Origin of the sequence: Collinsella sp. AF04-24 (genome assembly GCF_003465685.1) — a bacterium.
GTDB classification, from domain to species: Bacteria; Actinomycetota; Coriobacteriia; order Coriobacteriales; family Coriobacteriaceae; genus Collinsella; species Collinsella aerofaciens_AP.
The window spans coordinates 57672-109786 of sequence record NZ_QSBK01000009.1; the positions used below are offsets into that span (position 1 = coordinate 57672).

Here is a 52115-nt window from a genome sequence, read left to right on the forward strand (position 1 = left end):
AAAATGTCCCGAATCGGCGAAACGATTCGGGATAGAATAGCTACAGGAAACGACGCACCCCGCGTAAGTGTACGAGAGCGCGGGCGGCCTAGTTTTCAGCTTTTGTTAAATGCCCGGGATCCGACCCCCGGGCATTCTTATTTGCGCTTGTTGCGGCGCAAATGCCTTCTACCGTCCGTACCGCGCGTGCGCCTACGGACCTTAAACCGAACCTCATACGAGTCAAGAAACGCGATGACGAACGTGCCCGCATCGGACGATGGAGGCTGGCTGCGTTATCCCAAAAGAACGGGGCAGACTCCAGTGCGGAGTCTGCCCCGAAAAGAGAATGGCAAAGCAAGAACGTGGATGGACGAGAAAAGTGTCCGCAAGTCTCATGGCCATCACATCCCACCTGCCAAAGGGATGGGTGAGTGAGCGTTACTCCTGCTCGGACTCCTCGGCCTGCTTACGGCTGCGGATGAGGTGAGCCACGCCGATGCACAGCACCGCGCCACCAGCGATCCAGGTGAAGGTCACGCCGTTGAGACCGGTCAGCGGGAGGTTGGAGCCCTTCTTGTTCTGGATGGTGACGGGGATTTTGGTCGTGGTCACATTTCCACCAGTCGCAGGAGCGGCCATGCTGGAATTGGACGTCACTTTGAGCTCTTTAAGCGTGCCGTCTGTATTGTATTCAGGCGCCACCGTGATTTCGAAGTCGGCAATGGTGTTGTAGCCCGCAGGTGTCTTGCTCTCAGAAATCAGATATGTGCCTGCAACAAGTCCGGGAATAGAGACCTTGTTGCCAGCCTCCGTAGTTTCAAACGTGTAAGCGTCATTTACGTCATTACTGAAGCTGCCGTCTTGCTTCAACCATTTTTCAACGCTGTTATCGGACCCTTCCTTAATCATTTTGACCGTAAAGCCAGCATCGAGTTTCGCAGACGAGTTATCCGGGTCGATCTTAGTGACATCGAAGCCGAAGACGTAATCAGCGACCTTCTTCGATTCGGAAGTGCCGGTGCCGTTAGACATGGGATCGTTGGAGTAGACAAGCTTGACCTCGTTGGTGTTACCGGCAGCCGTGTATTCGGCATCGCTGGTGAGTTTAGCCTGATAGGTCACAACGACATTTGAAATGTCACCGGCTGCAATGCTGGCGTTGGTGGTGTCTACGATGGCCTTAAGGTCAGCAAAAGAGACCTTGAGCAATTCTGTCTTGGAATCCTTGGCCTTGGTCGCAGTTGCCGTATAGCCCTTGCTAGCATCATGCTTGACCTCAGCATGAGTGCCGTCTTTTTTAACGATATAAACCTTAAGATTCAACGGGTTGCCATTGGCATCCTTCACAACATCCAGACCTTTGCTCAGCGTATCCTGGAATTCGTACTGATATTTATCATACGAAGTAATATTGTCCGCTACGGTACCAGTCAGCCTGTAGTCGATTACCTGCCCAATCCAGGCGTCGCCCACGTTCTTCCAGCTATCCGTTTCAGCGTTATCGGCCGTCTTGCCCTTAGTGTCATCGAGAATCTGCTTATTGACCGTAGGAATGCTGGTCTTCTCGGTAACCTCTACATCGCCGGCGCCCACGACGGCATAAATCGGCGAAGTAGCAGTATTCTTGCTGCCGGTCGTCGACTCATCCGAAGCCAAAGTGTCCGCGTCAGTCAGAAACAGGTAATAACCAGATTTATCGAAAGAAACCTTGGTATCCGCCCCAAACGAAGCCACTCCAACGCCCGTCGGGTTAGTCGGATTGACATTCTTCGCAACCAGTCCAGCAAGCGTATTGAGCAAATCGGTGTCTTTGAGAACCGTCGTATTTGTGGTCCCGGTAATGTTGGCAGTCAGCCAATTGGCAACATCCTGCGGGCTGGCATCGGTTTTCAGATCGTCTGCTTTATCATTATTATAGTCGTTGATGGCATCAATAATGGCTTTTTGCGTCTTGTCATTAACGCCAGTTGCCCACTTAACATTCGAAACGACCTTGTCAGTCTTGCCAGTCTTGCCGCTCTCATCCACGACATCGGCCTCGAAAATCTGGTAGGCCTTGTACTTCACGCTGCCATTATCGTTCTTCTTTTTGATCGTGATGCTATTGGTCGTAGCCGTCGCACCCTCAGCAAACGCCATGGTCACCGGGGCTATGACGCCGCCGAAGCTCAGAGCTGCGGTGAGGCCGGCGGTTACTGCCAGGCGTGCGATGTTCTTGTTCATGCTCATCTTCTTTTCCTCCATTTTCCGGTTGGTTCTCATTCGATCGATCATCATCTGTCTGTGTCTTAGCATCTACTTCGCTACGTCTCGCCCCGCTCTCTGTGGGGCTGCCAGCTACTCTTTATGGCTGCCACCTCCCCGCTTGACCAGGAGCGCGACCACGATGAGCGCGGCTCCGGCGACCGCTGCGGCGACCGCGGCGTACATTGCCATATCGCCAGTCGAGGGCATAAAGCCTCCGGTGGTAATGCTAGGGGGTGTGCCGGTGGGCGTGTTAATGAGCGACGCCTCCAGGCTGCCCGTCGACCCGTCCGCGCTGTCGGCGCGCAGGGGCGACTCGGCCGTGATGGTGAGCTTGGGCTTGGCGGCGGCCACCTGGTCGACGTCCAGGCCCTCGGCCTTGACCGTCACGGAGCGCGTGCCCTCAAAGGCGGTGTAGCCCTTGGGCGCCTTGAGCTCGCGGACCTCCAGCTTGCCCGAGTCCACGCCCGAGACGGTCACGCGGCCGTCCTCGCCCGTGGTGACGGTGGCCTTGCCCTCCGCATCCCACGTGCCGTCGGCCGCCAGCGTGCGGCCGCGGTCGTCGGCGATGCTCAGGACTGCCCCAGCAAGCGGCTTGTCGCCGTCGCTGCCGCGCTTGGTGAGTGCGAGATCCCAGGTGTAGGCGCACGCATCGTCGCTCGGCGTGCGGGTGAAGCCGGCGTCGCCGGACTGGTCGGCAAAGGGAGAGCGCGGGTAGCGCAGGTAGACCTCGTTGGGGTTGCCCTTCGCGATGCCGTGGTTGCATGCGCTGTTGAGCGGCGCATTGTACACGGCGACCACGCGGGCGCCCGCGGCGAAGGCGTCGGCCCCGCCGAGCGCGGCGATCAGGTCGCCGGTGCGCACGGTGAAGGTCTTGCCGTCGGCCGCTACCTTGGTGGCGCACTGGGCCGTGATATCGGTCCAGCCCTTCGCGGCTTCGACGCCGGCGCGGCCGTCCTTACCGGCCGAGACGGCGTCGAAGCCGCCGTCCGCGCCCGCCGCCACGTACACGCGCATGCTCGCGGCCACCTTAGAGGGGTCGAGTCCCGCGCTCATGGTGTCGACGAACCGCACCGTGTAGGTGTCGTAGGCGGTGAGCCCGGCCGGGACCGTGGCAGAGAGGCGCCAGTACAGGTCGTCGGCGACCGTGGCGTCGGCGGCCTTCTGCCATGCGGCGGTGCTGTCCTCCAGCACATGCTTTTGGACCTTGGGGGTCGCCGCCTTGGGCTTGACGGTGACGGCGCTGCCGCCCACCAGCGCCATAATCGGCGCGGTGCCGGCCTCGCCCTGGGCGATGGCGTCGTCGTCGGCGACGATGAGCCAGTAGCCACAGGGCAGCTTGGCCTCCGTACCCGCGTTAAGGGCCACGGACACGGCGCCAGAGTTCTGGAGGGAACGAGCGAGCCGTGCGCTCAGCGCGCTCGTAAGGCGGGAATCGGTGTTGAGCCACTCGGCAGCTTCCTGTGCGGTGGTCTGGGAATTGGGCATGCCGGCGCTGTGCAACACAGGCAGCGCGGCGTCGCGCACGGCATCGCTTGCCCAGACAAGGTCGGTGGCGATCTTGGCGTCGTTGTCGTCATCGACGACGTTGGCGTCAAAGATCTGGTAGGCGTCGTAGCAGCGCGCCACGGTGCCTGTCACCGTGATGGATCCGGTCGCGCTCGGCGCGGCCTGCGCGGATGCGGGGAACACAACCGTGCAGGTGCCGATCAAGAGGGCGAGCAGCGCAAACAAGATCGGGAAGGAGCAAACTTTCTTATTCACGACGCTCGCCTCCCTTCGCATTCGCCTTGCGACGAATGTGCATCCAGGCCGCAGCAGCGCAAAGCGCCGCCGCGCCGGCAAGGTACGTCAGAGTGACGCCCGACATACCAGAAAGGGGCAAAGATGTGGAGTAGGTGTTGGTGAAGGTGGGGGTAGTGTCGGGAAACTCGTGGTCCTTATTATCGGTGTCTTTCCACGTACCGCCGGGGTCAACGGTTCCCTTCCTGTAGGTCACCGCACAGTCGATTCCTCCTTGGGTGTTATCCTTTGCCACAACCTTGAACCTATAGACCGACTGATCAAACTTGTAATGCGGATAGGTCGAGCTTTCGTACTTCTCGCGCACATAGTACGTGAAGGTCTTGGAACCATTGTTAAGGTCCGTGAGCTTATATGTCTTCGACTTGAAATCGACCGTGCTCGTCGCATTACCGTTTTTTTCAGTTTTGACATTCGCAGGATCAGGATTAATTGTTACCGTTTCCGGTTTGGTGAAGTTCGGGTCGTCCTCGTTCGCGAGTTCGAATGTGAACGCCTTCATCTCGCCACCATCAACCTTCTTGGTCACCTGAGGCGTCCAAGAGCCCTTGGGTTTGTATGCATTAGTAAAGGTCTTGTCGGTGTTGCCATCGGTGATCTTAATGGAGACATCGCTACCGTTGTTCGGAGTAAACGTTTTCGCCTCATTATTTTTGAGATTAGTAACCCTTACATTCGTAACTAAAAAGTAGATGTAATCAATATCCAGCACCGGCCGCTCTTCGGTTGTAGTTGTAAGCTCAATCTTGTAGATGGTCTGGTCGTAGTCCACGCCAGGGACGCGATCCGCAACGTTGCCGGGGTCCTCAACGAGGTAGTAGACGTTCGTTCCAGCGGAGTGGACCCTGCCCAAATCAAAGACAAAGTTACCTTCAGCGTCGTTCGTGGCCCCATCGTCATCGCCAACTATTGAACAGCCATTGAGCTGCAATTTGCCATCATCATTATTATTAAAGCTAGGGACACCACCGCTCTCGCCCGGCTCCAAGAGTTGGAACCTGAATTTTCCCGCATCATCCGCAGTAAGCGCGCGGCCTTCCAGTGCCTTAGTGCCGTTGAGCTTCATCTTGGAATACACGTTCACCTGCGTGGTGGAGCCAGCGATTACGTCACCGTTGGTCATGACTCCGCCTCCGTGGATGTTGGAGCGGTTGCCCGTGATGAAGAGGGACGCAGCCGCAGTAGCAGCATCCTTATCATACTGAATCGGCTCAGATTTAAGGCCAATCATGTACTTAGCTTGGGCGCCCTCGTACTTGCCGATAGACGTTGGTGTTTTGTCGATCGTGCCCGACCAATTGGCAGCTCCACCACCAAGCATCTGTCCCGTTACGGCAGCGATATACGGCAGCGATTCAGCGTTAGCACTATCGCGAATAAGAAAAAGATCCTGGTGACCGGCTTTTTTAAAGTCTTCAGTTATTTCGCCGCCTTCGTGGTTAGGGCGCCAATCCGCGTCATCGTTCTTGTCGTGGGTGCCGCCCGATCGGTTATAACCACTACCGTCAGGTTTACCGTCATAATTACCGAAAATCGCGATGCCATTGGTATCGGTAATGGCAGTCTTACCAGTCGGGCAAGCGGCAAACCCGCCGCCAAAGCCACTGGCATGATTGTTGGTAATCAGCGCATTATATATATTGAGGCTCGCCGGCTGAACGTTGTTGTCGCTGCTGCCCTGGACGAATACGCCACCGCCGCCCCAGTCGTTGGTGGTATTGGTCGTATTGTTAGTGATGTAGGCTTTCTTGCCGCTCACATTAAATTCGCCAACTGTAGGCGCAGCGATACGGATGCCGCCACCCTCTGAGTTTTGCGCCACATTGCTGGCGATGATTCCACCATAAAACGCAAACCCGGAAAGAGGTTTATTCCAAGCGCCAGCATAAACGCCGCCGCCAGCCTCGGCAGAGTAGTTGCCCGTGATGTAGCCGCCGCTAATAACCAGACCGCCTTTTTTCTGTCCCTGATTGTGGCTAAAGGCAGCAATGCCGCCACCACCGTGACAACCGTTACCTTTGTGTCCTTCATCGGTATAGAACTGATATTTGTTGTTAGTAATGTAACCATTCGTAATGGTCACCATAGAGTCCTCAGCACAAATTCCCGCGCCATAACCGACTTCATTATCATTTGTACCGTTACCGGAGATAATACCGCCAACCATGTTTACCGTAGAATTCAGGGCATAAACGCCGCCGCCACTGGGGGCATAGTTACCAGCGATTACGCCGTCAGAGATGTCAAGAGTTGAGTTCTCGACAGAAATACCCGCACCAGCGGCGCCCTCCGGACAATATCCGCCGCAGACATACCCGCCGTCCACGCTGATGGCCGAACTGCCCGCTGCGTACACCAAATTTTTGACACAGTTGTTTTTATCCTGCGTAATCATGCCGCTCTCAAGATTGAGGTGGCCACCGCTATTGATTACGATGAGCCTCAAGTCCTTTGAGCCTGAGCACGCCACGATGGCACCCTTGACATGAGCCTTATACGCCTTAAGAGTCTCGGTTGTACGGGTTCCGCTTGCGACCGATTCGGTTACGTAGTAGGTAAGGCCAGTCGGAATGCCATTGGAAGTATCGTATTCCATTAAAGCGAGATTGCCGCATTTATTTGTTTGAGAAGTCGTAGTCTCTGTCGCGGCAACTTGCTGACCGTCCTTGACAGTCAACGTTGCGCCGCCGGTTATGTTGAATAGGGGCTGGCTCTGACTTGTATACTTAATTTTGCAGCCATTTAAATCCAGCGTGATATTGCTGCCGTCCTTGTTAAGCGCGATTGTCTCGCCGGTCTCGACATCATTCATAAGCTTGAAGCTAGCAACACCGCTTGCATTTGCCAGTTTTTTCAAGTCGTCAGCTGTTCGTATTTCAGTGGATGCCGTTTTAGTCTGCCCGCCTTCCGCAGCCAGCATTACGGCATTGCCATCCGACAACTCGCCATCTTCGGCCTGCAGCTTACCTTCAGGCTGACCCTGCTCAACACCATTTGAAGGGTCGGCTTCGTCGCCCGCAGCATCGTCACTATTCTGGTTTTCGGTATCCCCGTTGTTGGTGTTGCCTACATCAGTAGACTCACTTGAGGAACCCCCCCCATCACAGTTTCCTCGGTAGAAACCGTCTGGGCATCGTTGGCAATGGCCTGCGAGATCGGAGGCATGACGAGCGACAGTACCAGGCTCAAAACGGAGGCTCCGCACAAAACGCCTGCCAGCACACGGCGCGTCGCTTTATTACTCTGCTTAGATTTATCCGAATTCGCTTTCATCGATGTCTCCTCCCCAAGAGACCGCGATCTTGCTCTTTCACCATCAAACTTGGGCGCGCAACCTATAATTGCTCGCGCTCGATATGCATATTATTACTCTTTGTTTAAACAACGCAAGCCTAACAATGTCAGTTTTGCTTTACGTTGCCTTAACTTCTTGACAATTATTCAAACTATGCATTGTTTTTCGAGGGTTAAATTTCGGAAAGACGCTGGTAAACTCGTTAGCAAATCTAGATAAATGACACTTTATCATTGTTTGTACAACACTTTGTTTTAACCCGCTCAATCTGTGAACGGTCAAAATTGCGCCGTGAATGGCAGTATATCTACCTGGAAATATTAGTTATGAGCTAATTGGTCAATTACTGCACAACTAGCGTGTGCCGATATGTTCATACATCGACACTTGAATGGCATCGCATGTTACCGGCCGCAAATCTCCTCGCTACAAAAAAGCGTCCCAACAATCGACTGTTGGGACGCTTGGAAAACCACCACAAAGGCGCTCTGCCCTCTTTGTGGCTGCCCCCCGGCGCTACAGCAGATGTTCCTCGATAAAGATCGCGATGCCGTCCTCGTCGTTGCTCACGGTTACAAAGTCCGCGGCGGTACGGGTGGCGTCGCTGCCGTTTGCCATAGCCACGCCCACGCCGGCGTCGGCCACCATGCAGGTGTCGTTGTCCGCATCGCCAAACACGCAGATGTCCTGGAGCTCCATATCGTTGAGCTCCGCCACGCGCCCAAGGCCGCGCGTCTTGGACACGCGCGGATCCATGAACTCGTAGAGCCGCTGCGTGGTCTGCAGGGCCGCCGCCTTAACAGTGTTATCTGCAAACGTCGACGCCCGTTCAATCACCCGCGGCATCACCTCGGGCGCCATGGTAAACATCACCTTGGGCTGCGGCTCGCGCAAGAACTCGGCAAAATCGACCACCTGGTAGGGCACGCCGTCGACGCGCGACAGGTGCTCGACGCACGCGTTGCTCTCGGGCACGTAGAACACGCCGTCTCGGGGGCAGACGGGCGTTGCCGGAAGGTCCGCCATGTGCTTGCAGATGCGCGCGATGGTCTCGCCCGGCAGCGAATAGCTCAGCTCGTTGATGTCGTGCGCGTGGTCGATGACCTCGGCGCCGCCGCAGCCCACGAGCACGTCCACCAGGCCTTCGATGCCCCAGAGCTCGTACATGGCCTCGGTCGCGTGGGCGTCACGCCCGGTGCACAGGCCAAACAGCACGCCGCGCTCGCGCAGGGCGCGGATCGCCACCACGGTGCGCGGGGACACCGTGTGCTGGCTCGTGAGCAGCGTACCGTCGATATCGCAGAACACGGCTTTGATGTGGCTGAAGGTGGCGTCCATGGGGGGCCTTTCTGGGTTGTGCGGCGGTGTGGGGGGTATTCGCAAACGGCGTACATGGTATACCAAGGCGCGGGCCGTTGGGGCCCGATCGCCACAAAGGTGCCTGCCCCCCTTGTGGTGGCCTGGCCCGGGGCGCAAACCATCACAACATTCGACGTTATTCGGCAAAATCGCGATTTTCATCGAATGTTGTGATGGTTTTTACTGCTTTGCGGCACGATCCAGATGCCGACGTCCAAACAGCAGCAACGCCACAGGAACTGCCGTCACGACCATACCCGCACCAACGAGCGTCTGCTGCACGCCAAACGTCGCCGCCAGCCAGGGGGCAATCGCCAGAGGGGCCACACCAGCGAACATATTGCCAAAGCCCATGACCGAGTTCACACGGCCGAGTTGCTCGAGCGGAGCCGTCGTCTGCACAATGGTGTTGTGGAGCGGGTTGACGACACCCCAAGCTATACCCAGGGCGATCTGGCCGACGAGGGCCACGCCCACGTACGGTGTCCCCACATAGAGCAGACTTCCCAGGCCCACGGACATAAGCGCCACGAGCAGCGTTTTAAGGTTGACCAGGTGCGGCGGCAAGCGGAGCGCGAGCACGGCACCCAGCACCGCGCCGACACCGCAGGCAGACGAGAGCCAGCCCATCCACTCAACGCCAACGTGCAGAACATCGCGATAGAAAAACGACTCGAGCGGATCGAAGGCACCGTAGCCAAAGTTCGAGAGGAAGATGATGCAAAACAGCAGGGCGAGAACGCTGTTGGTGAAGACTGTCTTGATGCTGGCTGCGAAGGTGGCGCGGGAGGATGCGCTGGGGTTGGAGCTTTGTCCCGCACGCTCCCCTTCCTCTGCCGAATCGGCATCCGCATGCCCGGCGACATGGCTGGTCTGCGGCCTAAAGCCCCAACCGGCGACGAGCGCCAGCACGGTAAAGAGCATCATGAGCACGAACACCGCGCGCGACGGCGCAGCCGCCGCGACAAAGCCGCCCAGCGTGGGTCCGACGATAATGCTCACATTTGAGAACATGGCGATGGCGGAATTGATGTCTTTGAGTTCGGCGGGGTCGTCGGTGAGGTAGGCCGGATAAGATGTGGCGATGGGTTGGGCAAATCCCATCGTAAAGCCTAAGAGCACCGCGCCGAGCAGGACAATGCCGGTCGCACCACCAAAGGCAATGATTGCCGTGCCGGTTGCAAGCGCGCCGACGATGCTCAGCAAGAAATGGCGTCGCGGGCCCCAGGCATCGAGCGCCGCTCCACCCGCAAAGGATCCCAGGATCACAAATACATTCATAAACAGGACGGCCAGCGATGTCGCCACGACTGAGGCATCGTCTGCATAGGTGAGCGTTCCGATGACGCCGATAAAATAACTGGTCTGAAAGCCAGTGTAGATGAGAAAGCGCATTGCCACCAGGCGTTTAGCCTGCGCGGACAGCGACGAGTGGAATTTTGGGAATACAGATGCGGGCATGGGGGCTCCTTGTTGCATACAAATAGCGGGCAGCGGTCATTCATCCGCCGTCCATTAACTCAATCTATCCGTATGCCTAACTAAGGTCGCATCGAGCCCTTTCCTTACGTCTTTCCGCCCAACATGAACTACTTGGTAGATTTTAAGGCATGTCCCTAAAGTCTACCGAGGTGGTCTTGGATCAGATCGCAGATGGCTCGGGCATCGTTGATGTTGATGGCTCGGGTCGCGAAGCCGGCATCGAAGGCCTGACGTGCAAGGGCCTCATTGCAGGCAAGGGCCAGCGTGTGGCCATCGACCAGGTCGAGTGAGCTCTTGCCGCGCAAACGGTCGACACCGGAGCGCGCGACCACGATGTTGTCGAAGCCCTCGGTCTTGTAGCCCTCAATGATCACCACGTCGACATCGTTGTAGCGCGACAGCAGCTCGCGCGCGGGCATCTCGTCCTCCTCGCGCGTGTCGGCGTACTCCGCCCAGCGCGTGGCACAGATGAGGCCCACGTGCTTGGATCCGGCCTGGTGATGGCGCCACGTATCCTTAGCGGGCACGTCGATATCAAAGCCGTGATGCCCGTGATGCTTGAGCGAGCCCACGCGCAGGCCGCGGCGGGTGAGCTCGGCAATAACCTTCTCGACGAGTGTGGTCTTGCCCGAGTTTTGGTAGCCGATAAACGCGATCGCGGGAACGGCCGGAGTGGGAGCTGCGGGCGCGACGGCGACAGGCGCGCTTGCGGGTGCGGCACCGTCAGCGGCCACGGCCTCAACAGCAGCGGCCTGACGCTCCGCACGATCCCACACACCCGAGCGGCCGCCCTCCTTGTGCAGCAGGCGCACGTCGACAATCTCCATGCCGCGATCGACGGCCTTGCACATGTCATAGATCGTAAGGCACGCGGCACTCGCGCCGGTCAGCGCCTCCATCTCGATACCCGTCTTGCCCGTCACGCCGGCCGTAACCAGTACGTGAAAGCCAACCTGTCCGTCCGCGCGCGCCGGCGCCCAGCCCTCGGGCACGTCATCGGCCGGCATCCCCGCCGGAGCGATGGGCGCAATGTCGCACTTGCTCTTAGTAATGAGCAACGGATGGCACATGGGGATGATGTCACTCGTGCGCTTGATGGCCATAATGCCCGCCACGCGCGCGCAGGCAAGCACGTCGCCCTTCTTGGCGCGGTCCTGCAGCACCATGGCCTGCGTCTCGGGATGCATGAGGATGGTGCCCTCGGCGATAGCAATGCGATGGGTCTCGGCCTTGTCGGACACGTCGACCATGCGTACCTCGCCCTTGGCGTCCACGTGCGTCAGTTCGTCGCGACGAGCGCCACGGGCGGGCTCGGCGACAGCGCTGGCAGTCGGCTGCGCGGACGCGTCGGCGTTGCCGGCATTCGCTGCAGCCGTGACTTTGTGGGCAGACATCGCGGCCCTGCGAGCGGCCTTGGTGGCATCGGCGTACCTGCTCTTGGCCATATGATCATCCTCCGATTTGGGACATAAATCGTTGCGTGCCCTCAATTATCGCGTGTTCCTGCGGTTTGTGGGCCACGGCATCGCGCCAAATCGAAAGTACCTGCATATCATCACCACGGCGCAGCGCCTCACGCACCGAATACTCGGCATCGCTGAACAGGCACGGACGCACGTTGCCATCGGCCGTCAGGCGCAGACGGTTGCAATTCGCGCAAAAATGGTTGGACATGGCGCTGATGAAGCCGACCGTTCCCGCCGCACCCGGAAAGCGCCAGTAGCGCGCAGGGCCCGCGCCGGCAGGAGCGTCGTTGATGTCGAGCGGCTCGAGCTCGCCCAGTCCCGCCGCGGTGGCCCCGGCATTGATACGCTCCCGCAGCTCGTCACTCGGCACGGTGTCACTCGCGTCCCACAGCTCGGAATTGAGCGTGGGCGCGTGAGGGTCTACGGCACAATGCGAGCTCGTGTGCTCGTCACCGATGGGCATATATTCGATAAAGCGCAGGTGAATGGGACGGTCGACGGTCAGGCGCGCGAGGGCCGCCACATCCTGGTTGAGCCGGCGCACAACAACGCAGTTGACCTTAACGGGCTCAAAGCCCCAGGCAAGCGCCGCGTCGATGCCTGCCATGGTCTGCTCGAGCCGGCCCAGGCGCGTGATCTTTCCAAAGAGCGTAGGGTCGAGCGTGTCGAGCGAGATGTTGACGCGGTTAAGCCCGGCATCTTTGAGCTGCGGTGCCAGTTTGGGCAACAGGGCGCCGTTGGTGGTAAGCGAGATGTCCTCAATCTGCGGGATCGCGCGGATGTCACGAATGAGCGGAATGATACGACGGCTGACCAGCGGCTCGCCGCCCGTCAGGCGCACGCGGCGAATGCCCTCCCCCGCCACCAAGCGCACAAAGCGGGCGATTTCCTCGGCGCTGAGCAGCTCGTCGTGTGCGCGGGGTGCCACGCCATCGGCCGGCATGCAGTAAATGCAGCGAAAATTACACTTGTCGGTAACGGCAATGCGCAGGTAGTTGATATCGCGGCCAAAACCGTCATGTTGCACGTGCCCGTCCACGCAGCCCTCCCCTCACGCGGCGTTTTATTCTTCGGAAAACATAATACCCCACGAGAGAATCATGCCGACACCCGTACGACAGGACAGGTCGCTTTGAGCAAAACGGACTTTCCAAGCCCATCCTCAGCATACAAACCATCACAACATTCGATGCTTTTCCCGTTATTGGCAAAAGACGTCGAATGTTGTGATGGTTTGAGGCGAGGTGAGAGGCACGGAGGGACCAAAGCATCGTGCTCGAACGGGTTAATCCAACTCTTTTAAGCCATGCGCCAGCTGCCAGTACTCGCCGTGCTGGGCGAGCAGTTCTTCGTGCGCGCCGCGCTCGATGATGCGGCCGTGTTCGAGGACCATGATGGCATCGGCGTCGCGGACGGTGGACAGGCGGTGCGCGATCATAAACGTGGTGCGTCCGCGCATGATGCGGTCCATACCGCGCTCGATGAGCTTTTCGGTGCGCGTGTCGATGCTCGAAGTGGCCTCGTCCAGGATGAGCACCGGCGGGTCAGCGACGGCCACGCGCGCGATGGCGAGCAGCTGGCGCTGGCCCTGCGACAGGTTGGCGCCGTCGGCCGTGACCGGCGTGTCGTAGCCTCTAGGCAGGCGGCGAATAAACGAGTCGGCGCAGGCCGCCTCGGCAGCGGCGCGCACCTCCTCGTCGGTCGCGTCGAGCTTGCCAAAGCGGATGTTCTGCGCAATGGTGCCGCTAAACAGGTGCGTATCCTGCAGCACAATGCCGAGCGACCCGCGCAGGCTGGCCTTGGCAATGTGCTTGACGTCGATGCCGTCGTACGTGATCTCGCCGTCATCGACCTCGTAGAAGCGGTTGATGAGGTTGGTGATGGTCGTCTTTCCGGCGCCCGTCGAGCCCACAAACGCGATCTTTTGCCCCGGCTTGGCAAACAGGTTGAGGTCCGTGAGCACGCGGGTGCCCGGCACGTAGGAAAAGTCCACGGCATGGAAGCGCACGTCGCCGGCAAGCGGAACCAAGCCGCACGTGAGCTCGGTACCGTCGGCAGCCACCGCGCGGCCCGACTCATCAACGGCTGCCACGTCATGCAAGTGCCCGTACGCGCCCACGCCCTGGCCCTCGGGAATTTTCCACGCCCACGCGGCGTCGCCCGTCTGCACCAGCTCCACGTAGCCCTCGTCCACCTCGGGCTTAAGGTCCATGGCGGCAAACAGGCGCTCGGCACCGGCCAGCGCGTTGAGCAAAAAGTTGCCCAGCTGCGTAAACTGGTTGATGGGCATGGCCGCCTGGCGTACAAAGACCAGGTAACTTGCAAGCGCGCCCACGTCGGCGAGTCCCTTGATGCAGAGCATGCCGCCCGCCACGGCGACGATGGCATAGTTGACGTAGCCAATCACGACGGTCATGGGCACCATGGAGTTGGCATAGCTCACGGCGGCGGTGCCGGTACGGCGAAGCTCGTCGTTGCGGCAGGCGAAGCCGGCAACATTCGCTGCCTCGCGGTTAAAGACCTTGATGACCTTTTGGCCCGAGACCATCTCTTCGATATATCCGTCCAAATCGCCCAGCGATGCCTGCTGGGCGGCAAAGAAGCGCTTAGAGCGCGCGCCCGAGTAGCGCGCATACAGCACAATGGCCGCATCGCACACGAGCGTGATAATCGTGAGCTGCCAGTTAAGGATGATGAGCATGGCCGTGGTGCCCACAACCTGAATGGCGGCCTGAATCACGTTGGCAAAGCTGTTGTTGAGCGCCTCGGAGACAGTGTCGACATCGTTGGTGAAAAAGCTCATGATGTCACCCGAGCGCGTGCTGTCGAAGTAGCTCAGCGGCAGCATCTGGATGTGCGCAAACAGGTCGCGGCGGATATCGGAGACCACGCGCTGGGCCGCGCGCACCATAATCTGTGAGTAGCCCAGAGCCGAGAGCACGCCCGCGGCGTAGATGATCGCCGTCAGGATGACCTGCTTGGCGAGCAGCTCCTCCCCGCCCGTGGCCAAACCGTTAACGATAGGGCGCACCATGTAGGTGCCGGCGAGGCTCGCGATGGCGGCGACGGAGGCGAGCACGCCCACCGCGAGCAACGAGAACTTGGCATGCCCCATGTAGGAGAGCAGGCGGCGCACCGAGCGCTTGAGGTCGGCAGGGCGTGCTTGGGCTGCGGTCTTAGGCATGGCGCTCACCCCCTTCCAAGGGCGATCCGCTGGGAACGCAGGAAAACGGATCATTCGCGCAGCCATCGTCGCAGCCGTCGCCGGTGTCCGCGTTCCCCGCGAACTCCATCTGCGAGGCGTAAATCTCCTGGTATATGTTGTCGCCCACCAGCAGTTCCTCGTGCGTGCCCGCGCCGTGGACACAACCGTCGTCCAACACCACAATGCGATCGGCATCCATGACGCTCGCAATGCGCTGTGCGATGATGAGCACGGTCGTATTGGGAATCTGAGCGATGTGCTCGCGAATCTTAGCGTCGGTCGCCATGTCGACCGCGCTGGTGGAGTCATCAAAAATGAGCACGCGCGGATGCTTGAGCAGCGTGCGCGCAATGCACAGGCGCTGCTTCTGGCCACCCGAAACACCGGCGCCGCCTTGACCCAACTCGCCTTCCAGCCCGCCGATGCGATCAAGGAACTCGTCCACGCACGCCGCGCGGCAAGCCGCGAGGAGCTCATCGTCCGACGCCTGCGGATTGCCCCACTGCAAGTTCTCGCGCACGGTGCCCGTGAACAGCACATTCTTTTGCAGCACAATGCCCACCGCGTCGCGCAAGGTCGCGAGGTCGTAGTCGCGCACGTCGTGTCCGCCCACAAGTACGGCGCCCTCGGTGGCGTCGTACAGGCGCGCAATCAGCTGCACAAGCGAGCTCTTGCCCGAGCCCGTGCCGCCGAGGATGCCCACCGTCGAGCCGCTCTCGATGCGAAGGTCGATATGCTCGAGCACGTCCTCGGCTGCATCCGCGCGGTATTTAAAGGAAACGTCGCGAAACTCGATACTGCCGTCCACTGGCCCCGCAGTCGCAAGGTCCCCCGCAGGGTTGGCGATAAAGGGCTCCTCATCGAGCACCTCTGCGATACGGCCCACACTCGTGAGAGCGCGGGTGAGCAGCAAAAACACGTTGGAAATCATCATGAGCGAGTTCATGATCAGCAGCACATAGCTCATAAAGCCCGTGAGCGAGCCCACACCGAGCTCGCCGGCAAGAATCATGCGCCCGCCGATCCACAGAATGGAAAGCGCCGCCACGTACATCGACAGCTGAAACACTGGCAGGTTGAGCACGGCGTTGCCAAAGGTCTTCGTCGCCGTGCGCGCGAGCTCGGTATTGACGGCATCGAACTTGGCCTCCTCGTGCTCGGCGCGCACGTACGCCTTGACGGCGCGCACGGCGGTGAGGTCCTCCTGCACCACACCGTTGAGATGGTCCATCGAGGTCTGCAGCTGGCGGTAGAGCGGACTGACGCGATAGGTGATAACGCCCAGCACGATCGCCAGCACCGGCAGGATGATCGCGAAAACGGTGGCGAGCGGACGCGACAGCACCAGCGCATAGACCAAGCCGACGATGAGCGTCACGGGACCGCGCACCATGGGGCGAAAGCCGTTACCTACGGCGTTTTGAATCACGGTGATGTCGGTGGTCATGCGAGTGACCAGCGAGCTGGCGTCGTAGTTGTCCAGATTGCCAAAAGCGAGCGTCTGGATCTTACGATACTCGGCCTCGCGCAGGTTAGCGCCCAGCCCCGAGGCAACGCGGGCGGACGTGCGCGCATAGCCCAAGCCAAGCACCAGCGAACATGCGGCACACAACAGCATATACGTGCCCTGCAACAGCATGTAGTTGATGTCGCCCGCGGGCACGCCCACATCGATGATATTTGCCATGATGACCGGGATAAACAGCTCGAGCGCCGTCTCGGCAGTCACAAAGAGCACGCCGAGCATGGCATCGCGGCGGTATGCCCCCAGATAGGAAAACAAAATCTTGAGATTGCGCACGCAGGTTCATCCCCCATCAAACGTTGTTCGCAAACCCACGTATTATGGCGCGCCGTGCGGCGGTGTCAAGTGTTCCGAAATCGATTTCTGCAAGGCTAGTGCAGGCGCCATGCTCACAGGGCGCACGTCCGTATTCAATTAGAAATGAACGCGAGCGTGACTTTTTCGCCCCACTGCCGACACAAACCTTGACTCTACAATCGTTGTAGGGTTTTCACTACACTGGTACGTAAACGACCCAAGCCAGAAAGTGCCCCGCCCATGGAACACGACCTCACACGCGGCAATGTCCTCAAGACCATCGCGGTCTTTGCCCTGCCCTATATGCTCTCCTACTTTTTGCAGATGCTCTACGGCATGGCCGATCTGTACATGATGGGGCAGTTTAGCGGCGCTGCCGGCATCACCGCTGTGGGCAACGGCGCGCAGACGCTCTATATCATTACCGTGACGCTCGTGGGTCTGGCCATGGGAACGACGGTCATCGTCGGCCACGCCGTGGGCTCGCGCCGCTTCGATCGTGCCGAGACCGCCATCGGCAATACCATCACGCTGTTTATGGGTGTCTCGGTGGTACTGGCCGCTGCCTTGCTCGCACTGTGCCCGCAGATCGTGGCGCTCATTGGCACGCCGGCCGAGGCGGTCGAAGGCACCGCCGCCTACCTGCGCATTTGCTTTATCGGCATTCCCTTTATCGCCGCGTACAACATCCTCTCGGCCATCTTTCGCGGGCTGGGCGATTCGCGCTCGCCCATGTACGTGATCGGCGTGGCGTGCATCATCAACATCGCGCTCGACTTTCTGTTTATCGGCCACATGGGGCTCGGCCCCGTGGGCGCGGCGCTCGGCACGGTGACCGCGCAGACAGCCAGCGTTGCCCTCGCGCTCGTGTGGCTCAAGAGCCGTCGCACAAACATCCATGTTAAGCGCAGCGACCTGCGCCCCCAGCCCGAGGTGCTCGGCAGCATTCTTAAGATCGGCGTACCCGTGGCCGTGCAGGACGGCTGCATCCAGGTGGCGTTTATGTTTATCACCGTCATCGCCAACCACCGCGGTCTGGTCGACGCCGCCGCCGTGGGCCTGGTCGAAAAGATGATCAGCTTTTTGTTCATTGTGCCGAGTTCCATGGGTGCCACCGTCAGCGCGCTCACGGCGCAAAACGCCGGCGAAGGCAAGGGCGACCGCGCGCGTCAGGTGCTCAAGGATGCCATGACCATCTCGGTAGTATACGGCTGCCTAATCACGGTGCTGATGTGGCTAGTGGCGCCGGCGTTTATTGGCTTTTTTGCCAAGGACGCCGCGGTGGTCGCAGCCGGTACCGGCTATATACACAGTTATATTTTCGACGCGATTTTTGCCGGCATCCACATTTGCTTTAGTGGCTTTTTCGCTGCGTATGGCAAGAGCTACATCGGCTTTGCGCACAACGTGCTGGCCGTGGCGCTCATTCGCGTGCCGGGCGCGTGGCTGCTGTCGAACGCCTATTCCGACACGCTGTTCCCCATGGGTATCGCCTCGCCGTGCGGCTCGATTCTGTCGGCGGTCATCTGCGTGATTGCATTTACCGTGCTCAACCGCCGCGGAACTTTTGACAAGCTGGTGGCGTAGCGAGGCGACGCAGGCCTAGCGCCTCTCCCCTGTTTTACCGAAAGGAGCGGTCCTGTGACCGACATGCCAAGCGAACACACCGAGGGCCTGCTCCGCATTGGCGAGGTGGCGCGCTTGCTCAATTTGAGCGTGGGCACACTGCGCCATTACGAACAGATGGGGCTATTGGAGCCGGCATATGTCGATCCGACGAGCGGGTACCGCTACTACGGATCCCGGCAGCTCTCCACCCTCAACACCATCGGCAACCTGCGCGTTCTCGACTTGCCGTTGGCGCAAATTCGCGAGTTTGTCACTACGCGCGATATGGATTTGATGCAACGGCAACTGACCAAGCAACAGGAGTTAATTGAGCACAGGCGGCGTGAGTTGGAGCGCATGTCGCGCAAGATTGACCAGCGGCTTGCCTTGCTTCATGGCGCTTTGAATGCTGATCTCGACACCATTAGCGAAATCGAGGAACCCGAACTTCGCTGCGCCACGCTGCACGAGCGCGTCAATCCCACCGACGCCTATTCGCTGGGATGGCATATCCGCCAGCTTCAGCAGGGGCAGCACGAAACCTTTGCCTATCTGGGCAATCTGGGTGTGGGTATCGCGCCCGAACGCCTGGCAGCCGGTGACTTTAATGGCTACGACGAGGTCTTTCTGCTGCTCGATGACACCGATGATTACTTGGGCGATGTTGAGACGCGACCTGCCGCGCGCTGCCTGACCATAAGCTTCCGCGGCACGCACGGGCAAGCAGCCCCACGCTACGAGCAGCTGCTCAGCTATATGCGCGAGCACGGCCTGGCACCCGCCGGTCCCTCACGCGAGATCGCCCTCATCGACGACATCATCAGCGATGACCCAGCGACCTACGTGACGCAGATCACGGTGCCGGTTGCCCCAGCAAAGTAAGAACCGCCCGGAAGGCATCATGCTTTCCGGGCGGTTCTTCAATTTGGCTATCGATGCGCTAAGCCTGGGGCACCTCGCCAGTAGCCAGGATCTGCTCGAGCGCGTCCTCGTCCAGCACGGGCACACCCAGCTGCTCGGCCTTGGTAAGCTTGGAGCCCGCTTTGGGGCCGGCGACCAGATAGCTCGTCTTCTTCGACACGCTGCCCGAAACCTTGGCGCCGAGCACCTTAAGTGCCGCGCCCGCCTCATCGCGCGTGCGGTTGACGAGCGTGCCCGTCAGCACGAAGGTCAGACCCGCGAGCGGTTGAGCGTCGGCGAGCTCGCCTGCCACGCCAGCGTCGGCTGCGGCTTGCGCGTGCGCAGCGCCCAAGTCAACCTCGAGCGACAGGCCTGCCTGGCGCAGACGCTCCAGCACGGCAAGGTTTTCGGGCACGGCCAGGAACTGCTTGACGCTCGCCGCAATCTTGGGACCGATGCCCTCGCACTCGGCAATATCCTCTTCGCTCGCCAAGATGAGCTTGTCAATCGACAGGAATCGCTCGGCGATGACCTCGCCCACGCTCTTGCCCACATGGCGGACGCCCAGGGCAAACAGCACACGCCCGAGTGGCTGGCTCTTGGACTTGTTGAGCTCGGCGATGATTTTCTCGGCCGTCTTGAGGCCTACCGGAACGGGGTCGCCCTTCTTGACGCCCTTTTTGCTGTTGGAGCTGGCGTACACGCGGCCCGTGTCCAGGCCTGCGATGTCGTCGACCGTGAGTTGGTAGAAGTCCGCGACATCGTGGATCAGGCCGGCAGCGATCATCTTGTCGACGATTTCGTCGCCCAGGCCGTCCACGTCCATGCAGCCGCGGCTCACCCAATGGAGCAGACGCTCCTTGAGCTGTGCGGGGCAGTCGATCGATACGCAGCGGTAGGCCACCTCGCCATCCTCGTGGACCACGGGGCTGCCGCACACGGGGCAGACCTCGGGCATCTGCCAGTCAACGCTGTCGGCCGGACGCTTGTCAAGCACCGGACCCACGACCTCAGGGATTACGTCGCCCGCCTTGTGCACGATGATGGTATCGCCCTCGCGCACGTTTTTGCGGCGGATCTCGTCGATGTTGTGCAGCGTGGCGCGCGCGATGGTGGAGCCGGCGACCGTCACCGGGTCGAACTCGGCGACCGGCGTGAGCACACCGGTGCGACCCACCTGGATGCGAATTTCGCGCAGGACGGTCTGCTTTTCCTCGGGTGGGAACTTAAAGGCAATGGCCCAGCGCGGTGCGCGGGCAGTAAAGCCCAGGTTGAGCTGCTGTTGGAAGCTGTCGACCTTTACGACCACGCCGTCGATGTCGTAATCCAGGTCGTCGCGGTGCTCGAGCGCCTGGGCACAGAACTCGTGGACCTCGGACGGCGTGGCGCAACGAGCCACGTTGGGGTTGACGCTAAAGCCAGCGCTACGCAGCCAGTCCAGGAACTCGCGCTGGCTGTGGACGTGCAGCGGGTCGGTATCGGCGATGGCGTAGATAAAGGTGGCCAGATCGCGGCGCGCCGTGACCTTGGGATCCTTTTGACGCAGGCTGCCGGCGGCGGCGTTGCGCGGGTTGGCGAAGGGGTCGCGGCCCTCGGCATCGGCCTCGTCGTTCAGACGCACAAAGCTGCCCTTGGGCATGTAGACCTCGCCGCGCACCTCAATGGTGCGCTCGCGGTCGGCACCCATGTGGGCGAGCGCAGGTTCGGACAGGTGCATGGGCACATCCTTGATGGTACGGACGTTGAGCGACACATCCTCGCCCGTGGTGCCGTCGCCGCGCGTGGCGGCGCGTACGAAGGTGCCGTTTTGGTAGGTAAGGGCCACGCCCAGGCCGTCGATCTTAAGCTCGCAGGTATAGGTGACGCTACCGGCACCGAGGGCATCCTCGGTGCGCTGGAGCCACGCATCAAGTTCGTCCAGATCCATGGCATCGTCCATGGAATACATGCGTGCCATGTGCGTGACCGGCGTAAACTGCTCGCTCACGTATCCGCCCACGCGCTGGGTATAGCTGTCGGGCGTCACCAGGTCGGGATAGGCCGCCTCGATCTCCTGCAGCTCAACGAGCATTTTGTCGAAGGCGGCGTCCGTGATCTCGGGCGCGTCAAGCATGTAGTAGCGATAGGCGTGGTAATCGAGCTCGTGGCGCAGCTCGGCCGCGCGCGCGGCGGCCTGGGCATGGGCGTCGGCCGGTGCAGCGGCATCCGCGCTCGCGGGCGTTTCGGTATCGATGTCCACGCCGTCACCAAACAGGCTCGATTGCTCCATAGCGGCACTCCTTCGCTCGATTTCAAACGGATACAAGAGTACCACCGGTCACCATGGCGCCGAATAACCCTTTCGAACCGCACCGAATCGGCAGCCGCCAGACTAGGGTGGATCGCGCGATTAAACCATGCCCTTGCCAGTTCTAAATGATCCGTTTTCCTCCGTCCCCAACGGATCATCGCGAAAAGAGGGGCTGTCCCGCGCTGGCGGAACAGCCCCTCTGGCTTCGATATGTGCGATACAGCTCGTTAGAAACCCTGGCCGTTGCCCTGACCCTGGCCCTGCTGGCCAAGCAGCTCCTCCAGATACTGGCGCAGCTGCTCGTCGGTAATACCGCCGTTGCCGGTATCGGTCGCGCTGTCGTTCTGCTGCTGGTTCTGCAGCTCCTCGTCGGAGCCCAGCTCAACCGTGACCTTCTTCTCTTCCTTGCCGCGCATGAGCGTGATCTCGACCTTCTCGCCCACCTCGTGGCTGCGCAGCGCGATGATCAGGCCGTCGGCGCTCGAAATCTCATCGTCGCCCAGCTTGGTGATGACGTCGCCCTCCTGAATGCCGGCCTTGGCGGCAGGACCATCCTCAACGACGCTCGCCACATACGCGCCGCTATCGGTGCTCAACTTGTTGGTGCGGGCGTTAAGCGCATTGACGCTCGAAAGCGTAGCGCCCATGTACGGATGCACCGGCGTCTTACCGTCGATGATCTGGTCGGCAATGTTCTTGGCGTAGTTAACCGGAATGGCAAAACCCACGCCCGAGCTGGAGCCCGAGTAGCTCTCGATAAGCGAGTTGATACCCACAAGCTCGCCATTGTCGTTGACGAGCGCGCCGCCGGAGTTGCCCGGATTGATGGCGGCATCGGTCTGGATCATGTTGGCATAGATGGTGTTGCCGCTGGTAGAGCTCATGGCCGTGGAGCGATACAGCGCCGAGACGATACCGGTGGAGACAGACTGTTCGTTGCCGAAGGGCGAGCCGATCGCCATGACCCACTCGCCCACGTTGAGCTTGGAGGAATCACCGATCTCAATCGGCGTGAGCTTGGAGGCGTCGGCGTCCTTGAGCTTGATGACGGCCAGGTCGCTCGAAGCGTCGTTGCCCACGAACTCGGCCTCGTAGGTGGTGCCGTCGTCCATGGTCACCACGTACTGGTCATAGCCATCGACCACGTGGTTGTTGGTGAGGATATGGCCCTCGGTATCGAGCACCACGCCCGAACCGACGCTGCCCGAGTTGTCCGACTCGTCGGCAGACTGCGAAAGCGAGCCATTCTGGCCACCGCTCGAAGTGGCGGTGATGGAAACCACGGAGGGCAGGGCCTTGGCAGAAACGGCCTCGGCCAGCGTGGTGTCCTCGGAGTCGATCGTGATCTTTTGCGTCGACGAACCCGAAGCGCCCGCCGTCACGGCATTCTTGCCGCCACCGATATCGAGCGTGCCACTCATAATGAGCGCGATGACCAGCAGGGCGCCGCAGGCGCAGCCGGCAAGCGCTGTAATAAAGATCGGTAGCTTTTTGGTCTTGGTCTTGACCACCGTGTGCTTGTTCACGACCTGTTGGCCGCCCAGCGGCTTGCCAGTCTGCGTGTCGTAGGCCTGCACGTAGGGAATGTTGCCGTCGGCAGGCGTCGACTCCACCTGCACGCGCGGTTGCTGCTGAGTCTCGCCGGCGTTGCCCGCGTCCTGGGGACGCTGGGAATCGTTCTCGCTCATAGCTGCGATCCTTTCGTCAAATAACCAAAGGCCCGCCAAACACGTGGCGGGCCATCATTGTTCACGTTGAGTTGTACCCCAATATGCGGGCGTACGTGTACGAGAACGCAATCTTTTAGGAAGGCTTAAGTTCTGCTGCAAACTCGAAAGGAACCCGCACCTGCGTCAAAACCACCACAAAGGTGCCTGTCCCCTTTGTGGTGGAAATCTAGTCCTTAAACAGATAGCCCACGCCGCGGACGGTGGTGATGTGTGCCGCGATCTGCGGGCCCACCTTGGAGCGGATGCGTCGAATGTGCACGTCGACGGTACGCGTGCCGCCGCAGTACTCAAAGCCCCACACGCGGTGCAGCAGCACCTCGCGGCTGTAGGCGCGGTTGGGGTGCGTCGCCAAAAAGCTCAGCAGCGAGTACTCCATCAGCGTCAGGTCGATGGGCTCGTTATCGAGCGTCACCTGGTAGGTAGCCAGGTTGATCTCGAGGTTATCGATGTTGAGCACATCGTCGGCGGTGACGGTCTCCTCCTCGCCCATCAGGCGCTGCGCGCGAGCCTTAAGCTCGTTGGGCGTCGCCGTGGGGCATACAAAGTCGGCATGCGCGTGATTCGGCAGGCGCAGGGTGCCGAGCGCCTCGTCGTCAACGATCACCAGCATGGGGACACCGCCGCGATCGTCAAGCCACTTGGCAATCTGATCGATGCGGTCGCTGCGGATGCCATCGGAATCGAGGATCAGCAGGTCAAAGTCATGCGCCGCAGTCGGCGAATCGGGAGTGGCCAAGCTCACCTCGACACCCAGGGTGGTCGTCAGGCTGCGGGCAAACTCGTGGAAGCGCGTCGTGCGCGCCATGAACAGGGCACTCTTTTCGGACATATCGGCCTCCAAAGAAATGAGCTCAATCGTACTGGAACAAACCAGCGCGATTAGGAGTTCGCCAGGTAGTGCTTGATCTCCCACTCGGTGATCGTAGACTCAAACTTATGCCACTCGTCGCGCTTCTTTTTGAGGAAGAAGCTGTGGATGTGCTCGCCGAGGGCATCCTTCATAAACTGCGAGTCCTCAAACACGTCGAGCGCCTCTTTGAGCGAGCGCGGCAGCGGCGCGTAGCCGGCCTCGACCATCTGACGGTCGGTAAGCTTGAGCGTCTCGGCCGTGGCCTCGGGCGGGAGTTCCAGCTTGCGCTCGATGCCGTCCAGACCAGCCGCCAGCGTGACGGCGTTGACCAGGTACGGGTTGGCCATGGGGTCGGGACTGCGCAGCTCGATGCGCGTGGACAGCGGCTTGCCGGGCTTGTAGACCGGAATGCGGACCATACTCGCGCGGTTGCGCAGGCCCCACGTGGCGTACTGCGGCACGGAGTCGCCACCCGTGGTGATGCGCTTGTACGAGTTGACCGTGGGGTTGGTGATGGCACTGATCTCGCGCGCGTGCGCCAAGATGCCGGCCATGTAGTGCTTGGCGATTTCGGAGAGGTGGTACTTCTCGTCGTCCTCGCCCCAAAAGACGTTGTTGCCGTCGTGGTCGAACAGCGACTGATGCAAAAACATGGCGCTGCCGTCCTCGCCCGCCAACGGCTTGGGCATAAAGGAGGCGTGGCAACCGCTCTCGTAGGCCTGCTGCTTAATGATGAGTTTGGCCGTGGTGATAGCGTCGGACATGCTCAGGGCCTCGGCGTGACGCAGGCTCATGCCATGCTGCGAGCGACCGGCGGCGTGGAAGGTGTACTCCACGGGCACGGACATCTTCTCGAGCGTGAGGACCGTGTTGCGACGCAGGTCGCGGGCAGCATCGCTCACCGAAAGATCGAAGTAGCCCACGTTGTCGAGCGGCTCGGGAGTGTGCTCGTCGGGGAAGTAGTAATACTCCAGCTCGGCACCCACGTTGAGCAGATAGCCAGCCTTCTCGGCCTTGCGGAACATGCGGCGCAGGGCATCGCGCGGGTCGCCGGCAAACGGCTTGCGATCGGGAGTGCACACATCGCAGAACACGCGGGCGACGCCGTTGTGGCTCGGGCGCCACGGCAGGATCTGGAAGGTCGAAGCATCGGGGAACGCCAGCATGTCGGCTTCCTCGGGCGTGGCAAAGCCCTCGATGGCGGAGCCGTCAAAGCCAATACCCTCCTCAAAAGCGACCTCGAGGTCCTCGGGGCTAATGGCAAAGTTCTTGAGGCGGCCGAGAATGTCGACAAACCACAGACGCACAAAGCGGATGTCACGCTGCTCTACGGAGCGGAGTACGTAATCGATGTTCTGCTGGTTCATGTCGCTCCCCTTTCTTTCGGGCGGGTTTCGACTGGTCTATATCGCAGATACTATCGCAGAAAAATGTTTCCGCAGGGTTAAAGCGTATCAAGCGCTCAAAAAACGTGCGCGAACAGGCCATCACGAACGAATGGTTAGCGTGAGGTCGAAGCGCGGTGTTCGATGTGGCCGGGGATCTCGATGCGCTTGGGGGCGAGCTTTGCGGCATCGCCCACCGTAGTGGTAACGATGTCGATGCGTTCGGACAGACGCTCGACTACGCGCTCGGCAATGGTAAGAGTGTCCTGCGCTGCCGTGGTCACACCGCCAAAGAGCACGTGGTTCCAGGGATAGTCGTCAAACGTTGCGATCTTGAGACCCGCCGGCAACGAAGGTCCCAACTGTGCCAGCGCCTCGGTCAGGCGCAGGAAGACCAGACCGTTGACGGCAATGAGGCCGAGCTTTTTACCCGCATAGCCGCGGATGGTCTCGTCCAGGCGACTGACACCCGTGGCGCCACCGTCGGCCAGGGTGACGACCTCGCCCGCAAGACCGCGGCGCGAAAGCTCGCCGGCAAAGGCCTCAGCGCGCTCGCGACGCACGGGGCTGTCATCGCTTGCCTCGGTGAGCAGGCACAGGCGCTCGCTGCCAGCAGAGGCCAAGGCGTCTACCAGGCCGGCGACCAGCTCACGGTTGTTGGAGGTCACCAGATCGACACCGCCGTCGGCAACATCGCGGTCGAGCAGCACGACGGGCAGGCGTCCCGCAGCCTCGGCGATCGCCTTGTCGTTGCCTCCGCAGGTATTGACGACCAGGCCGTCCACGCCGGCATCGATAAGTCTGGTGAGCGACTCTGCCTCCTTGGCGGGGTCGTTGCCGCTAATGGCCGTCATGAGCGAGCAGCCGCGCGCGGCGGCGCTGGCGGAAAGCCCTTCGAGCATGGCGCTGGAGAACGGGTTAGCAATGTCGGCCAAGATCACGCCGATGAGGTTGGTACGCGAGCTGCGCAGATTGCGCGCGGCGGCACGTGGACGATAGCCGGTGCGCTCGATAACTGCCGCGATGCGAGCACGGGTTTCCTCGGTCATCTGCCCGGGGCGGTTGTTGAGATAGCGCGAGACCGTGGCCGGGCTCACGCCCGCCTCGGCGGCAATGTCCTTGATTCTCATCTGCGCCATAGCGCACCCCGTTTCCCAATTGTCGGCAGTCTGAGCCATTTTAGGCATTTTTTTAAAAATCTCGCTTGCAAAACGCTGTAGGTGAGTATACTACAACTCGAAACGAAACCGATTTCGTAAACCGATTTCGGCAAGCGTTAGCACGGAGGTGCAAAGATGTACCCTACCGTCTTGGCACCTCCGTGCCAACGCCATATCAAAGGTGTACGCACGAGTAAGAAGGAGCTACGCGACCATGGGTAAAACGGTTCTTACCTTCGGCGAGATCATGATGAGGCTCTCGCCCAAAGATCATCTGCGCATTGAGCAGGCGACCGAGTTTGATGTCCGCTACGGCGGCGCCGAAGCCAACACCGCGCTTTCCCTGGCCTACCAGGGTGACAAGGCAGCTTACGTCTCCGTTGTCCCGGCCAACCGTCTGGGCGAGTGCGCCCTGCGTTCGCTGAAGGTCTACGACGTCGATACCTCACGCGTCGTGCGCCAGGGCGACCGTCTTGGCTCCTATGTGTTTGAGGTCGGCGCCTCGCAGCGCGGCAACGGCTGCGTCTACGACCGCAAGTACTCTGCCATCAACATGGCCAAGCGCGACGTCTTTGACTGGGACGAGATCCTCAAGGGTGTCGATGTCTTCTACTTCTCCGGCGTGACGCCCGCCGTCTCCGACGAGATGGCCGCCGCCTGCAAGGATGCCCTCACCGCCTGCCGCGCCAAAGGCATCACCACCGTGTGCGACGTGAACTATCGCGGCAAGATGTGGTCGCCCGAGAAGTCGCAGGCCACCATGAAGGAACTCCTGCCGCTCGTTGACATCTGCATTGCCAACGACGAGGACGCTCCTGCCGGCCTCGGTATGACCTGCGTCTCCGGCTCCCTTGCCCACGGCATCGAGGAGCGCGACACCTACGTCGAGATGGCCCGTCAGATCTGCGCCGAGTACGGTTGCAAGAAGGTCGCCTCGGTCGTCCGCAACATCTCCTGCGTCGAGCGCTCCATCTGGATGGGCATGCTCTATGACGCCGAGAGCGGCGAGCACTGGTTCTCCCCCGCCCACGACGTGCACGTGCTCGAGGGCGTTGCCGCCGGCGACGCTTTCAACGCCGGCCTCGTCCATGCCCTCATCAACGACTTTGCCCCGCAGGACGCCGTCAACTACGCGATTGCGGCCTCGATCCTCAAGCTCACCATCAAGGGCGATTCCAACCTGGTGACCGCAGACGAGATCGCAGCCGTGGCATCCGCCGCCGACGGTGGCACCCGCGTCGCGCGCTAAGCCGTCCCCATTCCGCGGGCCGCAGCTTTCCATACCCATACCCCTGCGACCCGCTCCCCGATTCCTCCGGTCGGGCAAAACCACTTAGTCCCATTCCGGTTTTGTCTGGCATTCCTTCACGACTGGCCTCGTAGCCGGTTCCGAAATTGCTTGTGACCCAAGCAGTGCCTCCGATAACCAATCCGGAACCGGCTCATGGCCAATCTTCTTTGGCAATCACGCGCCCGTGCGCGCCTCACATCGAAAGGAACACTATGTTCGATCAGTTCTACACCACGCTTGAATCCCTGGGCATCGTGCCGGTCGTCGTGCTCGATAAGGTCGAGGACGCCGCACCGCTCGCCCATGCCCTTATGGCAGCCGGCATGAAGTCCGCCGAGGTCACCTTCCGCACTGCCTGCGCCGCCGAGTGCATCGCCGCTATGGCCGAGGCCGAGCCCGAGATGTGCGTCGGCGCCGGCACTGTCCTGACCGTCGAGCAGGTTGAGCAGGCCCGCGCCGCCGGTGCCAAGTTCATCGTCTCGCCGGGTTACAACGAGGACGTTGTAAAGCACTGCATCGACATCGACCTGCCCGTCCTTCCCGGCACCGTGACCCCCTCCGAGGTTACCGCCGCCGAGAACCTGGGCCTCAAGGTCACCAAGTTCTTCCCCGCGGCTCAGTACGGCGGCCTCAACACCATCAAGGCCCTCGCTGCTCCGTTTGTCGGCCATCGCTTTATGCCCACCGGCGGCGTGAACACTGCCAACGTCGAGGAGTACCTGAGCTCCTCCGCCATCATCGCCTGCGGTGGCACCTGGATGGTCAAGCCCGCCCTGTTCGCCGACGGCGACTTCTCCAAGGTCGAGCAGATCGCCCGCGAGGCCATGGACGTCGTCAAGAAGGTCCGCGGCTAGGTTTAGCTCTCTATCGTGAAAGGGGGCGTGTCCTAGACCTCGCCCCCTTTCTTTTAAAGCGGCTCGGAAGCGCGCCGTTTCCGTCACGAACAAGAACCAAAACCGTCTTGTATGCTGATAGAACGTGACGGAAGCGACACGCCCCCGAGCCGCTTTGCTTTCCCGGTCAATCAACCGACTCAACATAATCCAGTCCACCAAAACAGCTGCGGCGTCGTCTGGGGGAATGGACCCTTGCTTCCGGTCTTTTCCTCCAAGCGGCGCCGCAGCCTTTTCATGCCCCGATTGCATCCCCGCACTTGCGGTGAAATACGGACTGCTTACGTCGTCAAAGCCGCAAAACAGTCCCTATTTCACCGCAACTAATTAGGGGGACGGATTAGATGGCCGAGTCTTTGGGCAGCTCAAAGTAGTCGGGATGTAAGGCGATAACCGGGCCCTGTTCCTCGGGCATTAGATGCAAATGCGTCTCTGCCAGATAGCTCGCCGTGTCGGTATCGCCCTTCTTAATGGCCTCGAGAATCCGGCGATGCTGCCCACGGATCGGCTCCCAATCCAAATCCTGCGACACCATACGCAGCCAGTTGTATCGCTCAAAATGCGTGTTGACGCTCTTCATCCAATCCCACAACATGTGGCGGCCGGCAATCTCAAAACATGTCTCGTGGAACAGGTTGTCCAGATCAAAAAAGCGACGCGTTTCGCTATGGTCGAGCGACTCGGACTCGGTAAGAATCTGCTCGAGCCGATGCTTTTGCTCGGGCGTGGCGGCAGAGCAGCATTTAATGAGCACGCTTCTCTCGAGTTTCTCGCGCAAGAAACAGGCGTTCTCGGCGCGCTCCATGCTGATTTTTGAGACATAGGTGCCGCTTTTGGGACGCGTTTCCACTAGCTCCTGCTCACGCAGACGCACAAAGGACTCGCGAATGGGCGTGCGCCCGATTCCCGTCTCCTTTTCCAGACCAATCGCCGATAAGCGCGTGCCGGGCTTGAGCTCGGCATAGATGATCTTGGAGCGCAATGCGTTGTATGCCTGATCTTGCAGGCTCTGATAATGCTGGTGCTGTTCCATAAAGCCCTCGAATGAAGCCCACGGTTTGTCGAATAACTCCACGTAATACTATCGCATCCCCCATCCCACGGCGATGTTTGAGGGGTAGGGCCGGGATTCGGCTTTTGACCGATAAGTTGTTGCAATTAGGTGAACGTTCACCTAATTTCTTCTATTTCGCTTTGCAAATGGATTCCCATACGTATACTAAATCTCAACGAAACCGATTTCGTCAAGCCTGGGCAATAGGATGCTAAGACGCACCCTACCATCTTGGCATCCTATTGCCCATGCCATGCCATTTGCTTTCTTCCCGTCTCGTTGAGCCCTTCAGTCCCATTCTGGCACAACGAGACATTCCTAGACGACTGACCATGGGGCCGGCTTTTCTGCCGTTGAGGCAGTGCCTCCGATAACCCTCTTTTTGCCGGCCCAGGTCAGACATTTCTCTTTAAATATCCTTCAATCGAAAGGATGCAGCAGCATGCGACCGCTCATCATCATGCATGGCGAGAAGATCGACTGGCGTCATACCGTCATAAGAATGCTGATGTATCAGGCGGGCGTTGCCGTGCTGGCACTCGGTATGAGCCTCCAGACGGCATCTGGCCTGGGCGTCGCCGCGCTCACGTGCTTTGCCACGACCCTATCCATGCTCACGGGCAAGACGCTCGGCTTTTGGATTACAACTACCTATGTCGCTTACATCGCGGCGCAGCTCGCCATCTTGCGACGCGAATTTCAACCGCGCATTTTGCTCGAGCTTTGCTTTTCAACGCTAATGGGCGGCTTCACCGATCTGTTCATGGCGTTCAACCCGCTGCATCCCACGGCGCTCCCCGCGCAGGTTGCGACCATGCTGCTCTCCCTCGCTATCACCGCATTTGGCGTCAGTCTCGTCGTCAACATGGGCGTTGTCCCCAACGCACCCGACGGCTTGGTGCAGGTCATTGCGGAAAAGCTCAAGCGCCGTTTTGGAGACGTAAAGGTCATGTTCGATTGCTCGCATGTCGCCGCCTCGCTCACGCTGTCGCTGGTATGCATGCACAACTTAGGCGGCTTTGGCGTAACCACCGCCATCTCGGCACTGTTCTTGGGCCACATCATCAACTTCGCCAACAAGCTGTTTGCCCAGCGATTCGTCCGCATGGCGTTTGGCGCCAAATAGCGAACAGCCGCGGAGCAAACGAGGCTCGAGTGCCCGGCATATCGATGTCGCAAATAACGACGCACGCGCTATACGGACGATGAGGAATAGCCCGTCGCAAACCCCGCAAGCGGAGCTATATGTTGCTATAACTTGACATTAATTGGTCCATTGCCAGCCGGCATGCAAAAGGCCCCAAGCCATTCGCGGCTTGGGGCCTGCCTGGTAACACAGGTCTTTCGGACTACGCTCGCTCGTATTTCGTGGCGCGGCCTGTCCCCTGTTTCATGATCGCGTTTCGGCTGAGCAGAGATTCGAGCGCGGACAGTGTTCGCGCACGGCTCAGCCCCGTCTGTTTCTCAATCTCACTTCGCGACATAATTCGTCCGCCCGACAAGGCCTTAAGAACCTGAGCCTCTTCTCCAGACCCTTCAAAGGCATCGGTAACGGGCAACGCGACAGCTACCACGCCGCCACGAATATCAAAGACCGGCTGATTAATCGAATCGCGATAGGCACGCCTAATGCGCGCAATTCCCGTTCCAAACTTCTCGATATAGTCCAACTTTAAGAAGACCTCGGCAACGATGGGATTTCTGAGCACGGATATCTGTCCATACAGGTATTGCTCCGTCGTCAAGCCAGCGGGCAACGACCCGGGTGAAGTCACAACGACGCGATCATCATACAGAGCAACCTGAACATTCGCTTGCACGTCCCACGTCCGATGCACTAGAGCGTTTGCAACTGCCTCGCGGAATGCCTCGAGGGGAATCCGGTCGGTCTGAACACGCTCGACACCTTCGATGCGCTCATAACGATAGTAGCGCGCGAACATGGCAACTGCCCTATCAACCTGCTCAATTGCAGACAGGCCCGTCGTCGTCTCACGATCTAAAAGCACGTCCTCGGTGTCGCCAAAACGAACGCAGTCGATGCCCGGAAATTCGTTGTTATCCGCCAATATCGCCGCGGCATTGGTATAGCCATCCTTGCCGAGCAGGCGAAGCGTTCGCATGATATCCGACGTGAGCTCAGAAATGCCTAGATGCTCGATGCACTTGTGTTCGAGCGTATGAAAACTCAGGTCCTGGCGAGCCGAGGTGAGCGCATCGAACGTCAGATTGCTGCCTTCGAGCGTCAGCCTGCCGTACTCAAAACGGTCGACCTCTACCGTCGCCGAATCATTTCGCCTGTAGGCCTTCCCCTTGCTTCGATAGGGCTTGCCCTGCCCCTCGTAAACCGTAAGCGTTACAGTTCCGCGGTTCTCGTCGAGCTCGAGCGTGTAACGAGGCGCAGGATCCAGACTGTCATTAATCATGTTCTCGATGCGCAGACACTCCGCAACCGGGTCAGAAAGACCGACTGCAACACCACCGTCGTCAACGCCAAACTCTATCTTGCCCGTCCCGTAGTTTGCATAGGCGCTCACCGTTTTAAGAAACGTCGGCGTTACGCTTTCCTTGTATTCGACGGTAGGACTCTCTCTGACAACCATACGTACGGTCCCTCTCCTTTTCATGCTCATCTGAACCGTATTATAAGACGAAAAACATTTGCGTACGGCTTAGAACCAGACGCAAACTGTTTTCGTCTTATTTGCGTACGGAAACTAGATACAAATTTCACGTTCATACGACTATTTACCAAACGCATAGTGTTTTCGTCCGGCAATGCGTCCGTAATCCAAACAAAAAGGCCCCGAGCTCGTGTTGAACTCGGGACCTCTTGCGCCGCGCATCTATGAGAGGAGAAATGCGATGCGCACGGGCGCTACTCCATGTAGCAGATATCGCGACGAGCGGCTACAACCGTTCACCTTTTAAAAGTGAACGTTCACCTGATTCTAGGAAAACCTGACTTTTAATTCCTCCGCTTCTCCTATACTGAACTTGTAATAGAAGCAAGACTTATATAGATGAACGTTTCTTTTGGAAGGATTGTAATGTCTAACCTTATGGACAGCTTCCGCCTAGACGGCAAGGTCGCGCTCGTGACCGGCGCCACCTATGGCATCGGCATGGCCATGGCCGAGGCACTCGGCGAAGCCGGCGCCAGGATCGCCTTTAACGCCCGTCACGTCGACAAGGTCGCCGAGGCCGAGAAGCATTACCGCGAGCTGGGCTTTGATGCTCACGGCTATGTAGCCGACGTCACCGACGAGACTGTCGTCGCCGAGCTCATCTCCAAGATCGAGGCCGATTTTGGCACCACGCCCGACATCCTGGTCAACAACGCCGGTGTCATCCAGCGCACCCCGATGCTCGACATGAGCGCCGAGGACTTCCGTCGCGTCGTCGACATCGACCTCAATGCCCCGTTCATCGTGTCCAAGGCCTGCCTGCCGGGCATGATCGCCAAGGGTCACGGCAAGATCATCAATATCTGCTCCATGATGAGCGAACTGGGCCGCGAGACCATCGCCGGCTATGCCGCCGCCAAGGGCGGACTCAAGATGCTCACCAAGAACATCTGCTCCGAGTTTGGCGAGGCCAATATCCAGTGCAACGGCATTGGGCCCGGCTACATCGCCACGCCGCAGACCGCACCGCTGCGCGAGACGCAGCCCGACGGCAGCCGCCACCCGTTTGACCAGTTCATCATCGCCAAGACGCCGGCCGCCCGTTGGGGCACGCCCGAGGACCTGAAGGGCCCCGCCGTGTTCCTGGCTTCCGACGCATCGAACTTCGTCAACGGGCACATTCTGTACGTGGACGGCGGCATACTCGCCTACATCGGCAAACAGCCGCAATAGGCTGCGGCCGCGCGGAGCACGGCACCTTGGCGCTCAAACCGTCGCTCGCGTACCGAAGTACGCTTCGCTCCTCTTTCACGCCAATCTGCCGCACTCCGCGCGCCCTCGCCACCGTCACGCACCAGCCAACACAGGCGCTTCGGTTTGTGCGGAACTCGCGACAGACTTAACTGCCGACCGCCCGCATAGCTCATCGCGGGTTGGCTTTGCCGCCGCCCGCGCACAGAAACAAATAACTGAAAAAATAAGCTGAAAGGTTAACTCAAATGAAGATCGCTCTGATCAACGAGAATTCTCAGAACTCCAAGAACCCCATGATCGAGGCTGCCCTTAAGAAGGTTGTCGAGCCCATGGGCCACACTGTCTTTAACTATGGCATGTATGCCGACGCCGACTCCAAGCCCCTCACCTACGTGCAGAACGGCATTCTTGCCGCCGTGCTGCTCAACTCCGGCGCTGCCGACTACGTCGTGACCGGTTGCGGCACCGGCGAGGGCGCCATGCTCGCCTGCAACTCCTTCCCCGGCGTGCTGTGCGGCCATGTTGCCGACCCGCTGGATGCCTACACCTTTGCCCAGGTCAACGATGGCAATGCCGTCGCCATGCCCTTCGCCCTCAAGAACGGCTGGGGCCAGGAGCTCAACCTCGAGTACACCTTCGAGAAGCTCTTTGGCTTTGGCTCGGGCAACGGCTACCCCGCCGAGCGCGTTGAGCCCGAGCAGCGCAACAAGAAGATCCTCGACGGCGTGCGCGCTGTGACCATGCGTCCGCTCGTCGACGTCCTGGGCGAGATCGATCAGGATCTGGTGAAGGGCGCCCTCGCTGGTGAGCACTTCCAGGAGTACTTCTTTGCCAACGCCACCGACGAGGCCATCATCGCCAAGGTCAAGGAGATCTTGGGCCTGTAATAAGGCCCACGGGGCGCACCGACCCCCAACAAACCGCCAGACAAAAGGCGCCGCGACGATCCATGTGTCGCGGCGCCTTTTTAGATTGGCTATCGCTTGAGTCACCGCAAGGCGGCCGCTCCCCTATTTGCCAAGAGCCTACAGCTCGCAGGCGACCTTGTAGCCGTCGCCGATGGCGTCGCGGATGTTGCCGCACTTCTGGGCATCGCCCAGCACGTGGGTGACAACGCCGGCAGCGGCAAGGTCATCGGCCAGCTTGGTGTTGGGGCGGTAACCCATGGCAAGCACCAGCGTATCGGCATCGGCGATAGTGTGGATCTCGCCATCCTTTTCGTAACTGATAGTGTCCTCGGTAATCTCGGTCACTTTGGCCTCGGTCAGCACGTGAACGCCCTTGGAAAGCATACGCGTGATGAGCACCGCGCGGCCGGCGCCGCCCTCGTTGGCGGCGAGCGTCTTGGTCATCTCGATAACGGTGACATCGCGGTTGGCCGGCGACAGGTCGTTGACCAACGGGGCCAGGTAATCGGCCGTCTCGCAACCAACGGTGCCGCCGCCCACAATGACGATCTTCTTGCCCGGGAAAGCCTTGCCACCCAGCAGGTCGTCAGCCGTCATGACCTGCTTAAATCCCTGCATAAAGGCCGGGGCGATGGGTTCGGCGCCATAAGCCAGGACAACCTCGTAGCCCGCGTAGTCGCGCTGGATGTCCTCGGCCGAAAGCTCGGTACCGAAGACGCACGTGACGCCGGCCTCGGCCAGGCGACGGTACTGATACTTGATCACGCGCGTGAGCTCCTGCTTTGCCGGCGGAACGGCCGCAATGCGCATCTCGCCGCCCGGCTCGTCCTGCTTATCCACGAGCACCACGTTATGGCCGCGCTTGGCGGCAATATAGGCTGCCTCCATGCCCGCGGGACCGGCACCCACAACGAGCACGTTCTTTGCCTCGGCGGCAGGCTCGTAGCCAGCCTCGTCACGCTCCACGTCCGGGTTGACGGTGCAGGAGATGCGCTTGCCGAACATGATGCCGTTCAGGCAGCGCAGGCAACCGATGCAGGGGCGGATGTCGTCGGCGTTGCCGGTAGCAGCCTTGTTGCAGAATTCGGCATCGCACAGATTGGCGCGGCCCATCATGCAAATGTCGGCAGCGCCGTCCTCGATCAGCTCCTCGGCGATCCATGCCTCGTTAATGCGGCCGACCGTGGCAACGGGAATGTTGACGTGCTTTTTGATCTCGCGCGAGCAGGCGGCGTGCGAGGCCTGCTGCGTGCCGGCGGCGGGAATGGCGGAACCGCGCTTGATGGTGGTGCCGCCCGACACATGAATCATGTCGACGCCGGCCTTCTCCAGGCGACGCGAGACGTAGATCATGTCGTTGAGGGTCAGGCCGCCATCGGTGTACTCGTCGCCCGAGATACGGACGTCGATGATAAAGTCCTTGCCGCAGCGCTCGCGAATCTCGGCGATGACCTCGAGCAGGAAGCGCATGCGGGCGTCGAGCGAGCCGCCGTACTCGTCGGTGCGCTTGTTATAGAGCGGGGTCAAAAAGCCGCCGAGCATGCCGTGGGCGTGTGCCGCATGGACCTCGACGCCGTCGACACCGGCCTTCTGCATGCGCACAGCAGCGTCACCAAACTGATGCGTGAGCTCGTGGATCTCATCGACCGTGATGGGGCGCGGCGCCTCGCGAGCATAGGACGGGCCCACAAAGGACGGAGCGATCAGGCGCGGCGTGCCCGGAATGTTAAAGGCCATGTAGGCGGGATGGAAGAGCTGCGGCATGATCTTGCAGCCATACTCGTGGACGGCTGCGGCGAGCTTTTCCCAGCCGGGGATAAACGTGTCGTCGTAGCAGCACATGTCACCCGGCAGATAGGTATAGGTGGGCTCGACCGTCACGACCTCGGTAATGATGAGGCCCACGCCGCCCTTGGCACGGGCACGGTAATGATCGACCAAGTCGTCGGTCACATAGCCATGATCGGCCAGGTTCGTGGACACCGGCGGCATAAAGACGCGGTTCTTGACCTCGGTCGTACCGACCTTGATCGGGCTAAAGAGCATCGGGTAGGCGGAAGACTCCATACAGGGTTCCTTTCGTTTGAGCCGCTCGGCGGCAGTTGCTAACGTACTTATCGTATCAGTAACCACCGTATCCGCACTCGCTCGCATTCCTCACCTTCAATCCCGACCCTCACAAAAAAGTTGTGGTGGAATACGGAGTAGATAAGGCCTTTGACAGCCAAAACAGTCCGTATTTCACCGCAACTGATGGATGGGATGGGTTAGAGGCCCAGGTAGCTGGTCATGCCTTCGACGGCGAGCTTGGCGCCGGCTACAGCATGGACCACGGTGAGCGGGCCGTTGACCACGTCGCCGGCGGCAAAGACGCCAGGCACGGTGGTCATGCCGCACTCATCGACCGAAAGCAGACCGCGATGGTCGGTCTCCAGACCGCCCGTCGTAAGCACCAGTTTGTCCTTGGGCACCTGCGAGGCCGCAATCACAACCGTGTCGGCGGGCACATGGTCAAGTTCTTCCTCGTAGCCCACCACGTTGTCGTCCTCGTCAAAGATAGCCGTCTCGAACACCGGACCGTTATCGTCGATGGCGCAGATCGCCTTGCCGCGCACGATCTCGGCACCGTCAAGCTCGGTCAGCTCCACCTCGTCATCGATGGCCGAGATATGGCGCGATCGGGCATACACGGTAACCTTGCGAGCGCCCGAGCGCAGGGCCGTACGGGCAACATCCATGGCCACGTTGCCGGCGCCGATAACCGCCACGTTCTGACCGATCGCCACGCTCGTGGGATCGACCAGGTAATCGATACCAAACAGTACGTTGCCACGCGACTCGCCGGGAATACCCAGCTTGCGGGCGCGCCAGGTACCGGTACCGACAAAGACCGCATCGTAGCCGTCGCGCAGCAGGTCGTCGATATGCAGCGCACCACCGATGGTGGTCGAGGGACGGACGCGCACGCCAAGCGAGCACATCACGTGACGGTACTTTTGCACGAGAGCACGGGGCAGGCGAAACTCGGGGATGCCGTACTCCAGCACGCCGCCGATCTCGGGGCGCTGTTCAAACACCGTGACGGCACAGCCCAGCTGGGCCATCTTAATGGCCACGGTAATGCCGGCAGGACCGGAACCGACCACGGCAACCTGCTTGCCGCACGACGGCGCAGGCTTCCACTCCCTACGATCCAAATACGCAGTCGAGATATAGTTCTCGATACTCGAAAAATGCACCGGTGCGCCCTTGCGGCCCTGAATGCACGCGCCCTCGCACTGGCCCGAATGGTTGCAGATCATGGAGCAGACCGCGCTCATGGGGTTGTTCTGGAACAGCAGCTCACCTGCCTCTTCCAGACGGCGCTGCTTAAACAGGTCGATGACCTGCGGAATTGGCGTCTGCACCGGGCAGCCTTTAAGCTGGCAGAACGCCTTTTTGCAACCTAGGCAACGATTCGCCTCTTCGACAATGTGGATAGCCACGCAACTCCCCTTTTTGATGTAATCCAATGAGGCGACGATAAAAACCCTTCACCGCCGCCCCCAGTCAAGCAAACTCAATATGCCGCCACGGCAAAAGCCAATGCTATATCTCGCGATGCGGAGCCCCGCAGCGAGCGGACATGCGCTCGAGTGTCGCCAGGCAGCTAGCCGCCGTCGCCGGCACGCTGTTCTCGACCACGCAAGGAATCCCCGAACAGGCGGCAGCCGCCCAGGCCACCACGGGCTCAAAGTCATAGCGGCCCGTCTCGCCCACGCCGTAGCACACCAGGCGAGAACCCGTACCGTCGCACCAGCCGGCTTCGTCCTCGTTGTCTACGATCTCGTAGTCCTTGGCATGCAGCACGCGAATCTTGCTGCCGCACAGGTGCAACATACGCGACACCTGCTCGGAAGCCTCACCGACGATCGTGGGATGCAGCAGCGACACCGGGTCGTAGATCACGCCGAGCGCCGGGCTCGGGACGCGCTCCAGCACCTCACGGCAGCGATCTGGCGTGTTGACCGTCTCGTTCCAGCCGGGCTCGATCAGTATTTGCCCACCCACGGCCTCGGCGCACTCGCAGACGCGCGCGAGTCCATCCATAAACGCATCGAGTGCCTCGTCGGTCATACGGTCGTCAGCAACGCGGTTCTGCGCATTGGGACGACCGGTCTCGGTGCCAACCGGACAGCCGCCGAGCATCTGAGCAAAGTTCAAGCACGCCTCGTACTCGGCAAAGTTATCCGTGAGCTGTTGTCGATCGGGCGTCGCCAGATTCTTATAACAGCCGAGCACGGCGACCGAAACGCCCGCCTCATCGAGCACCGCACGCAAATGGTCGGCGAGCTCGCGGGTCAGACCGCATCGATCGATTCCCATTGATGCGTAGAGCACCTTGCTCGGCAGCTGAATGCACGAAAAGCCCAGCTCTCCTGCCATGCGAATGCGTTCCTCGACGGTCCCCTGCGGAAGGTCGTGTAAACGCACGCCCGGAGTAATGGCCCCCACGCTATTCACGCCCCTTATGAGCATTGATGCCCGGCGTGTAGCCGCCAAACGGGTCGTCGATGGAGCACACGCCCGAGGGGGCGAGCGGATCGCGCTTACCGGCAAGCTTGTCATGATGCATGGTCTCGATATAGGCGAGCACCAGCGGCGCCACGCCCTTCGCGTCGTTTTTGACGACGGGCTCACTCATGTAGTAGCCAAACGTGCCCTCGCGGTGCGCGGTGTTGCCAAGGCCCGCCACCAGACAGATATTGTCAAGCGCCAACTGCCCGTCGCGCTCGGACAGGCACGTATCGCAGATGCCATCAAAAGCGCGACGGCCGTACTGGTAGTAGCGCTCGCCCAGCACGCCCAGGCGCACGCCCTTCATGATGGCGTTGGCAAAGATGGCGCTGCCCGACTCCTCCAGATAGTTGGGGGCGATATTGGGCAGGTTGATGACCTGGTGCCACATGCCGGTCTTCTCGTCCTGATACGGCAGCATGGCGTCGATCAGGTCGTGGAACATCTTGCGGATCTCGTCCTTCTCGGCCGACATCGAGGGCGGCATGAGCTCCCAGGTATCGATGAGCGCCATGGCGAACCAGCCCTCGGCGCGCAGCCAGAAGTTGGCCGAAAGGCCGGTGACGGGATCGCACCAGAACTGCTTGCGGCTCGCGTCGTAAGCGTGATAGTACAGGCCGTTGAGGGGGTTGCGCATCAGGTCGTGCACCACCTGGAACATATGGAAGCTATCCGAGCAGGCACGGCGGTTGTGGAAGCTCAGCTCGTACTGCATGTAGAACGGCTGCGCCATGTACATGCCGTCGAGCCAGATCTGGTTGGGGTAGACGGCTTTGTGCCAAAACACACCCTCTTTGGTACGCGGCTGGGTCTCGAGCTGACGGTAGATGGTATCCATGGCGGCACGGTACTTGGGCTTGCCCACCAGGTCATAGAGTTTGTAGAGGGTTTTGCCCGCGTTGACGTTGTCGAGGTTGTACTCCTGGGGATCGTAATGCTTGATGGTGCCGTCATCCTGGACAAAGAAGTCGATATAGTCGTCGGCGAAGGTCAGGTAACGCTGCTCGCCGGTGATCTCGTACAGCTCGATGAGTGCCTTGATCATGCAGCCGTCAATGTAATTCCAGGTGTTCTCCTTGCCGGCGCGAAGCTTTTCGATATTCCAGGCCGGCGCCTGAGGCGTAGAGGTCTCGATCAACTGCTCGATATAACGGTCCAGAATCTGATTGCAACCCATTGCTGTCCCCTCTGACGTTATTGATGGGTGAACGTTTCCCCTAGTGTAACGCGAACGGGGATTATAGGGTGAACGTTAACCCTATAATCCCCGTGAACGGCAAACTTTTAACGGCAAACGGCGGTGAGAGCCGCGGCAATGCGATGCGCCAGGCGCTCATAGCCGGCAGGGCTGTAATGCAGACCGTCCGGCATGTAGAGCTCGCGGTGCTCCGGCAAAAACGGGCTGATGCCGCTTTGCGCATACAGGTCGATCACCGGCACCGAGTAGCGATCGCAGACCTCCAGCATCGCGCGCACATAGGCGTCTTGCGTCAGGCCCAGATGGTTGGCCTCGTTGCTTGCCGGAATATCCTTCTCGTGTTTGCCGCTCGTCTTGCACGGCGTCATAAACACCAGCTTTGCCTGAGGCGAGCGCGCCGTGATGGTGCGGATCAGGTAGTCGAGCGCACCGTAGAACTCGTGCACGTCCGTGCTGCCCAGCTCTCCCAGCGGCACGTTACGGCTAAAGTCGTTAACGCCGCCAAAGACGATGCAGACGTCTGCCGTGTGATCGATGCCGTCCAAGCGCTCGACAAACGAATCGCTACGGTCGGCCTTGACGGCAATACGCGAACCCTTAATACCAAAGTTCTCGATCGTAGCGCCGCCCAGCAGCGCACCCAGGTGCGAAGTCCAGGAGATATCGTTGCCTCCCCCGCCGCATCCGTTATCGCCCCAGGTGGTCGAATCGCCAAAGCAGCAGATGGTCGATTCGCTCAAGTTTTTCGTTTCCATATTCTTCTCCTCACCCGCACACCGGCGGTCATACAGGTACATACCGTTCATTCGCAACATCCGAGGGGCTATGCGTGGGCGCATTCCGCAACTTGCGAATCGAGCCATTCGATATCCTCGGCAAGATGCGCCACGCCCAGGTGGTGTCCACCCGGGCAGACCTCGTGCAGAAGGTTTTCGTCCTTGCCCAGCAGCGCGTAGGCGTCGCGAACGATATCGAGCTGCTCGTCTACGTTCGCAAGCCCGCGGGCGCCGTTGAGATGGTCTTTCTCGCAGCTCTGAACCAAGAGCGGCCGTGGCGCGACAAGCGATGCAATGTCGCCCATGTCGAGCAGACGCCAGAGTCCAGGCGTGTAATTGCAGCTGCAATTGCCGTTGAGGTGCAGTAGCGAATCATCAACGCCGTACAGATAGCCCGAGACAAACGCCTTGCGCACGCGCGGGTCGAGCGCGGACAGGTACAACGTCATGTAACCGCCGCCCGAAAAACCAAAGCAGCCCAGGTCGCCCATGGCAATGTCACCGCGTGTCTCCAAGTAATCAATCAAGCGCATGTTGTCCCAGGCGTTGAGGCCCGCGACCGTAAGACCCAGCGGCTCGGCCATACGTGCTTGATTCAGACACGTACCGCGCAGGTAGCTGTTCTCGTCGTCGCCCTGACCCTTCCAGTCACGACGGTATCCCCAACCACGCGCATCGGGGCAGACGGTCACGTAACCCATGCGCGCCAAACGCAGACCGTAGTCGTAATTGAACTTACGCACGGCATCGTCGACCGCCGGCACGCCCGCAACGCCGGCTATGCTTGCAGCACCCGCCCCCTGGTGACCATGCGGGCAGATATAGCAGCGCTTGAGTCCCCGCTCGTCAAGCTTGGGGCGGGACGGCTCCAACAGGTAAAACGGCATCCACACATCGTGCTCAACCTGCAACACCGCATGAGTACGCACGATGCTGCCGGCAACCCGTACGCGATTGAGCTCACGAATCTCAATCGGGGCGCGGTCCATAAGCGAAAGACCCAAAATATCGTACAGACGAGTCCTGGTCGCAGCCTTCCATGCCTCAAAGTCTGTGGGAGTCTTGCCCGTAAATGCGGCCGAGCGCCCCTCGCGCTTCAGTCGGGCGCGCAGCGCAGGTTCGTCCTCGTAGTACGTCTCGATGTGCACGGTGCGGCCATTGGCAGATAGCCCGGCCGTCTCTACCGCATCACCGTCGCCGCCCTCGGGATCCCAACCATCCGTGCCGGCAAGCACTCGGTCACGCGCATAGCGTTCGGAATCCTGACCGGTCAGGCAATGCGCCCACGGCACCCAAGCGGCAGTATCGCCCGCCGGGCCAAACAGGGCACCGCCGGCATACAGGGTGCCGTCATGTGCCGCTGGCTTATTCCAATCCCACCAACCCTCGAGTGAAATATGGGGGCCCAGCCAGCATTCGAGCAAAACGGTCTGGGCCCACTCGCGCCATGGACGACCCAGATAGACCGATCCGGGGGCAATGCCCTCATCGGCTGTAAACGAACAGCCATGAAACACAAATCCGTACGGCTCGCCCTGAGGCGTGGAGGCTGCCGTTACATACCCGTTGACATCCATATCGCGGTTGAGCGAGCGAATCTCACACCCCTCAAAGTAGGCACGCGCGCCGCCAAAGATAAAGTCGACATCGCCCTCGATCCGGCAACGTCGAAAATACTGCCGCCCCACGCGGCGCGGGGCGAACTGCTTGGGGCCTATAAAGCCGCCCGGCTTGGCCTCGCGCAGCGGCAGCGGCCCCAAAAAGAGCGTGTCCTGGTGTCCCTTAATGCAGCAGGCATCGACAACCAGGCGGTCACCATCGGCATACAGGGCAATCGCCTGACCGACCTCGCGCCCATCACCGGCGTTGTTTTCGATTGTTAGACCCGCAAGCGTCACGTCGTCGGCATCGACCAGCACCGTGTACGTACGGAAGGTGCCGAGTCTTCCATCCTGGCCGCTACCATCTTCCGAAGGCATCTTGGCACCCAGGCCTCCCACGATACGCACGCTGTCGGCCGTCTCGCCCTCGAGCGTCACATACGGACGACGAATTTCGACCTGCTCGCGATACTCGCCCGGCGCCACCAGCACGCGCACCGGCACGGTCACATCGGGCACACACCGCTCCGCCGCCTCGAGCGCCGCCGAAATGCTGCGATACGCGCCTTCGCGTTCGAGCGATACCTCAAAGAGCTGTTCTTTACCACTCATCTGTCATTACGCTTTCTGTCACAGAACACCCACCATGCAATGCCGGCACCTATAGATTGCGTGCGACAGCCGGGCAGACCCGACCGTCGCACGCCTCAACATGCCGTATTCACTTGTGCAGGAGCACTACCCTACGCGCGGATAACCTTGTCGACGTTTTGCAGCTGCAGCTCGTCGCCATCCTGACCCTCGATGCGCACGTTCTGCAGGTCGAGGACTTTCACGTTCTGCGCGATGATGCCCTGGCGCACCATGGGCTCCACGCCGCAGGCCATGGCCGGCACAAAGGGCTCGGCATCGGCGGCAAAGGTCACATGGACATCCTGGAACGTCAGGCGCGTCACCTTGCTCTCGGGAAGGCCCGTGATATAGGCCGCGGCCGCATGGCAGTTGGTGGCCTCGATATCGCAAAACGTCGTGGCGCCAAAGCCGGGCGTACGGTCGTCGACGGGCAGCGCCTCGCGAGACTGCACGTAGTCGGTCTTGCCGTCCTTGTCGCAGAAGTAGAACGAGTTGACCACGAAGGGCGTGAGCACCTTATCCATGCGAATGTGCTCGAAGGTGATGCCCTCGTTGACGGCGTCCTTGCCGCGTCCGCGGCGTGTCTTGACGCGCAGGCCGCGGTCGGTGCGCTCAAAGAGGCACTTGCTCACGGTGAGGTCCTTGATGCCGCCGGCGGCCTCGGATCCCAGCACCACGGCACCGTGGCCGTCGTGCATGTAGCAGTGCGAGATCAGCACGTCGTGCGTGGCGGGACGGAGCTCGGGTTCAATGCCCAGTTTGCCGCTCTTGATGGCGATGCAGTCGTCCCCCACCGAGAACTGACAGCCAAGGATGCGGACAAAACCGCAGCTCTCGGGATCGAAACCGTCGGTGTTGTGGGAGTTCTTGGGACCCTCGATGGACAGGCACAGGGCATCGACGTGCTCGCACAGAATGGGATGGATATTCCACGCCGGGCTGTTGCGCACGGTAAAGCCGGCAAGGCTCACGTTTTCGCACTCGGACAGGAAAATCATGCGCGGGCGGGCGACCTCGCGGCCCTCCTCGGGACGGAAGATGTTCTTAAAGTCCTTGTTCCACCAGTTGTCCTCGGCAAAATCGGTCTGGCCGTCGATGGCGCCGCGGCCATAGATGCACACGTCGTGCACGCTCAGGCCCGTAAAGGTCGAACAGTAGGTCGAGAAGCTCTCGCCCTCCCAGCGGCCCAGGGGCAGCATGTCGGTGCCGGCATACCCGGCGCCCTCGTCGCCCGTGACCGTGCCCGGAATGTAGGCAAGCGCCGCGCGGTCGTGACGGGCCAGCAGCACCGCGCCCTCGGCAAGCTCGATGTTGATATTGCTCTTAAGGAAGAGGGACTTGATGCGGTAGTTGCCGGCGGGGATCAGCACGCGCCCGCCCTTGGGGCAGGCCATGATGGCAGCCTGGATATTAGTGGTGTCGTCGTGCTCGGCATCGCCCTTGGCTCCGCAGTCGCGAACGTTGATGGTAAAGGGCTCGGCCGGCGTGGTGACGCCCACACTCAGCTCGCGCTCGCCGCAGACAAAGCGGATCAGGTTGCGCTTACCGGGAACCAGGCCGTCAACATAGGTCTCGACCGTGTTCGTGGTACCGGCGGGCTCATCGTTGACAAAAATCTCCCACGTATCGGCACAGGTAAAGTAGCCGCCATCGTCGAGCTCGATAACGGCCGCGCGGGCGTTGCGCCAGATAACGTTCGTCTCCATGGGTCTCTCCCTCAAATGTAATCAGAAGTTCATACTACTCGTTTTTAAAAAAGGGCCGTACCCGCCGGTGGATCTCCGGTGGCACGGCCCTTTGGTTTGGACGATGCGCCTGCCCTACTCGGCGGGAATTACGCTGCCGTCCTGGAAGCCAACATTGTTGTGGGCAAAGCAGTCCTCGTACTTAAAGCCGGAGAGCTCCTCGCAAAGCGCCTTGACCTCGGGCTTGACGTCGGCCATCTTGCCACCCTCCTTGACACGGTGAATCTCGTCGCAAAGGATGTCGCACTGCTCCTTGTCAATCTTGATGCCGCGGGCAAGGACGGCCGCGAGCAGGAAGAAGCCGGCGCAGCCAATGAGCATGTAGCCGCAGATGTACAGAGGCACGGTGGCGGGCTGGGTCACGGCGTCGCTGTTGCCGGCGGTCTGAATGAAGCCGGAGGCAGCAAGGACGATAGCCCATACGTTGACGGCAACAGCCTGGGCGATCTGCTGGCAGAGCTGCTGTGCGGAGCTGTAGATGCCCTCGCGACGACGCAGGGTGATGAGCTCATCGACATCGGGGATGTAGTTGAGCAGAACATCGGGCAGATACTGGAAGCCAACGTAGAAGAACTTCCAGATGGCGAAGATGATGGGGTAGGCGATCATGGCGATGGCGACCGTGGAGGTGCCGTTGATCTGACCAAAGGCGAAGTAGTTGTAGGCGATGATGCACGCGGCGCAACCGACGTTTGCCAGGTACCAAGACTTGTGGAAGCCCTTCTTGGCCATGAGGGCGACCCAGATGGCGGTGCAGACGATAGCGACGACCTTGCCGGGCATCTCCATCACGGACTCGTAGGACTTAGGAATCTGCAGACAGTAGACGATGAAGAAGGACAGGCACGCAGACCAGCAGGCAGCGGCGAGCTTCGTGGAGACCTGCGCATACAGGACCTTGCGGAAGGACTTGTTGCGGAAGGTAGAGATAACGTCGATGAAAAACTTCTTGATACCCTCGCCGACGCTCTCGATCTTCTCCTGAGCGACCTCCTCGGGGGTGTGCTCCCACGTGGACAGGTACACGCAGAGCAGCGAGATTGCCATGACCGAAGCGTTAATCGTAGCAATAATGAAGTAGCTGAACGGGTTGGTCTCGCCGAAGGTGCCAAAGCCAAAGCCGACGAGTGCTGCCATCAGGAAGCCGGCGGCGTTACCAAAGAGGTGCTTGTAGCCGGTGAGGTACGTACGCTCCTTGAAGTCATCGGTCATCTCGATGGTAAGCGGCGACAGGTTGGCGGTGCAGAACGTGTACGCGACGTTGTAGATCAGGTACAACACAAAGTAGTACGGGAAACCAAACGGCGTAGCCACAAAGATGAGCGGCTCGGCGACCATCATCGGGATAGCCAGCAAAATCCAGAAACGGCGACGACCAAAGATGCGGCCAATCTTGGTGGCATAGAAGTTATCGGCCACAAAACCCATCAGCGGGCAAAGAATGGCGTTGAGATAGATGGCGAACGAGCTGATGAGCGCGGCCTCGCCTGCGGACAGGCCGCACTCCGTTGACAGGAACAGCACCATATAGCTGTGCGTAAAGCTCAGGGCGCCGGAGTTGAGCATACCGCCCATGCCAAAGCCCAAGCGCGTCCAGAATGTGATCTTGCGCTTTTTACCGATCTTGTTAGTCATCGAGCTCCCTCTCTTTTCTCGATTGTCTTGTAACAAGACATTGGAGTCCATACCGATGTCTGTCTGCATGTCGTCCGCTCGTAGGGTGAACGTTTAGCTAGATTATGCGCGATTGCTTATGATAGGTGAACGTTCACTTGTATATTATCCTTGAACGGTCGTTTTTTGCCGTTAAACGGACATCTGACTTGAAAAAAAATCACGATTACATGGGTATTGAGTGGGTTTAAATTTGAGGTCGATTAGGTGAACGTTTATTGTTTTGCGGCTTCCGTGCCCCCCAGGAAGACACGCTTGAACAGACGAAACAAACATGGCCCCGCCGGGAACACTCCCGACGGGGCCATGGTCAACAGTGGCCTATGCGAATCCATTTGCCGCTACAGGCAGACGCCGTCCTTCCAAATGCTGATCTCGTGGCAGCCGCGACGCTCGGCACTCGTAAGCTTGCCGCTCGCCGTCTCTAGCACCAGCTGGTACAGGTCGTGGGCAGCCTCGTCGAGCGTACGCTCGCCCATGGCGACCACGCCGGCGTTAAAGTCCATCCAGTTGGCCTTGTGGTCGCACAGACGCTGGTTGGTGAACACCTTGAGCGTGGGCGCCGGCGCGCCAAACGGCGTGCCGCGGCCGGTCGAGAACAGGATCACGTGGCAGCCGGCAGCCGTCAGGGCCGTGGTGGATACCATGTCGTTACCCGGGCCACACAGCATGTTCAGGCCATGCTTGGTAGCCTGGCCGGCATACGGCAGCACGTCGACGATGGGGGCAGATCCGCCCTTTTGCACGCAGCCGCAGCTCTTGTCCTCGAGCGTGGTAATACCGCCGTCCTTGTTGCCGGGACTCGGGTTCTCGTAGACCACCTCACCATGGCTGATAAAGTAGTCCTTAAAGCCGTTGAGCATGTCAGAGGCAGCGTTGAAGACCCGCTCGTCCTCGCAGCGATCGAGCAGAATGCTCTCCGCGCCAAACATCTCGGGAACTTCGGTAAGCACCGACGTGCCGCCGCGGGCGACGACCATATCGCTCACGCGACCGATCGTGGGGTTGGCGGTAATGCCCGAAAGACCGTCAGAGCCGCCGCACTTAAGGCCAATGACCAGCTCGGAGGCAGGAATGGGCTCACGCTTGGCCTGCTTGGCCATGTCGGCAAGCTCGGACAGGATCTTGTGACCCTCGACCTGCTCGTCGGCTACATCCTGGCAGGCGAGGAATCGAACGCGCTCGCGATCGAAGTCACCGAGCTCGTCGAGTACCTGCTGGTGCGTGCAGTTCTCGCAACCGAGGGACAGGAACAGCACGCCCGCAGCGTTTGCGTGACGCGAGAGCGCCACCAGCAGACGGCGCGTCTGGGCATGGTCGGCACCGGTCTGCGAGCAGCCAAAGGGATGCGGGAAGTAGTAAACGCCCTCCAGCGAGCCCTCGACCAGATCCTGAGCCTGCTCGCACATGGCACGTGCGACCTCGTTGACGCAGCCGACCGTGGGGATGATCCACAGCTCGTTGCGCGTGGCGGCGCGACCGTCAGCGCGGCGGAAGCCCATAAAGGTCTCGGGCTCAACCGGCTCAACGACCGGATGCGTCGGGTTGTAAGCGTACTCGACCTCGCCCGAAAGGTTGGTCTTGACGTTATGCGTATGAAGCCACTGACCGGGCTGGATGTCGCCCGTCACGTGACCGATAGGAAGACCGTACTTGACGACGTCCTCCCCCGCCGCAATGGCACGCACGGCCATCTTGTGGCCCTGCGGAATATCCTCCGCGGCAACGACCTCGCCCACCCCGGGAACCGCGACGGCGGTGCCCTTGGCAAGCGGCGACAGCGCGACGATCACGTTGTCGGCCGGATTGATCTGGATAGTGTTCATTACAAATGGTCCTAACCCTACAGGTTGAGCAGAAGTCAGCGGGCGCCCGCCAGTTGCCCGGCGGACGCACAGAAGGATTTAGGCCTGGGCGTTGGCAAATGCCTGCTTGGCGCCCTCGGCGCGCACAACGGCAAGCGCGTTGACGACAAACTCCTCAAGGCCGGCGATCTGCGTAAGGTCCTCGCCCCACATCTGCTCGTTGCTGAGCACGTCGTGCACCAGCTCGGCATCGTCTGCACCGGCGTGGGCGGCGTAGAAGTCGAGCACGAAGGCATCGTCCTGAGCGGTGTACTCGGTGCCGTCGGCGCGGCGCAGGTGCAGGCCATCGCCCTCGCGAGCAACGAGCTCCTGCGTATAGAAGGCAATGAGCGTAGCGAGGCTCGTCGCCAGGCACTTGGGCAGGCTGCCGGTCTCGGCAACATAGTCCTTGAGCGTGGGCAGGTCGCGAGCGCGCCATTTGGCGGTTGAGTTGAGGCAAATGGAGAGCAGCGCGTGGTCGATAAACGGGTTGTCGAAGCGGTTCTCGACGGCAGCGGCGAAGGCCTTGCAGTCCTCGACATCAAGATCGGCGGCAAGCGTCGGGATGACCTCGTCGTAGAGCATGGTGTTCATGAAGCCACGAACGGTCTCGTCGTGCATGCAATCGCGCACGATGTCAAAGCCGGCAACCCAGGAGCCCGGAACAAAGGCAGTGTGGGCGCCGTTGAGGATGCGGACCTTGCGCTTCTTGTACGGGGTGACATCGGGGGTCACAAAGACACCCGGCAGGCCGGCCTTCACGAAGGGCAGACGCTCCTTGAGCGACTCATCGCCCTGGATACCCCACATCTGGAAGGGCTCGCGCACGGCCAGGAAGGGATCCTCGTAGCCCAGGCGCTCGGCCACGGCAGCGGCCTCCTTGGGGTCGCGGATACGGCCGGGGACGATAGTGTCGACGAGCGTGGTGCAGACGGTGCAGTCGTTGGCCATCCACTGCGCAAACTCGTCCTCCCAGCCCCAGTCGCTCACGTACTGGTTCATGATGCGCAGCAGCTCCTCGCCGTTGTGATCGATGAGCTCACAGGCGAGCACGATGACGCCCGGCTTGCCGGCGGCCCAGCGGGTGTGGAGCACCTGGGCAAGCTTAGCGGGGAAGCTCGCGGGCGGCATGTCGTCGGCCTTGCAGGACGGATCGTAGGCAATGCCAGCCTCGGTGGTGTTGGAGACGATAATCTCCAAATCGTCGGAGACGGCGACCTCCATCATGGCGCGGTAGTCGTCCTCACGATACGGATTGAGGCAGCGGCTGCAGGCGCTGATCACACGGGACTCGTCGACCGTGTTGCCGCTCTCCTTGCCGCGCACCAGCACGGTGTACAGGTCGTCCTGGGCATTGATGCCGTCGGCAAAGCCAAAGGCGCCGCTGATGGGCTGCACCATGACAGCCTTGCCGTTCCAGCCGGTTGCCTCGTTGCCCATGTCAAAGAAGCGGTCGACAAAGGCGCGCAGGAAATTGCCCTCGCCAAACTGCAGAACCTTCTCGGGCGCGTCCTTGGGCAGCAGGTAGCCCTTGTAGCCGATCTTCTCGAGCGTCTCGTAGCTGATGTTCTCCATCGATGTCTCTCCTTAGATTGCTGTTAGCGTGCAGGCAAAACGGGGGCGCCGCGTGTGGCAACGGCGCTCCCGAGTTCGGTGTGATTCGATGCGGGTTTAGGCCTCGACGGTATCCAGGTCAAAGCCAAAGTAGCGGACCGCGTTGTTGTAGCTGATGTCGCGCACGATGGCTCCCAGCAGCTCCATGTCGGCCGGATACTTGCCCTGCTCGACCCACTCGCCGATCACGCCGCACAGCACGCGACGGAAGTACTCGTGACGCGGGTAGGACAGGAAGGAGCGGGAATCGGTAAGCATGCCCACAAAGTTGCCCAGCACGCCCTCGTTAGCCAGAGCCGTAAGCTGCTCGCGCATACCGATCTCGTTGTCGTTGAACCACCAGGCAGAGCCGTTCTGGATCTTGCCGGCGGTCGGAGCCTCCTGGAAGCAGCCCATCACGGTATCGATCATGGTGTTGTCGATGGGGTTCAGGCTGTACAGGATGGTCTTGGGCAGACCCGTGGACTCCTGGATGGAGTTGAGGAAATCGGCCAGCTGGTCGGACGGCGTGTAGTTGGAGATGCAGTCGTAGCCGGTGTCGGGACCGAGCTTGGCGAACATAGCGCGGTTGTTGTCACGCTTGCAGCCAAAGTGCAGCTGCATGGCCCAGCCAAGGCGGACATACTCGCCGGCGACGAACTGCATAAAGGCCGTCTTGTACTTGAGGACCTCGTCCTCGGTAAGCGGCTCGGCGGCAAGGCCCTTGGCAAAGATAGTCTCGATCTCGTCGGCGGTAGCCGGAACGTACATAACGTAGTCGAGCGCGTGGTCGGAAGCGCGGCAGCCCAGCTCGTGGGCAACGTCGTAGCGCTTGGAGATGGCGGCCTTCATGCCCTCGAAGTCGCTGATCTCAATGCCGGCAACCTCGGAGAGATGCTTGCAGTAGTCGGCGAACTCCTGGCCACGCTCGATGCGCAGGGCGGCATCGGGGCGCATGGCGGGAACGACCTGAACGTCAAAACTGTCGTCGGCGGCAATCTTCTTGTGCCACTCAAAGCTGTCGGCGGGGTCGTCGGTAGTGCAGATCATGCGGACGTTGGACTGCTTGATCAGGTTGCGGCAGGTAAAGCTGGCCTCAGCGAGCTTGGCGTTGGCAAGGTCCCAGACCTCCTGAGCGGTTTTGCCGTTCAGGACGCCCTCGTAGCCAAAGTAACGCTTAAGCTCCAGGTGGCTCCACTCAAAGACGGGGTTGCCCACGCAACGGCCCAGGGTCTCGGCCCACTTCTGGAACTTCTCGCGAGCAGGGGCATCGCCGGTAATGAAGCGCTCGTCAACGCCGTTGGCACGCATCAGGCGCCACTTGTAGTGGTCACCGCCCAGCCAAACCTCGGTGATGTTCTCAAAACGTTTGTCGTCCCAGATCTCCTTGGGAGAAATGTGGCAGTGGTAGTCAACGATGGGCATGCCCTCGGCAAAGTTGTGGAACAGCTCCTCACCGGTTTTGGTGCTCAGCAGGAAATCCTGATCGTCCATGAAGTTTTTCATCAAACAACCCCTTTGTTGGCGGAGCGGGCGCACGATGCGCTCGTTATCCTCTAGGTGAACGTTCACTATACTAATTCATTGCGACTTAAAAGGTGAACGTTCACCTAACCACCATGGGGTGAACGGTCGATTTTGCCCGTTCAACGGTTACTGGAGCCGTGACTTGTATGTATTGCGAATTGGCAAGCGTCCCCGAATACCGAACTTGAGCGCTTTGGCCAGGTGGGTCATGTTCCGCCGTGCATTTTTGGGAGTATTCAGCATCGGAGCGCACCGCGCACCGTCTTCGAAGCCCTATCTGATGCTCATATTGCGCCCAATCGGCATAAATCAGAACCACCCTTAAAAAGGGTGGTTTGCTCTTAGGGTATAACCCACGG

General features: G+C 60.3%; 34 protein-coding genes. 7 read left to right on the forward strand and 27 right to left on the reverse strand.

Annotated elements, in window-relative coordinates; genetic code table 11:
- Positions 1-420 precede the first annotated feature (420 nt).
- From DWV32_RS05005 to DWV32_RS05050, 9 genes are all read right to left on the reverse strand, one after another.
- The gene (locus tag DWV32_RS05005) at positions 421-2205 is read right to left on the reverse strand and encodes a SpaA isopeptide-forming pilin-related protein (RefSeq protein WP_158566070.1); all 1785 of its coding nucleotides are present in this window, start codon (positions 2203-2205) and stop codon (positions 421-423) included.
- A 114-nt stretch (positions 2206-2319) separates the two neighbouring features.
- Positions 2320-3990 (reverse strand): isopeptide-forming domain-containing fimbrial protein, encoded by a 1671-nt coding sequence (locus DWV32_RS05010; protein ID WP_158566072.1) that lies wholly within the window; start codon positions 3988-3990, stop codon positions 2320-2322.
- Positions 3983-7234 carry a Spy0128 family protein gene (locus tag DWV32_RS05015; RefSeq protein ID WP_147346215.1) on the reverse strand — a complete coding sequence of 1084 codons (3252 nt, stop codon included), beginning with the start codon at positions 7232-7234 and terminating at the stop codon, positions 3983-3985. Before DWV32_RS05015 ends, DWV32_RS05010 begins: the two co-directional genes overlap by 8 nt.
- 606 nt (positions 7235-7840) lie before the next feature.
- Positions 7841-8662, reverse strand: a complete 822-nt coding sequence (locus DWV32_RS05025; protein WP_117757432.1) for a Cof-type HAD-IIB family hydrolase — start codon at positions 8660-8662, stop codon at positions 7841-7843.
- Positions 8663-8863: 201 nt separating this feature from the next.
- Positions 8864-10144, reverse strand: coding sequence for an MFS transporter (locus DWV32_RS05030; RefSeq protein ID WP_158566074.1), 1281 nt, complete (start codon positions 10142-10144; stop codon positions 8864-8866).
- Between the two features lie 155 nt (positions 10145-10299).
- Complete coding sequence (gene mobB / locus DWV32_RS10525; RefSeq protein ID WP_117757434.1) at positions 10300-11610, reverse strand: molybdopterin-guanine dinucleotide biosynthesis protein B; 1311 nt, start codon at positions 11608-11610, stop codon at positions 10300-10302.
- Positions 11611-11614: 4 nt separating this feature from the next.
- Positions 11615-12670 (reverse strand): GTP 3',8-cyclase MoaA, encoded by a 1056-nt coding sequence (gene moaA / locus DWV32_RS05040; protein WP_233540410.1) that lies wholly within the window; start codon positions 12668-12670, stop codon positions 11615-11617.
- 246 nt (positions 12671-12916) lie between these two features.
- Positions 12917-14815, reverse strand: coding sequence for an ABC transporter ATP-binding protein (locus tag DWV32_RS05045; RefSeq protein ID WP_117757435.1), 1899 nt, complete (start codon positions 14813-14815; stop codon positions 12917-12919).
- Positions 14808-16583 (reverse strand): ABC transporter ATP-binding protein, encoded by a 1776-nt coding sequence (locus DWV32_RS05050; protein ID WP_117757461.1) that lies wholly within the window; start codon positions 16581-16583, stop codon positions 14808-14810. The genes DWV32_RS05045 and DWV32_RS05050 overlap by 8 nt, the downstream gene beginning before the upstream one ends.
- A 315-nt stretch (positions 16584-16898) precedes the next feature.
- Here DWV32_RS05050 and DWV32_RS05055 point away from each other — a divergent pair, with 315 nt between their 5' ends.
- Positions 16899-18245, forward strand: coding sequence for an MATE family efflux transporter (locus DWV32_RS05055; RefSeq protein WP_117757436.1), 1347 nt, complete (start codon positions 16899-16901; stop codon positions 18243-18245).
- A 63-nt stretch (positions 18246-18308) separates the two neighbouring features.
- Positions 18309-19148 (forward strand): MerR family transcriptional regulator, encoded by an 840-nt coding sequence (locus tag DWV32_RS05060; protein WP_233540414.1) that lies wholly within the window; start codon positions 18309-18311, stop codon positions 19146-19148.
- A 58-nt stretch (positions 19149-19206) separates the two neighbouring features.
- Here DWV32_RS05060 and ligA read toward each other — a convergent pair whose 3' ends face one another.
- The 5 genes from ligA to DWV32_RS05085 form a co-directional block, all read right to left on the reverse strand.
- Positions 19207-21435: an NAD-dependent DNA ligase LigA gene (ligA, locus tag DWV32_RS05065; RefSeq protein WP_117757438.1), complete on the reverse strand. Its 2229-nt coding sequence runs from the start codon at positions 21433-21435 to the stop codon at positions 19207-19209.
- Positions 21436-21683: 248 nt separating this feature from the next.
- A complete protein-coding gene (locus DWV32_RS05070; protein WP_117757439.1) occupies positions 21684-23144 on the reverse strand; it encodes a S1C family serine protease in 1461 nt (486 codons plus the stop codon).
- Between the two features lie 208 nt (positions 23145-23352).
- Positions 23353-24015 carry a response regulator transcription factor gene (locus DWV32_RS05075; protein ID WP_006234733.1) on the reverse strand — a complete coding sequence of 221 codons (663 nt, stop codon included), beginning with the start codon at positions 24013-24015 and terminating at the stop codon, positions 23353-23355.
- 50 nt (positions 24016-24065) lie between these two features.
- On the reverse strand, positions 24066-25403 hold the full coding sequence (locus DWV32_RS05080; RefSeq protein WP_117648002.1) for a glutamine synthetase family protein: 1338 nt from the start codon (positions 25401-25403) through the stop codon (positions 24066-24068).
- A 134-nt stretch (positions 25404-25537) separates the two neighbouring features.
- Entirely contained in the window at positions 25538-26560 is a 1023-nt protein-coding gene (locus DWV32_RS05085) for a LacI family DNA-binding transcriptional regulator (RefSeq protein WP_158566076.1), read from the reverse strand.
- Positions 26561-26795: 235 nt separating this feature from the next.
- On the opposite strand from DWV32_RS05085, the gene DWV32_RS05090 reads away from it, so the two are divergent.
- Together DWV32_RS05090 and eda are read left to right on the forward strand one after the other, a co-directional pair.
- Entirely contained in the window at positions 26796-27830 is a 1035-nt protein-coding gene (locus DWV32_RS05090; protein ID WP_117757441.1) for a sugar kinase, read from the forward strand.
- 254 nt (positions 27831-28084) lie between these two features.
- Positions 28085-28726 carry a bifunctional 4-hydroxy-2-oxoglutarate aldolase/2-dehydro-3-deoxy-phosphogluconate aldolase gene (gene eda / locus DWV32_RS05095; RefSeq protein WP_117757442.1) on the forward strand — a complete coding sequence of 214 codons (642 nt, stop codon included), beginning with the start codon at positions 28085-28087 and terminating at the stop codon, positions 28724-28726.
- Between the two features lie 379 nt (positions 28727-29105).
- Here the strand turns inward: eda and DWV32_RS05100 are convergent, their stop codons facing one another.
- Entirely contained in the window at positions 29106-29798 is a 693-nt protein-coding gene (locus tag DWV32_RS05100) for a GntR family transcriptional regulator (protein WP_117757443.1), read from the reverse strand.
- A 463-nt stretch (positions 29799-30261) separates the two neighbouring features.
- On the opposite strand from DWV32_RS05100, the gene DWV32_RS05105 reads away from it, so the two are divergent.
- A complete protein-coding gene (locus DWV32_RS05105; RefSeq protein ID WP_117757444.1) occupies positions 30262-30945 on the forward strand; it encodes a YitT family protein in 684 nt (227 codons plus the stop codon).
- A 223-nt stretch (positions 30946-31168) separates the two neighbouring features.
- Here DWV32_RS05105 and DWV32_RS05110 read toward each other — a convergent pair whose 3' ends face one another.
- Positions 31169-32422 carry an ATP-binding protein gene (locus DWV32_RS05110; RefSeq protein ID WP_158566078.1) on the reverse strand — a complete coding sequence of 418 codons (1254 nt, stop codon included), beginning with the start codon at positions 32420-32422 and terminating at the stop codon, positions 31169-31171.
- Between the two features lie 447 nt (positions 32423-32869).
- Here DWV32_RS05110 and DWV32_RS05115 point away from each other — a divergent pair, with 447 nt between their 5' ends.
- Together DWV32_RS05115 and DWV32_RS05120 are read left to right on the forward strand one after the other, a co-directional pair.
- Positions 32870-33679 carry a gluconate 5-dehydrogenase gene (locus tag DWV32_RS05115; RefSeq protein ID WP_117757446.1) on the forward strand — a complete coding sequence of 270 codons (810 nt, stop codon included), beginning with the start codon at positions 32870-32872 and terminating at the stop codon, positions 33677-33679.
- 266 nt (positions 33680-33945) lie between these two features.
- The gene (locus DWV32_RS05120; protein ID WP_055309683.1) at positions 33946-34587 is read left to right on the forward strand and encodes an RpiB/LacA/LacB family sugar-phosphate isomerase; all 642 of its coding nucleotides are present in this window, start codon (positions 33946-33948) and stop codon (positions 34585-34587) included.
- A 138-nt stretch (positions 34588-34725) separates the two neighbouring features.
- On the opposite strand, the gene DWV32_RS05125 is transcribed toward DWV32_RS05120, so the two are convergent.
- The 11 genes from DWV32_RS05125 to uxaC form a co-directional block, all read right to left on the reverse strand.
- Positions 34726-36675 carry an NAD(P)/FAD-dependent oxidoreductase gene (locus DWV32_RS05125; protein WP_117757447.1) on the reverse strand — a complete coding sequence of 650 codons (1950 nt, stop codon included), beginning with the start codon at positions 36673-36675 and terminating at the stop codon, positions 34726-34728.
- A 200-nt stretch (positions 36676-36875) separates the two neighbouring features.
- A complete protein-coding gene (locus tag DWV32_RS05130) occupies positions 36876-38093 on the reverse strand; it encodes an FAD-dependent oxidoreductase (protein WP_117757448.1) in 1218 nt (405 codons plus the stop codon).
- A gap of 103 nt (positions 38094-38196) precedes the next feature.
- Complete coding sequence (locus tag DWV32_RS05135) at positions 38197-39102, reverse strand: sugar phosphate isomerase/epimerase (RefSeq protein ID WP_158566080.1); 906 nt, start codon at positions 39100-39102, stop codon at positions 38197-38199.
- A gap of 1 nt (position 39103) precedes the next feature.
- The gene (locus DWV32_RS05140) at positions 39104-40342 is read right to left on the reverse strand and encodes a glycoside hydrolase family 105 protein (protein ID WP_099432661.1); all 1239 of its coding nucleotides are present in this window, start codon (positions 40340-40342) and stop codon (positions 39104-39106) included.
- Between the two features lie 107 nt (positions 40343-40449).
- Positions 40450-41118, reverse strand: a complete 669-nt coding sequence (locus DWV32_RS05145; protein WP_233540411.1) for an SGNH/GDSL hydrolase family protein — start codon at positions 41116-41118, stop codon at positions 40450-40452.
- 68 nt (positions 41119-41186) lie between these two features.
- Positions 41187-43352 (reverse strand): pectinesterase family protein, encoded by a 2166-nt coding sequence (locus DWV32_RS05150; protein ID WP_117757451.1) that lies wholly within the window; start codon positions 43350-43352, stop codon positions 41187-41189.
- Positions 43353-43483: 131 nt separating this feature from the next.
- Positions 43484-45079 (reverse strand): glycoside hydrolase family 28 protein, encoded by a 1596-nt coding sequence (locus tag DWV32_RS05155; protein ID WP_117757452.1) that lies wholly within the window; start codon positions 45077-45079, stop codon positions 43484-43486.
- A gap of 114 nt (positions 45080-45193) precedes the next feature.
- Positions 45194-46753: an MFS transporter gene (locus tag DWV32_RS05160; RefSeq protein WP_157758022.1), complete on the reverse strand. Its 1560-nt coding sequence runs from the start codon at positions 46751-46753 to the stop codon at positions 45194-45196.
- 380 nt (positions 46754-47133) lie between these two features.
- On the reverse strand, positions 47134-48618 hold the full coding sequence (locus DWV32_RS05165; protein ID WP_117757453.1) for a UxaA family hydrolase: 1485 nt from the start codon (positions 48616-48618) through the stop codon (positions 47134-47136).
- A gap of 78 nt (positions 48619-48696) precedes the next feature.
- Complete coding sequence (locus tag DWV32_RS05170) at positions 48697-50211, reverse strand: tagaturonate reductase (protein WP_117757454.1); 1515 nt, start codon at positions 50209-50211, stop codon at positions 48697-48699.
- A 96-nt stretch (positions 50212-50307) separates the two neighbouring features.
- Positions 50308-51735 carry a glucuronate isomerase gene (gene uxaC / locus DWV32_RS05175; protein WP_117757455.1) on the reverse strand — a complete coding sequence of 476 codons (1428 nt, stop codon included), beginning with the start codon at positions 51733-51735 and terminating at the stop codon, positions 50308-50310.
- Between the last annotated feature and the right edge of the window lie 380 nt (positions 51736-52115).

Bases quoted from the DNA above. Each gene is read 5' to 3' on its own strand.
- DWV32_RS05005 (WP_158566070.1), bottom strand. From the start codon at position 2,205: ATGAACAAGAACATCGCACGCCTGGCAGTAACCGCCGGCCTCACCGCA.
- DWV32_RS05025 (WP_117757432.1), bottom strand. From the start codon at position 8,662: ATGGACGCCACCTTCAGCCACATCAAAGCCGTGTTCTGCGATATCGAC.
- DWV32_RS05030 (WP_158566074.1), bottom strand. From the start codon at position 10,144: ATGCCCGCATCTGTATTCCCAAAATTCCACTCGTCGCTGTCCGCGCAG.
- mobB (WP_117757434.1), bottom strand. From the start codon at position 11,610: ATGGCCAAGAGCAGGTACGCCGATGCCACCAAGGCCGCTCGCAGGGCC.
- DWV32_RS05045 (WP_117757435.1), bottom strand. From the start codon at position 14,815: ATGCCTAAGACCGCAGCCCAAGCACGCCCTGCCGACCTCAAGCGCTCG.
- DWV32_RS05050 (WP_117757461.1), bottom strand. From the start codon at position 16,583: ATGCTCGGCGTGCTCTTTGTGACTGCCGAGACGGCGCTCGAGCTGTTT.
- DWV32_RS05055 (WP_117757436.1), top strand. From the start codon at position 16,899: ATGGAACACGACCTCACACGCGGCAATGTCCTCAAGACCATCGCGGTC.
- DWV32_RS05060 (WP_233540414.1), top strand. From the start codon at position 18,309: ATGCCAAGCGAACACACCGAGGGCCTGCTCCGCATTGGCGAGGTGGCG.
- ligA (WP_117757438.1), bottom strand. From the start codon at position 21,435: ATGGAGCAATCGAGCCTGTTTGGTGACGGCGTGGACATCGATACCGAA.
- DWV32_RS05070 (WP_117757439.1), bottom strand. From the start codon at position 23,144: ATGAGCGAGAACGATTCCCAGCGTCCCCAGGACGCGGGCAACGCCGGC.
- DWV32_RS05075 (WP_006234733.1), bottom strand. From the start codon at position 24,015: ATGTCCGAAAAGAGTGCCCTGTTCATGGCGCGCACGACGCGCTTCCAC.
- DWV32_RS05080 (WP_117648002.1), bottom strand. From the start codon at position 25,403: ATGAACCAGCAGAACATCGATTACGTACTCCGCTCCGTAGAGCAGCGT.
- DWV32_RS05085 (WP_158566076.1), bottom strand. From the start codon at position 26,560: ATGGCGCAGATGAGAATCAAGGACATTGCCGCCGAGGCGGGCGTGAGC.
- DWV32_RS05090 (WP_117757441.1), top strand. From the start codon at position 26,796: ATGGGTAAAACGGTTCTTACCTTCGGCGAGATCATGATGAGGCTCTCG.
- eda (WP_117757442.1), top strand. From the start codon at position 28,085: ATGTTCGATCAGTTCTACACCACGCTTGAATCCCTGGGCATCGTGCCG.
- DWV32_RS05100 (WP_117757443.1), bottom strand. From the start codon at position 29,798: ATGGAACAGCACCAGCATTATCAGAGCCTGCAAGATCAGGCATACAAC.
- DWV32_RS05105 (WP_117757444.1), top strand. From the start codon at position 30,262: ATGCGACCGCTCATCATCATGCATGGCGAGAAGATCGACTGGCGTCAT.
- DWV32_RS05110 (WP_158566078.1), bottom strand. From the start codon at position 32,422: ATGGTTGTCAGAGAGAGTCCTACCGTCGAATACAAGGAAAGCGTAACG.
- DWV32_RS05115 (WP_117757446.1), top strand. From the start codon at position 32,870: ATGTCTAACCTTATGGACAGCTTCCGCCTAGACGGCAAGGTCGCGCTC.
- DWV32_RS05120 (WP_055309683.1), top strand. From the start codon at position 33,946: ATGAAGATCGCTCTGATCAACGAGAATTCTCAGAACTCCAAGAACCCC.
- DWV32_RS05125 (WP_117757447.1), bottom strand. From the start codon at position 36,675: ATGGAGTCTTCCGCCTACCCGATGCTCTTTAGCCCGATCAAGGTCGGT.
- DWV32_RS05140 (WP_099432661.1), bottom strand. From the start codon at position 40,342: ATGGGTTGCAATCAGATTCTGGACCGTTATATCGAGCAGTTGATCGAG.
- DWV32_RS05145 (WP_233540411.1), bottom strand. From the start codon at position 41,118: ATGGAAACGAAAAACTTGAGCGAATCGACCATCTGCTGCTTTGGCGAT.
- DWV32_RS05150 (WP_117757451.1), bottom strand. From the start codon at position 43,352: ATGAGTGGTAAAGAACAGCTCTTTGAGGTATCGCTCGAACGCGAAGGC.
- DWV32_RS05155 (WP_117757452.1), bottom strand. From the start codon at position 45,079: ATGGAGACGAACGTTATCTGGCGCAACGCCCGCGCGGCCGTTATCGAG.
- DWV32_RS05160 (WP_157758022.1), bottom strand. From the start codon at position 46,753: ATGACTAACAAGATCGGTAAAAAGCGCAAGATCACATTCTGGACGCGC.
- DWV32_RS05165 (WP_117757453.1), bottom strand. From the start codon at position 48,618: ATGAACACTATCCAGATCAATCCGGCCGACAACGTGATCGTCGCGCTG.
- DWV32_RS05170 (WP_117757454.1), bottom strand. From the start codon at position 50,211: ATGGAGAACATCAGCTACGAGACGCTCGAGAAGATCGGCTACAAGGGC.
- uxaC (WP_117757455.1), bottom strand. From the start codon at position 51,735: ATGAAAAACTTCATGGACGATCAGGATTTCCTGCTGAGCACCAAAACC.